This window comes from Olsenella uli, assembly GCF_901212675.1.
In the GTDB taxonomy this organism is placed as follows: domain Bacteria; phylum Actinomycetota; class Coriobacteriia; order Coriobacteriales; family Atopobiaceae; genus Parolsenella; species Parolsenella uli_B.
Window position 1 is genome coordinate 1 of sequence record NZ_CAAKOQ010000011.1, and the last position, 41,690, is coordinate 41,690.

The 41,690-nt window shown below is 65.8% G+C and carries 36 protein-coding genes; 10 read left to right on the forward strand and 26 right to left on the reverse strand.

The features are described 5' to 3' along the window. Window positions 1–34: 34 nt before the first annotated feature. A complete protein-coding gene (locus EFAMC1_RS01210; protein ID WP_154052554.1) occupies window positions 35–838 on the forward strand; it encodes an amino acid ABC transporter ATP-binding protein in 804 nt (267 codons plus the stop codon). A 451-nt stretch (window positions 839–1,289) separates the two neighbouring features. On the opposite strand, the gene EFAMC1_RS01215 is transcribed toward EFAMC1_RS01210, so the two are convergent. The 8 genes from EFAMC1_RS01215 to EFAMC1_RS01250 all read right to left on the reverse strand — a co-directional run bounded on the left by EFAMC1_RS01215 (window position 1,290) and on the right by EFAMC1_RS01250 (window position 10,286). Beyond that, the gene (locus tag EFAMC1_RS01215; RefSeq protein WP_154052524.1) at window positions 1,290–2,384 is read right to left on the reverse strand and encodes a hypothetical protein; all 1,095 of its coding nucleotides are present in this window, start codon (window positions 2,382–2,384) and stop codon (window positions 1,290–1,292) included. Between the two features lie 528 nt (window positions 2,385–2,912). Next, entirely contained in the window at window positions 2,913–4,379 is a 1,467-nt protein-coding gene (locus tag EFAMC1_RS01220; RefSeq protein ID WP_261981704.1) for an APC family permease, read from the reverse strand. Between the two features lie 82 nt (window positions 4,380–4,461). Next, the gene (locus EFAMC1_RS01225) at window positions 4,462–5,115 is read right to left on the reverse strand and encodes a helix-turn-helix transcriptional regulator (protein WP_154052525.1); all 654 of its coding nucleotides are present in this window, start codon (window positions 5,113–5,115) and stop codon (window positions 4,462–4,464) included. 270 nt (window positions 5,116–5,385) lie between these two features. Then, window positions 5,386–6,408 carry an ATP-binding protein gene (locus tag EFAMC1_RS01230; RefSeq protein ID WP_261981705.1) on the reverse strand — a complete coding sequence of 341 codons (1,023 nt, stop codon included), beginning with the start codon at window positions 6,406–6,408 and terminating at the stop codon, window positions 5,386–5,388. Window positions 6,409–6,491: 83 nt separating this feature from the next. After that, complete coding sequence (locus tag EFAMC1_RS01235; protein WP_154052527.1) at window positions 6,492–7,160, reverse strand: response regulator transcription factor; 669 nt, start codon at window positions 7,158–7,160, stop codon at window positions 6,492–6,494. Window positions 7,161–7,200: 40 nt separating this feature from the next. Beyond that, window positions 7,201–7,548 (reverse strand): methyltransferase dimerization domain-containing protein, encoded by a 348-nt coding sequence (locus tag EFAMC1_RS01240; protein ID WP_154052528.1) that lies wholly within the window; start codon window positions 7,546–7,548, stop codon window positions 7,201–7,203. Window positions 7,549–8,039: 491 nt separating this feature from the next. Then, window positions 8,040–9,665: a bifunctional phosphoribosylaminoimidazolecarboxamide formyltransferase/IMP cyclohydrolase gene (purH, locus tag EFAMC1_RS01245; protein WP_154052529.1), complete on the reverse strand. Its 1,626-nt coding sequence runs from the start codon at window positions 9,663–9,665 to the stop codon at window positions 8,040–8,042. A 120-nt stretch (window positions 9,666–9,785) separates the two neighbouring features. Further along, window positions 9,786–10,286 carry a hypothetical protein gene (locus tag EFAMC1_RS01250; protein WP_154052530.1) on the reverse strand — a complete coding sequence of 167 codons (501 nt, stop codon included), beginning with the start codon at window positions 10,284–10,286 and terminating at the stop codon, window positions 9,786–9,788. 340 nt (window positions 10,287–10,626) lie between these two features. Here EFAMC1_RS01250 and EFAMC1_RS01255 point away from each other — a divergent pair, with 340 nt between their 5' ends. Next, window positions 10,627–11,328: a GNAT family N-acetyltransferase gene (locus EFAMC1_RS01255; RefSeq protein WP_154052531.1), complete on the forward strand. Its 702-nt coding sequence runs from the start codon at window positions 10,627–10,629 to the stop codon at window positions 11,326–11,328. An 80-nt stretch (window positions 11,329–11,408) separates the two neighbouring features. On the opposite strand, the gene EFAMC1_RS01260 is transcribed toward EFAMC1_RS01255, so the two are convergent. The 5 genes from EFAMC1_RS01260 to EFAMC1_RS01280 form a co-directional block, all read right to left on the reverse strand. Beyond that, entirely contained in the window at window positions 11,409–11,570 is a 162-nt protein-coding gene (locus tag EFAMC1_RS01260; protein ID WP_187324479.1) for a hypothetical protein, read from the reverse strand. Window positions 11,571–11,824: 254 nt separating this feature from the next. Next, window positions 11,825–14,437 carry a glycoside hydrolase family 38 C-terminal domain-containing protein gene (locus EFAMC1_RS01265; protein WP_154052532.1) on the reverse strand — a complete coding sequence of 871 codons (2,613 nt, stop codon included), beginning with the start codon at window positions 14,435–14,437 and terminating at the stop codon, window positions 11,825–11,827. A gap of 214 nt (window positions 14,438–14,651) precedes the next feature. Continuing rightward, window positions 14,652–15,704, reverse strand: coding sequence for a PTS fructose transporter subunit IIC (locus tag EFAMC1_RS01270; RefSeq protein ID WP_154052533.1), 1,053 nt, complete (start codon window positions 15,702–15,704; stop codon window positions 14,652–14,654). Window positions 15,705–15,752: 48 nt separating this feature from the next. Further along, entirely contained in the window at window positions 15,753–16,061 is a 309-nt protein-coding gene (locus tag EFAMC1_RS01275; RefSeq protein WP_154052534.1) for a PTS fructose transporter subunit IIB, read from the reverse strand. A gap of 72 nt (window positions 16,062–16,133) precedes the next feature. Then, window positions 16,134–16,586, reverse strand: a complete 453-nt coding sequence (locus tag EFAMC1_RS01280) for a PTS sugar transporter subunit IIA (protein ID WP_187324480.1) — start codon at window positions 16,584–16,586, stop codon at window positions 16,134–16,136. Window positions 16,587–16,989: 403 nt separating this feature from the next. Between EFAMC1_RS01280 and EFAMC1_RS01285 the strand changes: the two genes are divergently transcribed. Then, entirely contained in the window at window positions 16,990–18,966 is a 1,977-nt protein-coding gene (locus tag EFAMC1_RS01285; RefSeq protein WP_187324481.1) for a BglG family transcription antiterminator, read from the forward strand. A 191-nt stretch (window positions 18,967–19,157) separates the two neighbouring features. On the opposite strand, the gene EFAMC1_RS01290 is transcribed toward EFAMC1_RS01285, so the two are convergent. Further along, entirely contained in the window at window positions 19,158–19,580 is a 423-nt protein-coding gene (locus tag EFAMC1_RS01290; RefSeq protein WP_154052537.1) for an Hsp20/alpha crystallin family protein, read from the reverse strand. Window positions 19,581–19,959: 379 nt separating this feature from the next. On the opposite strand from EFAMC1_RS01290, the gene EFAMC1_RS01295 reads away from it, so the two are divergent. Then, window positions 19,960–20,514 carry a hypothetical protein gene (locus tag EFAMC1_RS01295; protein WP_154052538.1) on the forward strand — a complete coding sequence of 185 codons (555 nt, stop codon included), beginning with the start codon at window positions 19,960–19,962 and terminating at the stop codon, window positions 20,512–20,514. 82 nt (window positions 20,515–20,596) lie between these two features. Here EFAMC1_RS01295 and EFAMC1_RS01300 read toward each other — a convergent pair whose 3' ends face one another. The 8 genes from EFAMC1_RS01300 to dnaK form a co-directional block, all read right to left on the reverse strand. Beyond that, window positions 20,597–20,854 carry a hypothetical protein gene (locus tag EFAMC1_RS01300; protein WP_154052539.1) on the reverse strand — a complete coding sequence of 86 codons (258 nt, stop codon included), beginning with the start codon at window positions 20,852–20,854 and terminating at the stop codon, window positions 20,597–20,599. Between the two features lie 54 nt (window positions 20,855–20,908). Then, window positions 20,909–22,537: a PASTA domain-containing protein gene (locus EFAMC1_RS01305; RefSeq protein ID WP_187324482.1), complete on the reverse strand. Its 1,629-nt coding sequence runs from the start codon at window positions 22,535–22,537 to the stop codon at window positions 20,909–20,911. Window positions 22,538–22,781: 244 nt separating this feature from the next. Then, complete coding sequence (gene clpB, locus EFAMC1_RS01310) at window positions 22,782–25,457, reverse strand: ATP-dependent chaperone ClpB (RefSeq protein ID WP_154052541.1); 2,676 nt, start codon at window positions 25,455–25,457, stop codon at window positions 22,782–22,784. A 316-nt stretch (window positions 25,458–25,773) separates the two neighbouring features. Beyond that, window positions 25,774–25,947 (reverse strand): hypothetical protein, encoded by a 174-nt coding sequence (locus EFAMC1_RS01315; protein ID WP_187324483.1) that lies wholly within the window; start codon window positions 25,945–25,947, stop codon window positions 25,774–25,776. Window positions 25,948–26,469: 522 nt separating this feature from the next. Then, window positions 26,470–26,910, reverse strand: a complete 441-nt coding sequence (locus EFAMC1_RS01320; protein WP_154052542.1) for a heat shock protein transcriptional repressor HspR — start codon at window positions 26,908–26,910, stop codon at window positions 26,470–26,472. Window positions 26,911–26,973: 63 nt separating this feature from the next. Next, a complete protein-coding gene (locus EFAMC1_RS01325; RefSeq protein ID WP_154052543.1) occupies window positions 26,974–27,942 on the reverse strand; it encodes a DnaJ C-terminal domain-containing protein in 969 nt (322 codons plus the stop codon). 147 nt (window positions 27,943–28,089) lie between these two features. Beyond that, window positions 28,090–28,935 (reverse strand): nucleotide exchange factor GrpE, encoded by an 846-nt coding sequence (gene grpE / locus EFAMC1_RS01330; RefSeq protein WP_261981706.1) that lies wholly within the window; start codon window positions 28,933–28,935, stop codon window positions 28,090–28,092. Window positions 28,936–28,949: 14 nt separating this feature from the next. After that, window positions 28,950–30,890: a molecular chaperone DnaK gene (gene dnaK / locus EFAMC1_RS01335; protein ID WP_154052544.1), complete on the reverse strand. Its 1,941-nt coding sequence runs from the start codon at window positions 30,888–30,890 to the stop codon at window positions 28,950–28,952. 629 nt (window positions 30,891–31,519) lie between these two features. Here dnaK and EFAMC1_RS01340 point away from each other — a divergent pair. Beyond that, window positions 31,520–31,708, forward strand: a complete 189-nt coding sequence (locus EFAMC1_RS01340; RefSeq protein ID WP_154052545.1) for an ATP-binding protein — start codon at window positions 31,520–31,522, stop codon at window positions 31,706–31,708. A 1,360-nt stretch (window positions 31,709–33,068) separates the two neighbouring features. Here EFAMC1_RS01340 and dapD read toward each other — a convergent pair. From dapD to EFAMC1_RS01360, 4 genes are all read right to left on the reverse strand, one after another. Then, the gene (gene dapD / locus EFAMC1_RS01345) at window positions 33,069–33,788 is read right to left on the reverse strand and encodes a 2,3,4,5-tetrahydropyridine-2,6-dicarboxylate N-acetyltransferase (protein WP_154052546.1); all 720 of its coding nucleotides are present in this window, start codon (window positions 33,786–33,788) and stop codon (window positions 33,069–33,071) included. 172 nt (window positions 33,789–33,960) lie between these two features. After that, entirely contained in the window at window positions 33,961–34,758 is a 798-nt protein-coding gene (dapB, locus tag EFAMC1_RS01350) for a 4-hydroxy-tetrahydrodipicolinate reductase (protein WP_261981707.1), read from the reverse strand. After that, window positions 34,751–35,641 (reverse strand): 4-hydroxy-tetrahydrodipicolinate synthase, encoded by an 891-nt coding sequence (gene dapA, locus EFAMC1_RS01355; RefSeq protein WP_154052547.1) that lies wholly within the window; start codon window positions 35,639–35,641, stop codon window positions 34,751–34,753. The genes dapB and dapA overlap by 8 nt, the downstream gene beginning before the upstream one ends. A 6-nt stretch (window positions 35,642–35,647) precedes the next feature. Beyond that, the gene (locus EFAMC1_RS01360) at window positions 35,648–37,117 is read right to left on the reverse strand and encodes a diaminopimelate decarboxylase (RefSeq protein WP_154052548.1); all 1,470 of its coding nucleotides are present in this window, start codon (window positions 37,115–37,117) and stop codon (window positions 35,648–35,650) included. A gap of 437 nt (window positions 37,118–37,554) precedes the next feature. Here EFAMC1_RS01360 and EFAMC1_RS01365 point away from each other — a divergent pair, with 437 nt between their 5' ends. From EFAMC1_RS01365 to EFAMC1_RS01385, 5 genes are all read left to right on the forward strand, one after another. Then, the gene (locus tag EFAMC1_RS01365) at window positions 37,555–38,856 is read left to right on the forward strand and encodes a M20/M25/M40 family metallo-hydrolase (RefSeq protein WP_154052549.1); all 1,302 of its coding nucleotides are present in this window, start codon (window positions 37,555–37,557) and stop codon (window positions 38,854–38,856) included. 152 nt (window positions 38,857–39,008) lie between these two features. Further along, entirely contained in the window at window positions 39,009–39,620 is a 612-nt protein-coding gene (gene yfcE, locus EFAMC1_RS01370) for a phosphodiesterase (protein WP_154052550.1), read from the forward strand. A gap of 136 nt (window positions 39,621–39,756) precedes the next feature. After that, the gene (locus EFAMC1_RS01375) at window positions 39,757–40,371 is read left to right on the forward strand and encodes a hypothetical protein (protein ID WP_154052551.1); all 615 of its coding nucleotides are present in this window, start codon (window positions 39,757–39,759) and stop codon (window positions 40,369–40,371) included. A gap of 48 nt (window positions 40,372–40,419) precedes the next feature. After that, window positions 40,420–41,043 (forward strand): hypothetical protein, encoded by a 624-nt coding sequence (locus EFAMC1_RS01380; protein WP_154052552.1) that lies wholly within the window; start codon window positions 40,420–40,422, stop codon window positions 41,041–41,043. 33 nt (window positions 41,044–41,076) lie between these two features. Continuing rightward, complete coding sequence (locus tag EFAMC1_RS01385) at window positions 41,077–41,301, forward strand: helix-turn-helix domain-containing protein (RefSeq protein WP_154052553.1); 225 nt, start codon at window positions 41,077–41,079, stop codon at window positions 41,299–41,301. Window positions 41,302–41,690: the final 389 nt, after the last annotated feature.

Below are 41,690 nucleotides of genomic sequence, written 5' to 3' on the forward strand. Positions count from 1 at the left end.
CACCGTCGCCTCCGCTGTCTCTGGTACGCCCGCCGTGGCCGTCGCCGCTGGTAGCGCGCCCGCAACCGACAGCACCTCCGCCACCGAGCCGCTCGTCCGCGTCGAGGGCCTGCGCAAGTCGTTCGGCAGCCACGAGGTGCTGCGCAACATCGACCTCGAGGTCATGCCCGGCGAGGTCGTGACCATCATCGGCGCGTCGGGATCGGGCAAGTCAACCCTCCTGCGCTGCATCAACCTGCTCGAGACACCCGACGCCGGCCATGTGTGGTTCCACGGGCAGGACCTCGCCGGCGCTCGCACCAACGTGAACGCCCTGCGCGAGCACATCGGCATGGTGTTCCAGGGCTTCAACCTGTTCAACAACATGAACGTGCTGGACAACTGCACGCTGGCACCCGTGACGCTCAAGAAGATGACCAAGGCGGAAGCCGAGGGGGTCGCCCTGCGCCACCTTTCCGAGGTGGGCATGGATGCGTTTGCCGAGGCCGACGTGAGCACGCTTTCGGGTGGCCAGAAGCAGCGCGTCGCCATCGCGCGGGCGCTCTGCATGAGCCCCGAGATCATGCTGTTTGACGAGCCGACGAGCGCGCTCGACCCCGAGATCGTGGGCGAGGTGCTCGAGGCGATGCGCCAGCTGGCGGCCGACGGCATGACGATGGTGGTGGTGACGCATGAGATGGCGTTCGCCAGGGGCGTGAGCGACCGCGTGGTTTTCATGGATCAGGGCGTGGTGCTGGAGCAGGGATCGCCCGCCGAGATCTTCGGCGCGCCCAAGCACGCCCGCACGCGCGAGTTCCTGAGCCGCTACCTCGACGACCGCGCCGGAGCCGGGGAGTAGCGAGGCAGCCTGGCACCGGGTCCCTTGAGCAGCTTGCACGCCAGGGAGCAGCGAGGCAGCCTGGCGCCGGGTCGTTCTCGACAGCATCGCCGCGGCCTAGTCATGCCCCGCTCGCTTCTCATCGTGCCAGGCCGCACCCCGCTTGGTCCTCATTTCGCGACCGGTCCGCGCCCCGCTTGATCCTCATTTCGCGACCAGTCCGCACTCCGCTTGATCCTCATTTCGCGACCGGTCCGCACTCGGTCTCTCCTCTTATTTCACAGCCACCACATTTTGGCGTCTTTGCTCCGAGCAAATGCGTCAAAACGTGGTGGCTGTCGTTGGTCTGGGCACAGCCCACACTGATTTACTTTTTTGCTTCGAGCAAATGCGCCAATCCGTGTGGGCTGTTTTCTCCTCGCCCGCTCGAGCCCTCTGCGAGCCCTCTCGACTTTCTGCTGTCCTCCGCCAGCTACCTGGGTCGCTCGAACCGCAGCCAGCCGTCGCGGATTACCGCGCCGTTTGGTGCCGGTATCCCGCCGTTCATCGCCGACATCTCGGACACCATGACCCGACCCGCATCACTGGCAGCAAGCGGCACGCCAAACGCATCGAGCCGGCGTGCCATCTCTGACTCGCTCACCACGTTCGCGAACGAGACACGAAGCACCCTCGCACCCATGGCGCTCACCAGCGACTCGCGCTGACGCTCGTCCCAGACGAGCCGTTCGACGCTTCGACCGCGCGTCATGCGCTCGTTCTCGCGCTTCTCCTGGCCGTCCACCTCGAGGATGACAACGGTCCCATCCGGCAGAATCCACATACCGTCGACCCGGAAGGGACTCTGCGGGTCAAGGACGTTCCGGACCCAAACCTGCAGCTTGGGCAGCACGTATCTCAGCTTGATGATCATCGCGCGAGCCATTGACTCGCCGCCACTCTCGGCCAGGGGATTGGCGTGCGCGGCAACCTTGAGCGTCCTGTCGATGCCGGTCAGGCCCCGACCCTCGTCGCGCAGGGACTCGATGAGACCAGCGGCATCCATGCCCAGCCGGCCGGCAAGCGCGTCCGCGATGACAAGACCCTCGCGCGCGTCGAGCGTCCTCATGACGTCGAGCGCCGTGGTGACCAACGGCGTCATGCGCACGCCGTCGAGGGTCTCGGTCTCGACTCCGCGCGCGTAATGGCGCCTGACGCCGGGAGCGCTGTTGCCGCGCGAGCCGGGCATATCGGCAACATGCAGCTCGTCGAGGTGACGGTGCGACACACGGAGGCCATGGAGGTGCGCGGCGCTCGCATGGCACATGACCCAACCCGGATGCCGCCTCGCCGCCCCGCGGATGACCATGGCGTGGCGCTCGCCCGGTGCGTGCTCGAGCGAATCCCAGAGCTCACGGTCGACGAACAGGCCGGGATGGGGCGAGACCACCGAGCCGCTGGCGACACGCCTCCGAAGGGCATCCTTAAGCTGACGATTGGTCGAAAACGCCGCCCGGCGGTCACGAGCCGCCTCGTCGAGAAGCTCGCGGATGGCAAGCTCGGTGTTTCTGCTGGGTCCCCTGACCATGTTGCCTCCCCCGCCGTGCCGTCGCCCCGTCGTGCGGGTAACTGGTTTCTCTCGCCCCTCCCTAAAAAAGAGAGGATTTCTAGTTTGGCAGGCATGCGCGCGGGCCTTTGCCACTCGCCGGCGAAACGGAAAACGCCGAGCAAGCTATTCGGCGAACGGTCGCTTGCACAGGACGAGCGATGCATCGCGGCCGGTCCACCGACGCATCGCGCATCGACCAAGGCCATCAGATGACAGCTGAACCCTATGTAAATACAGCCCACACGATTCGACGTATTTGCGGCAAGCAAATGCGTGTAAACGTGTGGGCTATTACAGGCCACGGCACAACCACCACAAATTGACGTATCTTCTCGACGCAAATACGCATATCTGTGGTGGCTGTCACGCACGTGGAAGCAGAAGCAAAACACGCTCGACAGACTCCACGGATTTACGTGTTTGCTCGGAGCAAATTTGTAAATCCGTGGTGGCCGCGTTGGGTCACGAAGCATAAAACGCAGAGAAGCCGGCGCCCGGCAAGCAGCACTATCGCTCGCTGTGGCGGCGCCAGATGAAAAGTGCGGCGAGAAGCACGAGGTAGACGGCGACGAATTCCCAGCGGCCGGGGGACATGAGCGCCGAGCCGCCCACGAACAGGGAGCCCACCGTGGCAAGCACGGGGGCAACCACGCCACGAAAGACGTCAACGCCCGCGGCGCCGTCCACCGAGCCCGCGGCCGCATCGGAACCGGAGCCAGCCGCAGCCGCGGCGACGCCCGTCTCGCCCGCGACCCGGCCGCGGCGCAGCGCCGGCTCGCGCACGAACAGCGCGCAGAGCAGCACCATGTTGAACGCCACGCTCACCTCGGAGATGTCGCCGTTGGGAATGAGGCCGCCCGTCGTCGCCACCACGTGCACGGCCATCCACGCGAGCGTCATCGCCGCGCCGGCCACGGCGCTCCACACCGGAAAGCCCACGCGCGGGCTCACGCGCGCCACACGCTCGGCAAACGGAAAGTCGCCACGCTGCGCCAGCGCGTAGGGCATGCGCAACATCGACAGCACCACGCCGTTGACACTGCCCATCACCGACACGAGCGCGATCACGTTGGGCAACATCGCCGCGCCGGGGCCAAAGAGGCTCGAGAAGAATAGCCCGAGCGACCCGTCGCCCGCCGACATCACCGTCTGCGGGCCCAGCACCGTCGAGAGGCCCACGAAATACGCGAGGTAGAGCGCGAGAACCACGAGCGGCGCCACCACGAGCGCGCGCGGGAGGTTGCGCCGGGAGTCGCGCAGCTCGGGCGCGATGCCCGTGGACATCGACCAGCCGTCGAACGAGAACGCAATGGGCGCCGCGGCGGCGAGCCAGGCAAGGCCGCCAACGCCCGAGGCAGACGCAGGGCCGGCCACAGCCTCGCCCGCGACCGTACCCGCCTCGCCCATCGCGCCGTACGCGATGCCCGCGACGCCCACCGCCACGAGCGGCAGCATCTTTACGAGGGTCGTCGCGTTCTGGAAGTAGCCGGAGAGCTTGGGCGCAAAGACGTTCCACAGCGAGCAGAGCAGGAAGAACACGAGGCCGAACACCATCTGCACGGCAAACGCGTTGCCCTCGCCGAACGCGCCGTCGAGGCCGAACACCATGCAGAAGTAGACGCCCACCACCCAGCTGAGCACCGCGCTGATCACCGGCAGGTACAGGATGGCAAAGTTCCAGTTGAACGCACGTGCGAGCGGCTTGGGCAGATACGTATCGGCGTAGGAGAGCAGCCCGCCCGCGGCCTCGCTGCGCGCCGCGTAGACGGAGAGCGTGAGGCCGCCGAACACGATGACGACGCTCGCGATGCAGAACATCGCGACGCCGAGCGCCACGCTACCGCCCGTCGCGATGAGCACGTTGTCGGCTTTGAAGTAGATGCCCGACCCGATGCAGATGCCGATGATCATGCAGAGCGCCGTCACGAGCGAGTAGCGCTTCTCGTGCATGGCGTCGGTTTGGTTTTCAACCACGTGGAGTCCCCTCGGTTGGTCAGCAGCTCATGACCTTACCACGCGGAGGAATGGGGCGAGTCGGGCGGCCACGAGGCGCCCCCTACTCGTCCGTGAGGTTGGAGGCGTCGATGTCGGCGTCGGCGATGCCATCAAGCGACGCCCGGTTGTATCCGGCCACGTTGATGCGTCCCCACATGAGAGAGCCGTACACGATGAGCCAGGTCGCCACGGCCCAGAGAGCGAGCATGGCCGCCCCGGCAGGGTCCTCGAGCGGGCCGGCGTTCGTCATCGCGGCCGCCACGAGCACGAGCAGCGGCACGGCGGAGAGACCGTCCCCACCGGAGATGATGCCGGGAATCACCGAGCCGCCCGCGTCCCCGATGCCGCCGCCCAGTGCCCAGTCCGCAAACGAGCTGGTCGCCACGGCGAGCACGAAGAGCGCCGCGCCCGTCGCGATGCGGAAGGCGAAGCGGCGCGCATGCTCGTCGTAGCCGCAGACGTCAGTGGGCGGGCCGGCGGGCACCTCGGGCGCGGCCACGTCCTCCTCGCGGGCGGTGAGGTCTCCGCTCACGAGGTCGTCGAGCGAGCAGTCGAAGATCTGGCAGAGCTTGAGCAGCTTGTCCATCTCGGGGCAGGCGCGCTCGGCCTCCCACTTGGTAACGCTCTGGCGGGAGACGCCCACCAGCATGGCGAGCTGCTCCTGGGTCATGTTGCGCGAGGCGCGGAGGTGCTGCAGGTTGTCGCGGAAGCTCATGGCTGCTCCTTTGGTTAGCTGGCAGAGGGGGCGTCGCTGCACCCCGGCCGTCGGCTGCATGTCGTCTGTCGGCACCTTGGAAGCTACGGTAGCACGAGGCCCCGCACCACCAACCGGAAGCTGCAATTTGCACTTTGTTAGAAAAACCGGAAGGCGCCTACTGGTGGCAAACCGCAGGTAGACGAAGTGGCGAGCCCAAACGCACCCAGCAGACCTTAATCGCCCGCAATTTGCGCGAAGCTCGCCCGCACGCCGTAGCTTCCGCTCGGCTTAGACGTCGAAGTAGTGCATCTTGTTGGTTGGGAAGCCAAGGGTGACGGCGAAGCCCTCGCCTTCGCAAGACTCGGCACGCACGGAGAGGCCCATCTTGGCGGCCAGCCGCGCCACAAGCCAGAGGCCCAGGCCCGTCGAGCGTTTGTGGTTCCGGCCGTTCTCACCCGTGAAGCCCCGCTCGAATACCCGCGGAAGGTCGGCCTCGCTCACGCCACAGCCATTGTCGCGCACCGTGAGCTCCACGCGTTCCTCGGCCAGCCCCTCGTCCACAAGACGGGCCTCAAAGGCCACGCATGGCCCACCCTCCGCATCCGGCCGCACATAGCGGGCGCTGTTCTGGAGCAGCTGGCCCAGCATGAAGACGAGCCACTTGTCATCCGTGAAGACCTCGAGGTCCAGGCCCTCGCCCAGGCGAGGGGCCACATGGGCCCCGATGAGCGGCGTTGCATTGGCCCTCACGGCCGCCGTCACCATGTCTCGCAGCGTGTGCCGGCGCACAAGGTAGTCGCGCTCCACCGTCTCGCTTCGCGCGTAGAACAGGGCCTGCTCCACATAGCCCTCGACCCGGGCAAGCTCGTCGCCCAGCGCGCGAAGCCGAGGCGCGCCGCCCACTGCCGCCGGGTCTGCCTCGAGGTTCTCCAACACAAGACGGGCTGCCGCGAGCGGGCTTTTTGCCTCGTGCACCCAGGTCTCCACGTAGGCGCGATAGTCCTCGACCTTACGACGACTTCGGGCAACCCCCTCGTTGGCCGAGCGCACTACGGCCGCAAGGGCGGCATAGGCAACGTCGCCCTCGGCAAAGCCGGGCTCCTCGACGAGGGTGGGAAGCAGACGCGGGTTGTCGAGGGTCTCGCACAGCCCGGCAAGCTCGTTCCAGAAGCGACGAGTGCGAAGGAAACCAAGGACGAGGGCCAGCGCAGCGGCACCTGCGACCATGAGGCAGACGAGGGCCGTAAGGTCTCGGCCCGCCGCAGTCACGCGCAGCACCAGAACCAGCAGCAGCTCAAGCAATGCGAGCACCAGGAGCGCTGTTGCGCGGGAACGCAGATAGGAACCAAGGGTGAGCCTCGGCGTGGCGCCGGGTTCGTGCCGCGTCTCCACCGCTACACCGAGTAGCCCTGGCCACGGTGCGTGACGAGATAGTCGCGCACACCAATCTTGGCGAGCGTACCGCGCAGCCGGTTGACGTTGACCGTGAGGGTGTTGTCGTCCACGAAGGCGTCCGAGGTCCACAGCTCGCGCATGAGGTCCTCGCGGCTCACGATGGTGCCCGCACGGCGCACGAGCAGGGCGAGGATGCGCAGCTCGTTCTTGGTGAGCTCGACGGTTTGGCCGTTAGCACTCGCCTGTGAGCGAGCAAGATCGAGCGACACGCCCGCATGCTCCAGGCTCGGGGAGGCCCCCGCCGCCACGCCCGCGCGCCTAAGCAGCGCGGATATGCGAGCGAGCAGCACCTGCGAGCTGTACGGCTTGGCCACGAAGTCATCGGCCCCCAGCGTCATGGCCACCACCTCGTCGGCCTCGGTGGTGCGGCTCGTGAGCACGATGATGGGAGCCTGTGATGTCGCGCGAATCTCGCGGCAGACCAGCTGGCCGTCGGTGGCCGGCAGCGTGAGGTCAAGCAGCACAAGGTCGGGCACGGCAGCGAGCGCGAGGGACGCCGCGCGCGAGAAGTCATCGCAGCAGGCAACCTCGTACCCATTGCGAGCCAGCAGCTCCCCCAGCTCCCGACGAATCGCCTCGTCGTCCTCAATCACATAGATGCGCGGCATTACATTCCTCGACCCCCTTCTTCGCCTTATTGAATCCGAACTAGAGCGGCTCATCACCGCTGCGGAGAATCTCCAGGTATGGTTCGTATGAGAACGTCCTGTAGCGCTTTCGATTTCCCTCCCGCTGCACCAATAGCCCAAGCTCAACGAGCATGGTAACCAGCGAATTGGCTCCGGACTTGCTTGCCCCAAGCTTTTGCGCGACAAAGGCCACGTCCACGATGGGGTTGCCCTCCAGCACATCGAGGAGCTTGAGCGCGTTTGTCGTAGCCCTTCCCGCCTCACCTCGGATTACCTTCTCGCTCTGCAAGTGTAGGCTGGCAAGACGCTCGAGCGAGTCCTTGGCATCGCGGGCACTCTCGTATAGGCAGCTCGCAAAGAACGACACCCATCCCTCAAAAAAGCCATTGACGCTCCATCCTAAGTACTTTTTAGAGCCTCAAATCGTTCTTAGAATTCTAGTTGCCTCTCTAAGACCACGTTAGCGTTCTTAGCCGCATCGCAAAATACCTAAGAACTTATTAGGCTCATAATTCGTTCTTTAAATTTCTCGTACACGTCGACCAAGGACATGGGCCAACCACAAAGAAAGGACCCAGCGCGAGAGCCAGGCCCATAGGTCGCAAAATGTATGCCCATCATTCCCGAAAGCCGAGCGCTGTGTACAAAGGTGCGCAAGCGAAGGCTTGAGGGGCAAGATGCCCGCTCCAGCAAAGCCCGCCGGGTTTCCCTGGCGCCAAGGACTGAGCGGCAGCGTGCAGTATCGGGAAAGGACCCGGGTTCTTGAGGCGGAGCAGGTTGCCCCGAAGGTCGAGCGCCGCGTACGTAAGGTACGCAAGCGAAGGCCTGAGGGGCAAGATGCCCGCCTCAGGAAGCCGGCTAGTGGCGGAAGTGGCGGGAGCCGGTAAACACCATCGCAATGCCATGCTCGTCGCAGGCCTCGATGGACTCATCATCGCGCTTGGAGCCACCGGGCTGGATGATGCAGGTCACGCCGTGCTCTGCCAGCACGTCCACGTTGTCGCGGAACGGGAAGAACGCGTCACTCGCGCAGGCGAAGCTGCCCCTCTCCACGCCCTCGCGCTCGCAGTAGTCCTCGGCGCGCTCGCAGGCGAGGAGTGCCGAGTCCACGCGGTTGGGCTGACCGGGACCCATGCCAATGCCGGCCCTGCCACGGCTAATCAGAATGGCGTTGGACTTCACGCCCTTGCAGACCTTCCAGGCAAAGAGCAGCTCGGCCATCTCGTCGTCCGTGGGCTTGCGCTTGGTGGGCACAGCAAAGGTTGCGGGATCCTCCTCGACGCGGTCCACGTGCTGCACGAGCACGCCGCCGTCGATGGAGCGCATCTCAAGCTCGGGCGTCTTGCCCACGCCGCCCGTGGCGAGCACGCGCAGGTTGGGGCGCTTGGCCATGCGGGCCTTGGCGTCCTCGGAAAAGCCCGGCGCGATGATGACCTCCACGAACTGCTTGTTCTCGTCGGTAAAGTGCTCGACGAGCTCGTAGGGTACCTCGCGGTTGCAGGCGATGATGCCGCCGAACGCGCTCTTGGGGTCGCAGGCGAAGGCGCGGTCGTAGGCGGAGGTGATGTCCTCGGCCACGGCGGAGCCGCAGGGGTTCTGGTGCTTGAGAATCACGCACGCCGGCTCGTCGAACTCGCGCACGAGATTCCAGGCGGCATCCGCATCCAGGTAGTTGTTGTACGAAAGCGGCTTGCCCTGAATCTGCTCGGCGCCCACGAGCGGATGCTCGGAGCTGCCAAGCTCGGCAAACTCGTCGGCGAAGCGGTAGACGGCGGCCGCCTGCTGCGGATTCTCGCCGTAGCGCAGGTCGTCGGCCTTCTCGAGCCACACGCCAAACTCGTCGGGAAGGTCGCTCTCGGCCTCGGCGTCGCCCTCCTCGGCATCGAGCTGGTCCGCAAGCCAGGTGGCGATGGCAGTGTCGTAGAGCGCGGTGGTCTCGTAGACCTTGAGCTGCAGCTCGCGACGGGTGGCGAGCGTGGTGGCGCCATTGTGGGAACGCATCTCGTCGAGGATGCCGTCGTAGTCCTCCGGGTCAACCACCACGGTCACGCTCGCGGCGTTCTTGGCGGCGGAGCGCAGCATGGAGGGACCGCCGATGTCGATGTTCTCGATGGCGTCCGCGTACGTGACGTCGGGCTTGGCAACGGTCTTCTCGAACTCATAGAGGTTGACGACCACGAGGTCGATCATGCCGATGCCGTGCTCGGCCGCCTCGGCCATGTGCTTGGGGTCGTCGCGGCGGGCGAGCAGGCCGCCGTGCACCTTGGGGTGCAGCGTCTTGACGCGGCCGTCCATCATCTCGGGAAAGCCCGTGTACTGCTCGATGGGCACCACCTTCACACCGGCCTCGGACAGCACGCGCGCCGTGCCGCCGGTCGAGATGACCTCGACGCCAAACTCGTCCTCCAGCGCCTTCACGAACTCGACGACACCGGTCTTGTCCGTGACCGAGACGAGCGCGCGCTTGATGGGACAATCTGCCATGGAACCTCCTCGAATGATGCCTGTACCTGCGGAAGCGGCCTCCGACTGGAGCGACGCGAGCGGATTGTTCGCCCAGGCCTGGGCCCGCCGCGCGCACGGCCGGTTTGAACTCCCGGCCATCTATTGTGGCGCATCTGCGACGGATTGTGGTCGCCGCGCCGTATTGGCGCTCCTCTGGCGAAAGACGGGTCCGTCCGGGTGAGACGGGGCACGTCCCGAGAGTGCGTAAGCTACGCCTGGCGCAGGCTGCTCGGCCGGGAAGACGATACCCGCCTGGCGGCGGACCTCGTCGGTCACGTACAGTGCGTCGAGCGACGCCCGCTGCCAACGGTCCAGCTCGTCGGGCGGGGCGCCCACCTCGCAAGCCTCGGCCACAAGGCGCGCGAAGTCGGCCACCTCGTAGACCATATCGTTCTCGCAGACGTCAAACGCAAGCTCCTCGACCCGGTCGCCCACGCTCGCCGCCGCGCCGGCACCCGCGTTGCGCACCGCCGTCCCGCGCCAAGTCACGCGCCCAGACGTGGGGTTGCTCATGGGATCGAACACGATGGTCGCGGCCTCACCCTCGATCTCGCTCGCGAGGTCGTCGCGCGATATCTTGGACCACCCAAAGTCGACCATAGTCTCCCCTTTCGTCGGGCGCCCACAGGCAAGGAATTGGCTGGTCGGACCTCGGGGCAATGCCGGATCCGACGGCGATACTGCCCGCGTCATGCGAGCGCAGAGATTCACCCTGCATCATACGTTTCGGACAGGGCGAGACCGGCGGCATGTGCCGAGCGCGCCGCCAAGAGGAGCAACGGAGGCCGGCGGGCAGGCCGAGAAGACCCGGCCGGCAGGTACGGACTCCAGCTTCCAGCCGGCCACTCGTGACCAGGCGCGCGACGCTCACGGAATGCGGCCCAACGCCGCAGCTGTCCAAAGCTATGCTTAGAGACACGACACGAACAGGGAGGACCCCATGGGCACGGGCGACGACATCAGCTTCGGGCGCGTCAAAAGCGACGACTTCGACGACATCGTGGGGCTTGCGGCCGAGGCTTGGTATTCGCCCGAGGGCTGCGGCGACCTGAGCGCCGATGCGTTCTCGGACGCGGAGCTGAGCGACGACGAGCGAGCCCGCATCGCGCGACTCATGGCAACGGACGAGACGGCCACCTACCTTGCCGACATGACATGGGGCTGCAAGGCCATGCTCGGCGGACGCACGGTTGGCGTCATCGTCGCCCACGGCACGCACGACGACCCCGAGGCTCGCGAGCGTTGGCGGCACATGGGGCTCAAGGCGCGCGCCGAGGCCGCGGCAGCCGTGGCCAGGCTGCGCGAGAGCGAGGAGCACGGGAGCGAGCCCAGCGAGCCCGTCTACCTCGACGAGATTCGCGCGACGGATGAGATGCGCGCGGAGGCAGGCCTTGAGGGCCAGCCGCGCGTGCTGTTGCTGGTGATTGGGGCGGCGGCGCGCGGGCACGGGCTTGGCAAGCGCCTGCTCGACCAAGCTCGGGCGCATTTCCGCAGGCACGGAGCCACGCGCTACTGGCTCGTCACCGACACCGACTGCGACTGGCCCTTCTACGAGCACCTGGGCCTCGTGCGCCTTGTCGAGCGGCCCGGCACCGTTCCGGGGGCGCCGGAGCGCTACTTCGTGTATGGGGGCAAGGCGTAGCTGTTGTGTGCCATGACGTTGTTTACACCGTAAATCCGTGACATCGGGGGCAGGCCCCCGCAGGCGCCGTGCGGCCTGTCTCAATTGCAGTGGTCGACGAAGGCCTCGAGGGCGTCCGCCCTCGAGGCCTCGCCGTCCCAGGCCCGGGCGTACTGCCACTCGCGCGCGAGCGTCTGGCTCATCCTCTCGACCATGCGCCCGCCCCCCCTGGGCATGAGCCTTGCGTTAGGATGCTGGGACATGGGAGGGCCCCTCTCGACGCTGCAGACCTAGACAATCCACAGCTTCGCGGGACCCTCCCTGTTTGTCACGCTCCGGGCGTAAACAACCTGTTGTCACTGAACAGCTAGACCCTCGTTCCGTCCCGGCGCGAAGCGCAAATCGCCGCTCGGTCGCCCACAAAGATGCCGATGCCGGGACGCTGGCAAAACGACTGTGGCACCCCGGCAACCAGAACCACCGGGACACCACAAGACCCAGCTGAGAGAAACACCGGCTAGCTCAAGGATATCAGCAGCGTGACGTAGTCGTACGCCCCAATGGCGTCGACCGGCTCCACCGCGTCCTCCACAGCATTCACCTGTGTAGCACCCGCGGGCAGCTCCGCCGGAAGCGGCACCGAGCGCGCCGTCGGGTTCGCCAGTCGCACCACAAATGCGTCGTCGCGGGTCAGAGACGGCATGAGCGCAGAAACGAGCAGCCCGTCCGGCAGGCTCGCCACCGACGCCTCGCGCGAGAGCCTGGGCGGGTACTGCGCCGGCCAAATCTTGTTGTCGAGCCGGTTGATGAAGAGGTTGAGCCCCTGACGCTGGTACGAGACGGACGGCGAGCGGCGCGCCCGCGTCACCTCGGCGACGCGCAGCTCGTCGGCGGAGCCTCCGTCAACCGAGATCGCAAAGCTCACCTCGTGCCTGCCCAGCTCCTGCGCAAGCGGCGTCGGCATCATGACGTGTCCCTCGGTCGTGGTGTCGCCCGAGGCGCGCCCGGGCCGCCACTCGAGGTTGGCCTTGCCGAGCTGCCCCGTTGTCGCGAGCAACGTCACGAAGAGCCCCGACCCGTCGCACTCGTACTCCTTGACGCCGTCGGCATAGAACGTGAGCACATACCCGTCGCCCTCGACCGAGACGCTGCCGTCAAAGGTCTCAATGGGCGCTGGCTTCTCCTCGTAGCGCGAGGTCCAGTCGGCGGGTGCCTCGACACGCTCGCGGCGGAGGAACCCGCCCTGGATCTGTGCCACGGACGCGCCGTCGCCTGCGCCAGTCTCGACGCGCAGGCGCATGCGGTGCGAGAGCACCTTGTTGTCGATCTCGACGGAGCCCTCGACGCGACTGCCCTCGCTCAGCCTGAGCCGCACCACGTATGCCACCTCGCCCGTCTTGTCAGGCTCGTCCGCGAGGCGGCCGGCGAGGTCGTAGGGCAGCTCGGCCGAGCCACTCACCACAAGCTCCTGGACGCCCGATGCCGTCCTGACCTCGCACGTATCGAAGGGCAGCGTCCGCTCCCGCTCACCGGGGAGTGGCGAGAAGTCATACGTGTCACCGTCGTTGCCACAGTCGACGAGCTCAACCGCGCGCTCGAACACGCAGCCACCCGGTGCCTCAAGCCTCACGGCGCCATCTGCGAACGAGACCGTGTAGCCATCCCGCGAGATGGATGAACCGGCGCGCACCTCGTACTCCTCGGCCGCGGCCTCGCCCTCTCGCATCTCCACGACGGTATAACCAAGCGCCGGCAGCGATACGCGAATACGCACGTCAAGCTCGTAGTACGCTGGCTCGGTCACGACCTCGTCACCCACCGCACCGTGACGCACCGCCCCCTCGCGGGCCGGGTAGTAACGCTCGTTCTCGATCACCGCGTACGGCGAGCCGAAAAATGACACGTCCTTGCTGCGAGACACCACGTGCACAACCTTCTCGCCCTCGAAGGACACAGGCTCGGTGTTGAATACGAGAATCTCGTTGGGCCCCAGGCCAAGGGCATCGGCAATGCGCTTTCCGACGAGGTTCTCGATGCCGTCGGAAATCTCGGCAATCTCCTTGAGGCGGTGCATAATGTCCTCGGCCACGTTGTCGGAAACGCAGCCGCCCATGCTGTCGTGCGCCTGGTTCTCGAAGAGCTTCTTCCACGCTCTCAGCAGCACCCCGTTCGAGACGCGCACGCCGCAGGCACGCGCAATCACCAGCAGCGGCTCGACGCAGTCAACGAGCTGCCGCTCGAGGCGTGTGTCCTCCTGCTTCATCTGCGTGCGCGCCGAGCCGATGCTCCTGTGCACGCGTGCGTAGACCGGCTCGCGCAGCTCGCCCTGGTACTCCGGCAGTCCCTCCTTGTGACGCAGCAACTCCATGAACTCGGGATAGCTCGACACCCTGCACTCGTACTTGCTCGTCTCGTTGTACCTGTCGACGATCTTGTCGAAGTCGAGCAGCATGCTCTTCTGGTCGATACCGGCCGGCATGAGGATGTCCTCGTCGCCGTGGGGACTCGCGAGAAACTCAATCTCGGGGTCAAGGCGTCTCTCGACGAAGTCGGGAATACGGTCGAGCGCGCCCACCTGCATCATGCCCGAGAGATAGCCGTGCGGGAAGTACGCCACGTTGACGCTCCTGCCGCTGAGCCCCTTCCAGGAGAAGTAGGGCGAGGGTACCTGCGTCTCATAGTTGATGCCGCGCCATGCTATGAAGCTGTCGATACCCACCTGGCGAAGAAGCGTCGGCATCTGGGCGTTGAAGCCAAAGGTGTCGGGCGTGTAGCCGACCATCATCGGCTCGCCGTAGCCCCGACGCGTCTCGAGGATGCCCACCTCGAGGTTGCGCAGCAGCGACTCCGCGCCCGGCAGCAGGCAGTCGGACTGCGTGTACCACGGCCCCACCTGCAGCCGGCCCTCGGCCATGAGCCGCTTGATGACAGGCAGTCGGTCGGGGTTCAGGGCGACGTACTCGTCCACGACGGAGAGCTGTCCGTCGAGGCAGAACGTGACGTTGGGGTTGCGCTCCAGTTCGTCGAGCGCCTCGGTGAAGACCTGGTCGCTGAGCACCTGGGCATCTTCGGTGGTGAAGTACCACTCGCGATCCCAGTGCGTATGCTGGACGATGAAGGCTCTTGTCATGTCGCTTCCTTTGATCGATCGGGAGCCGAGGCCCCCGGTGCGCTGCGAAAGGCGCCCGCGTCCGTCACCGGGCTCGGGCGCCTTGTCACGGCGTTGCCATTCTGGGGAGGGACCTGGCCACGCGGCAGACGCGAGGCGGGGTGCCACCTTCACTCAGCCCCGGGTCATCGACTGGCTCCGTGCCAGGTCCGCCCCGCCGGCCCCGCCTCGCTCGCTAGGCCTTGGCCTCGCCGGCGTGTTCCTTCTTGTACTTGATCATCTTGAGCGCGTTGACCATGAGGGCGCCCACGAAGCCACCAGCCACGATGGCAACGATGTAGAGCAGTGGGTTCGACGCGAACGGGATGGCCATGTAGGTGGCAAGCGCGGTCTGCTGGGACACGCCGAAGGAGCCCGCGATGGCGCCGGAGACCGCAGTCCCGACCATGATGCTGGGGATGACGCGGACGGGGTCGGCAACCGCGAAGGGAATAGTGCCCTCGGTGATACCCACGGCGCCCATGATGATGGCCGTCTTGCCGGCGTCACGCTCGGCGTCAGAGTAGAGCTGCTTGCTGCGGTCGAGCAGGGTCGCGAGGAACATGATGGTCGGGGGCAGGCCGATGCCAAGCAGCATGAGCGTGGAGGGCAGGTACTGGCCGCTCGTGAACGCCGCCATGCCGAAGGCGAAGGCAACCTTGTTGACGGGGCCACCCATGTCGAACGCCATCATCGCGCCGAGAATCGCGCCGAGCAAGGCCGCGTTGGCGCCGGACATGCCGGATAGCCACGCCGTGATGGCGTTGGTGGCAACCTGGATGGGCACGCCAAGTACGTACCAGAAGCCGAGGCCCACGGCCGCCGTCGCGACAAACGGGATGAGCAGCAGCGACTTCACCGTCGTGAGGTTGACGGGCATCGGAATCTTCTTGAGCGCCTGGACCAGGTAGCCGACGCAGACGCCGCAGATCATGCCGCCGAGGAACCCGGTTCCCATCTGGTTGGCGACGATGCCGGTGATGAAGGCCGGCGCAAGGCCGGGACGGTCGGCAATGGAGTAGGACACGTACGCGGCGATCATCGGGCAGATGAACTGGAGGCCGGTCTGGCCGATCAGGCGCAGAACGCCCCAGAACGTGTCGGTCTGGTTCCAGACGTCGGCCCCGCCGGCGATGACAGCAATGGAGGTGAGGAGGCCGGCGGCGGTGACGAGCGGGATCATGTACGAGACGCCGCTCTGGAAGTGCCCGACGAGCTCCTTCCCGAACGACTTCTTCTTTGTGCTCATGGCGAGTCCCTTCGTTGGGCTTGGTGCGATGGCAGGATGGGAGAGCCGCTACTTGGCGAGCTCAAACGCCTGGTCAATCATGCTGTCGGCGTCACGGATAACGTCCTCGGTGCCAATCTCGAGGACCTTCTTGCCCTCGAAGCGGTCGCGGTCGGTCACGGACGTGTCGATGGCAAAGACCACGATGTCGGCCTCGTCGATCTCGTCCTGGGAGAGACGATCTTCGATGCCCATGGCGCCCTGGGTCTCCACGTGTATCTCGGCTCCACGCGCCTCCGCGGCTTTCTCGAGGGCGGACTTTGCCATGTACGTGTGGGCAATGCCGGCGATGCAGGCGGATACTGCGACGATCTTCATTTCCACTCCTATCGTTGGTCGAGACGTGCTACGTAGATCCGGGACGCGGCCTTGGCCCCGGGCGATGCCGTGCTAGGCGATGCTCTGCGCGATGTATTCGCAGATCTCGTCGGGGTCGGTGCTCGCAGTGATGTGCGACTTGAACTCCTTGTCGAGTAGGTGCATCGCAAGCTTGGAGATGAGACGCAGGTGCGTACTGCCGCCGTCGGACTCGGGCACGAGTAGGGCGAACACGCAGCGGACGTCACCGCCGTCGAGCGTCTCCCACGCGATCGGGTCGACGGTGCGGACGAAGATGACGGAGGGCTCGAACACGTGCGGACTCTTCGAGTGCGGGATAGCGAAGCCGTCCTGGAGTCCCGTCGAGGTCTCGCCCTCGCGCTTGTACAGGTCGGCGAGCAGGTTCTCCGCGGTGTCGCAGATGCCCAGGGCCACCGCCTTCTCGGACACGAAGCGAAGCACGGCATCCTTGTCAGCGAGCGGAACGTCCAGGAAGACCCGGCTCCCGTCGATGAACTTGTCCATAGGTGACTCCCAGCATGGCGTTGCAGTTTCCCTGGCACGTACACCGGAATTCGGAGGCCTTCTCGCGCAGCTCGCGGCTCCTTGGGCTCCCCGCGAAGTCCTTGTTCGGCGCAGCCCGCAGCCTCTGGCCACCGCCCCGCCTCGCGTGGTCCACAGCCCCCAGCCGCCGCTCCGCCTCCCAGCAAAACGAATACTAGGCGCCCAACAATGGAAACCCCCTACGACGCCCTTCCAACAAACGTGGAAACGAGGGCGGCACCTCACCTCAGGCGTTTCCGGAAAAAGTGGAAGTGGAAGCGAGTAGCCCTCAGCTCCATTTCCGCAATTTCCGGAAATCAACTGGCGGCCCAAAGCTATGGCCCTCCGATGGGGCTGCGCTAGAATTCCGCCGCAGGGAGGTAGCATGTTCAACTTCGCTCGTCTCGATAACGAGTTCCGGGTCATCAGAAACTCGACGTTCACGCCGGCGAGCAAGCTCGCCACCCTCTATGGCGTGACCGAGCGCACCATCAGAAGCGACATCCAGTCGATCAACCGCACACTCGCGGAGCATGGCGCCGAGGTTGTCCTCAAGCGCAAGGCTGGCTACTACCTCGACGTCACGAACGCCGCCTCCTTCAACGCGTTCTGGTCCGCGCCCAACGCCGGAGACGAGGCAGGGCTCGACCTCACGACGGCCAACAACCGCATCCGCGTCGTCATAAAGGCACTGTTCGACAGCGACGACTACATCCGCCACGCCGACATCGCCCAGATCGCCCTCGTGGGCGAGAGCACGACGCAGAGCTACCTTCGCCGCATCAAGACCATCTTTGACCGCTACGACCTCGAGTGCGTAACGCACCGCTCCCGCGGCGTGCGCGCCTTTGGCACGGAGGCCAACAAGCGTGCCTGCTATTTCAGCGAGGTCATTGCCGCACACGGCGATGACCTGCTCTCGGGATTCTCGCAGGAGGACCATCGCCTGTTCTGCGGGCTTGACCTTGGCCGCCTCGAGTGCCGCGTCATTCGCGCGCTCTCCAACGAGGGCGTCATCGCCGCCGACGTCGGACTCACCAACCTCGTGCTCAGCGTGGCGCTCATGGTCAAGCGCATCCGCGAGCAGCACCCCATCGACGCCGGCTGGACGTTGCGCATCCCGGACGACTGCGCCGAGGCCGTGGTCGCCGTGGCGCAGACGCTCGAGGACGTCACGGGGACCAAGCTCAGCGAGTCCGAGCGCGAGTGGCTTTACCTACAGCTTCTCACCTTCACCGACCTGGGGAGCGGCACCATCGACACAAGCCAGCTCAACCTCATCATCGACCGGCTGCTCGCAAGCGTCCGGGACAACTACGGCTTCGACTTCCGCGATGACTACCGCCTGCGTACAGGGTTGCTCGAGCACCTCAAGTCGACGTTTAAGAGCTCCGGGCTTAGCCACGAACGGCAGAATCCGCTCACGAGCACGATCAAGCGCTCGTTCCCGCTCGCGTTCGAGATTTCTCTCGTGAGCACGAGCGAGGCGCTGAGCGGTATGCCGAGGGCCCTCAATGAGGGTGACATCAGCTACATCGCGCTGCACATCGGAGCCGCCATCGAGCGCAAGCGCTCGCGCCTGCTGAGCAAGCGCCGCATCATCGTGGTCTGCGACGCCGGACGCGCCGCCCTGGCCGTGCTGGTGGCGAGGATCAGCACCCTGTTCTCGGACCGTCTCAAGGAGCTCGCCGCCGTGTCCAAGCAGGAGTTCTCCCAGCTCTCCGACGAGCAGAAGAGCCGAGCAGACCTCATCATCGCCACGACCTCGCACATCGAGTGCGCCTCTCCGACCATCACGGTCGACTTCCGCCTGCTCGAGGAGGACGTCCAGGCCATCTCGCACTGGCTCGAGACCGCAAGCACCCTGCGCGGCCACCAACTCGATCGCTACTTTGCCGCCAACTCGTTCTTCGTCGTGGACAAGCCCACCACCAAGCGCGAGATGCTCGAGCTCATGTGCGACCAACTCGTGAAGGCAGGTCTCACCGACAAGAACCTGCTCGACCTGGTGCTTGAGCGCGAGGGGCTTTCGAACACCTCGATCAGCGAGCGCATGGCGATACCCCACCCCATGCGGCTGTGCTCGCGCGAGACGCGGGTGGCCGTGGCCATCCTGCGTCACCCCGTCAGTTGGAGGGACGGAACCTCGGAGGGCGAGGGCGCACATGCGGGAGGCGATTCGGAGAGTAGCCGCGTGCAGCTCGTCTTCCTGCTCTCAATGAAGCCGCAGTCCGCGTCCGAGATCTCGCAACTCTACGACGTGCTCGTGCAGGTCGCGGGCGACTCCGACGCGCAGTCCGAACTCATCCAGGCGCAGTCGTTCGAGGAGTTCATGGACGCGCTCGAGCGCGTCGGGGCGTGACCGACGCCTTGAGGTGGCGTTGCGGGAGTGGCTCCGAGCCAGGACTCCCGGACCGGCGCGAGACGTAAATCGCCATCTGCCCAGCCCATTGTGCCGCGCCTCAAACGCAAAAAGCGAGCCTCCGCTTTCGCGACGACCCGCTCGCTTGCCCATGCCCCAGAAGCCAGAAACCGCAGCCTCTCGGCAGACAGCTAGTCGATGGAGACCTTGGTGACGTTGGCGTTCTGATCCTGCTTGGGCACGTTCACCGTCAGAATGCCGTCGGCCAGCTTGGCGCTCAGGCCCGTGGTGGCCGCGTCCTTCAGGAAGACACCACGCGTGCAGCTGTACTCGCCGGTCTCCTTCTGCAGGTAGTTCTTGGCCTTCTCCTCATCGGAGTCCTTCTTGTCGACCGTGATCGACAGGCGACCCTCGTTGAGCTCGACGTCAATCTGGTCGCGCTTGACGCCCGGCACGTGCGCCGACACGACGTACTTATCGCCGGCGTCCTCGACGTCCATCTTGAAGTCAGCCGGCGTGCTCACCGGAGCGAGCCAATCGCCAAGAACGTCATCGAACGGGAAAACGGAACGACCGAGCCTGTTGTAACGATCATAGGGAAGAATGCTTGCCATCGTTATCAACTCCTTGAATCTTGCGGGCACCTCGTGGACCCAGCGCCCCTTTGTCACTGGTGAATGTTCCCGGGGCGGCAATCTTTAATCACTCGACGCAAGATTTCTCAGTCTTTTTTGGATAGGAAATCTATGTGGTTCGACTTAGGTTTTGAAGAGGAGGGAGCGCCTGGTGAGGGCGGAGAAAACGCCGGATGAGGCCAAAGGAGGCCCCGAGCGAAGCCGCTCGACAGCAGCGGCTACGGCAAGCATTCTTTCAACGAGGTAGTCGGGGCGTGCAGCTCAGCATCAGGGCCGCGTAAAATGGACAGGTAACCCCTCGAACGTCCGACATGCGGGGTACACTGGGCGTATATGGCTCACGGATGGGAGAGATGGCATGGCAGGCGTCACGGACAGCAGGGTCGACGCGGAACTACCCGCTGACCAGGCAGCGAATCCCGAGGAGCCCCCTCGCAACGCGGCATTCCAGCCCGATTTGTCCCGTGATGCCGCCTACCAGCCGGAGCGCCCGTACGACGTGAACCCCCGCGAGGCTCCGCGCGAGGATGCCGCCCAGCCCGCACCTGCTCCCCGTCGCGCCGCCCACGCGAGCGGCCGCCCCGCCTACGTTCACGAGCCGCGCCACCATCGCACGCAGCCGCCCGTGAACGACGTCCAGGCAGACGACACGTTCGAGCACCAATACGCGCACGACTCCTCGTACACGCTGTCAAGCCGCAGCCCCATCAGCCGCGGTGCCTACCGCCGCGCCCGCTCGAGCGAGACCAAGATCCGCCAGGAGCTCAAGTATGGCCAGTACCTCTCCGTGCCCAAGGGCAACCGCGAGATCTTCGCGTCGCACGATCGCACGCGCAGGAATCGCCTGCTTGTGGTGTGTGCCGTGGTGGTGGTCATCGCCATCGTGGCGCTTATCGTGCTCTGGCCCAAGTAGGGCGAAGCGGCCGAGAGCCACCCTGCGGATTGCCCGCACCAGGCAAACGGAGCCGGCAGACCGACCCGGCGACTAACGCCAGCTAGGCCCAGGGGTCGCGCTCGAAGAGGGGCTCGGCGGCAGGCCGGCGGTCCGAGTAGGGGTCGTAGCCGTCATCGTCCTCGTTCTCCGCACGGATGCAGGGGTCGGTTGGCCGAGCGGGGTTTGCGGGGCTTGCGGGGCGAGCAGAATCCGCCGGCACCACAGGCCTGGCCGGCCGCCTAGACGCCACAGCCCCCGCCGTCTGCGAGGAGCCCGCGGCCCGTGCGTCACGCGCCACGCCCTCGGTCTTCCCCTCCATGTCGCTCTCCTTCATCGCGCGCGCCCCTACCTGCCGCCTTGTCATCGCAATCCCCTACTCGAACGCCTGCTTGTATGCCAGGTACACGCCCAGTGACCCGCCGTAGCCCGACAGGTCCACCCCGTCGTAGAGCCCCTTGGGCGCACACGTCACCACGACGCCCCTGTCCTTGCGCGCAAGCACCGTCCAGACGTTGCCGCCGAGCTCGCCGTAGCCCATGATCATGTCCGGCGCCCCCGCCGTCTGGCGGCCCATCGCACGGGCCGTCTCGTCGCCCGTCAGCGTACCCTCCAGACCCGAGAGTCCGCAGCGTGAAGCCCACGTGTTGACCGTGGCCGAGTCGACCGCCTGCGAGTCGGACCCGCCGGCCGCCGGCTCGAAGCGCACGGCCGCGATGGGCACGCCCTGGGCCAGCACGTCCTTAGTCAGGATGCTGCCGAGAAACGACCCGTGCGACGCCGACAGCGGGTCGGGCGTGAAGGTGAGCGTGCCCACGCCCGACTTGGTCCAGCCCGTCTCGGCGTAAGACGTGCCCGCAAGCGAGCCCGCGCCGTCGGCTGTGGAGCCAAACGCGAACTTCCAGCCCCTCCAGGAGAGGTAGGACGAGACCTCGCGCGGCTGGGCAGCGAGGTAGTCGGGCAGGTAGGTCTCGTCGCGCGCGCCCGGGGCCGCCACGGTCACGGTCACCGTGGCCCCGGCGGAGGTGCGCTCGCCCGCCGCGGGCGAGGTGGAGAGCACCGTGAGCGCGCCGGCGTCGGACTCCCGCCACTCGATCCTCGACTCGAGCCCAGCCTTGGCGATGGCCGCCGTGGCCTCGTCCTGCGAGAGGCTCTTCACGTCGGGCACGGTGTAGGGCTGCGCTACCACGAGCGTCACCTCGGCGTCGACGGTCACGACGGTCCCCTCGCCGGGGTTCACGGAGAGCACGGTGCCCTCGGCCTCGTCGGAGTTCTGGTACTCGAGGCACAGGTTGGAGATGCCCGCATCACCTAGGGTCGACCGGGCATCATCAAGCGACAAGCCTTTGACCTCGGGAATCACACGTGGAATGCCCACGTGCACGATGATGGCGGAGCCCTTGTGCGCACGTGAGCCGGCGTCCGGGTCGGTGTCGAGCACCGTGCCCACGCCGTCGTCGGTTGGCGCATCGCGTTCCTCGACGGCAAAGCCCTGCGCCTCGAGGGCGAAGCGAGCCGCGTCGGGCACCTGGCCCGTGACGTCGGGGATGACGGGGCCGCCTTGAATCGCGTCCCAGTTGAGCGCGACGACGACGCAGGCCGCGACGACGACGCAGGCCGCGCCTACGATGAGCGCTAGGCGCCTGCAACCGAGCGGACTATGGGGAACAAGGCCGTTGAGCAGCGGTCTTATGGACGAAGGGGCCACGTTGGGCGTGGCATTGGGCGCAGGCGAGGCGCCCTCATCGGACGAGGACGCGGAATCCGAGGGAGGGTCGGCCTCCCGCGCACCATCCGGCTCGGCGGATTTGCGGCGCATGTCCGACGTGGGGCCCATCTCGACCTGCTCCGTGGGGTCGTCCGGGCGAGGACCGGGCTTGGGCATGGAGAGCGTGCTGGACTCGACGTGCTCCTCGCCGCCATCGGCCGGCCGTGACTCCGCCGGCTTGCCACCACCGGGCATGAGCTCGGTCTTGTCGCCGCTCTCTGGGGTCTTCTCACTCATGCTGGCTCCCATGGACACGCGGCCGCCGCCAAGGCGGGTGCCGCGCCGCCGTCAGAACAAAAAAGCGCCCGGGACCGGAAAGCCAGTCCCGGGCGCAATCATCGCACGTCAGCTCAGCGCACGCCACGTGCAGACGCTACGCTCGCGCTACCACAAGCGCCACGCGCGGAGCGCAACCCTCACGCCCACCGCGTGCCACGCGCCTCCGCAGCCCGTGCACCATCACGCGCAGGCGCAGCTCCCGCTACTCTATCGAGTCAGGCTCGAGCGGCGTATCGCCGCCGTCGCCCGCCTTGGCCGACGCGTTGCCAGCCGCAGCGCTCTTGGCCTCGTCGCGCTCCGCGAAGAAGCGGTTGGAGTCCGTGACGTCCACGCGCACCGTGTCGCCCTCGTGCAGCCTGCCCCCGATGATGAGGTTCGCCACATTGTCCACGACCTGGCGCTGGATGAGGCGCTTGAGCGGACGTGCGCCATAGACAGGGTCGAGGCCGTCGAGCGCCAGCGCCTGAACCGCGCCGGGCGTGAGCTCCAGCGAGATGCGCTCCTTGGCCAGGCGCTCGCGTACGCCCTTGAGCTGAATGTCCACAATCTCCTCGATGTCGTCGAGTCCCAGCGGATGGAACACCACGATGTCGTCGATACGGTTGAGGAACTCCGGCTTGAAGGTCTTGCGCAGAACGTCGTCGACCTGCTCCTGGACCTCCTCCGGGCTCTCGCCCTTCTGCTCGGCCTCGGCGATGACCTGCGAGCCCACGTTGGACGTCATGATGATAATCGTGTTCTTGAAGCTCACGACCCTGCCCTGGCCGTCCGTGAGGCGGCCGTCGTCGAGCACCTGGAGCAGGATGTTGAAGACATCTGGGTGAGCCTTCTCCATCTCGTCCATGAGAATGACGCTGTACGGACGACGACGCACGGCCTCGGTGAGCTGGCCGCCCTCGTCGTAGCCCACGTATCCAGGAGGTGCGCCGATGAGGCGCTGGACCGAGAACTTCTCCATGTACTCGGACATGTCGATACGCACCAGGGCGCGCTCGTCATCGAACAGGTAGTCTGCAAGCGCCTTGGCGAGCTCGGTCTTTCCCACGCCGGTGGGACCAAGGAAGAAGAAGCTGCCGATGGGGCGATTGGGGTCCGAGAGGCCGGCGCGGCTGCGGCGCACGGCGGCGGCCACGGCGTTCACGGCATCGTTCTGGCCCACGACGCGCTTGTGCAGCTCGGCCTCGAGGTTCTGGAGCTTCTCGATCTCACCCTGCATCATCTTGGAGACGGGCACGCCGGTCCAGTTGCTCACGACCTCGGCAATGTCCTCGCTGGTAACCTCCTCCTTGAGCAGGCCAGAATCCTCCTGCTTGGCGTTGAGGGCGGCTTCAGCCTGCTCGTACTGCCTCTGCAGGGTCGGAATCGTGGAGTAGCGCAGCTCGGAGGCACGGGCAAGGTCGCCGGCACGCGTGGCGCGCTCCTCCTCGCCCTTGGCGTCAGCAATCTGCTTCTTGAGATCCTGAACCTGGTCGATGGCATGCTTCTCGTTCTGCCACTTGGCCTTCATGCCATCAAGCTTCTCCTGCGTGGTGGCAATCTCCTTGCGCAGCCTCTCGAGGCGCTCCTTCGAGACGTCGTCCTCCTCCTTCTGGAGGGCCTGCTCCTCGATCTGCATCTGCGTGAGCTTGCGGTTCACGGCGTCGATGTCGGCGGGCATGCTGTCGAGCTCCATGCGCAGGCGGCTCGCGGCCTCATCCACGAGGTCGATGGCCTTGTCGGGCAGGAAGCGGTCGGCAATGTAGCGGTTGGAGAGGTCTGCGGCCGAGACCAGCGCGGCGTCGGCGATGCGCACGCCGTGGTGCTCCTCGTACTTCTCCTTGAGGCCGCGAAGGATGGAAATCGTGTCCTCGACGGAGGGCTCGGAGACCAGCACGGTCTGGAAACGACGGGCCAGCGCGGCGTCCTTCTCGATGTACTTGCGGTACTCGTCAAGCGTGGTGGCACCGATGGCGTGCAGCTCGCCACGGGCGAGGGCCGGCTTCAGGATGTTGCCGGCATCCATGGAGCCCTCGGTGGCACCCGCGCCCACGATGGTGTGCAGCTCATCGATGAACAGGATGATGCGGCCGTTGGACTTCTCGACCTCCTTGAGCACGCTCTTGAGACGGTCCTCAAACTCGCCACGGTACTTGGCACCGGCAACGAGCGAGCTCATGTCGAGCTCGACGAGCTCCTTGTCCTTGAGCGTGGAGGGCACGTCACCGGCGACGATGCGCTCGGCCAGGCCCTCGACAATAGCGGTCTTGCCCACGCCCGGCTCGCCGATGAGCACAGGGTTGTTCTTGGTGCGACGGCTCAGCACCTGAATGGTACGGCGAATCTCCTCGACACGGCCGATGACCGGATCGAGCTTGCCCTGGCGCGCGAGGTCGGTGACATTGCGGCCATAACGCTGCAGCGCCTCGAACTCGGGCTTGGAGTCCTGGCTGGTCACGTGCTCGTCGCCGCGCAGGTCCTTGTAGGCCTCCCGGATGCGCTTGGCCGTCACGCCGGCGTTCTGCAGGATGCGACCGGCGTCGGAGCGGTCGTCGGCGAGGGCGCACAGCAGGTGCTCGCTCGTGACGTAGGCGTCCTCCATCTTGCCGGCGAGCTTCTCGGCGGCGTCAACAACCTTCACGAAGTCGTTGGAGAGCCCAACCTGCTGTCCGGAGCCCGACACCTTGGGTTCGCGCGCAATCTGGGCGTTAACCTCGTTGGTTATGGTGGCGGGGTCTGCGCCCACGCGCTCAATGATGGAGCTCAGGTTGCGCTCGCCGGAGTCGAGCAGCGCCTTGAGCAGGTGCACCGGCTCCACCGAGCCCGCCTGCGCATCGGTTGCGATGCCAATGGCGGACTGCAGCGCCTCCTGGGCCGTGACGGCCATCTTGTTTAGGTTCATATAGGTCACCTCTTACGTTGCCTATCGGGGCCGGCAGTTGGTGGCGGGCCGCGTTGCCTTCTGCCGCGCTTGGTTCGTCGTTACTTGCGGCGACGCCCCGAACGCGACCCCTGGTCCCTTGGCCCGGCCTTCCGTCCGCCCCTCGGGCTTCTCGTCTCTTATCAAGGAACATTGTCCCCCTCCGGTATCGTCCCTATACACAAATCTAAGTCTTATTGCAATAGATTTTCTAAGGCGTGTGACATAGGGATAGGCATGCGGGACAGAGAACAGACTTGCCGGCTACCCAGGCTTACCAGCTACCCAAGCCTACCGACTACCCGCAGATCTCGAGGTACTCCTTGGCCGAGACCGCTCGAACGCGGCTTCTTCGGAAGGCGGCACCGTCGCGCGTCAGGATGAACGAGGCGTCGTTGAGCTCGGCGCAGGCGCGTATGAGCCCACCCTCGAAATCCGACTCGTCGGACTCGGCAGATTGACGTCGAAACACGCTACGGAAACCTTCCCCGCCGCAAACGTGGAATATGTGCCATTAACACGGTGGCCCCCTGGGGGTCAGAGAGTTGGCAAGAATGGGTCAACTTTCTGACTCCCAGGGGGCCAACGCACGGACACGCGATGGGAAGCGAGGCGCGAGCATCGGTCTCCGGGCGACGGGTGCCAGGGACACCAACCAGTCGCCGAGAGGTGGGGCTGCCCGCCGCGCCTTACGTTCCCCTTGCAGTACCAGAGATGTTTCGGTACCCTTCCAGCAGTGCCCCTCACCGAAAGGAGCAATCATGTATAACCTGATCCCAGTCGTCCTCGAAATAGGGTACCGCGTGACCGTCATCGTGCTGCTCGCCCTCATCCTCCGAAGGCTGGGCAAATAGCGGCAGTGCGCACGGCGTGGGAACCAAAGAGCGACAGGCCGAGTAACGACAGGGCGGCCGGCCACCCGCGTAGGTGACCGGCCGCCCACTCGCATCAAACGTTGTCAGGCGAGACGACAAGCACTCGTCGCACGCCCGCGCTACTCCCCCGCGGCCTCGTCGCCCACGTCGCCGCCGGCGAGCAGGCCGCGCATGACCTTCTCGGGCGTCATGCCCTCGTACTTGGCCAGCGACGTGATGCGCTCTCGGGTCTTGAACTCGCGCACCTGGTCCTCAAGCTCGCGGATGCGGCCGCGCATCTCGTCGATCTCGCGCTCCATCTCCTCTTCGTGCTCGCGCATGTCGAGAATGCGCACCACGCCGGCGAGGTTGATGCCCTCGTCGGTAAGGCGGCCGATAAGGGAGAGCCGGTCGATGTCGGTCTGCGAGTACAGGCGCGTGTTGCCGCGGCTGCGCCCCGGGTTCACGAGGCCCTTCTGCTCGTAGACGCGCAGGGTCTGCGGGTGCATCCCCGTAAGCTCGGCCGCGACGCTAATCATGTAGAGCGGCTTGTTGCGGCCCTCGGTATCCTTGTGCGCCATCGTGACTCTCCCTTACACGAAAAACAGCGATGCCGCCCCTCGCGACGGAGGGGCGGCTGCGCGCTATGCCTTGATGTAGCTCTCGACGCTGGAGCGGTAGTCGCGACCGTCGGCCTCGCGCAGGGACTCGATGGCCTCGCGCTCCTTGGCGGAAAGCCGCGTGGGCACCTTGGCCCTGACCGTGACGAGCAGGGCCCCGCGCGAACCCTTGCGCTTCACATTGGGTGCGCCCAGGTCGCGGAAGCGGAACGTCTTGCCGTCCTGCGTGCCCGCCGGCACGTGCAAGCGCACCGTGGCGCCACCCGGCGTGGGCACGTCGACCGAGGTGCCGAGGGCGAGCTCCCACACGCTCATCGGCAGGTCCATGCGCACGTCAGCGCCGTCGCGCTTGAACAGCGGATGCTCCCCGACCTGCGTGGTGATCACGAGGTCTCCGCGCTCGCCGCCGTTCTGGCCGTACTCGCCCTGGCCGCGATAGCGCAGCTTCATGCCGTCGTAGGCACCGGCCGGCACTGTGACCATGAGCTTGGCGCGCTCCTTGGTGGAGGGCACCATGAACGAAATCTCGCGGCTCGTGCCCTTGAAAGCCTCGTCGGCCGAGACCCTGATGGTGAGCGTGAGGTCTCCGCCGCGCATGGGCCTCCTGGCCTGCCTGGCCCCGGCCGCCCCGTTGAAAATCGACGAGAAGTCAAAGTCGCTGCCGAAGGCGCCGTCGCCGTTGCGCATGCTGTTGAATATGTCGGCCCAGTTGCCGCCACCCACGTTGGTGGTGTAGGTGGTGTAGCCGCGCCCGCCCGCGCCGCCGTACTCGGCGCCCGGGATGCCGCCAAACATCAGCATCTGGTCGTACTCGCGACGCTTCTTCTCGTTGGAGAGCGTCTCGTACGCCTCGCTGATCTCCTTGAACTTCTGCTCGTCCCCGCCGTTGTCGGGGTGGTACTTCACCGCGAGCTTGCGGAACGCCTTCTTGATGTCGTCCTGCGAGGCGTCTTTGCTGACGCCCAACACGTCGTAGAAGTTCTTCTGTGCCATGGCGAAGGGCACCCCCTCTCTATGTTCATATCAGGGCCCGGCTGGGAACCGCGCACGCCGGGCCGTCGCCATGCGCGGCCCGCCATGTGCCTGTCCCCAAACCGGGCCACGCGCGCGCCCGGGCCTCTCGACCCGGGCGCGCCTCCGTCACTTTTCCTTGTCCTCGACCGGGCGCTTGGCGCCGCCGTAGGCCACGGTGACCATGGCCGGGCGAACCACCTTGCCGCCGATTCGGTAGCCCTTCTGGTACACGTCGGCCACCGTCTCGTCGTAGACGTCCGGGTTCTCGACACGACCGACCGCCTGGTGGTCCTGCGGGTCAAAGGGCTGGCCCGCCGGGTCGATGACCTCGACACCCTGCTTCTCGAGCACCGAAACCACCTTGGTGTGCACCGCCGAGACGCCGTCGACCAGCTGCTTGGCAACGTCGTTGCCGTCCGAGACGGTCTTGGCGTGCTCAACCGCGCGCTCCAGGTCGTCGATGGCCGGAAGCAGATCCTTCACGAGGCCCTCGCAGGCGCGCTCGCGCTCGACCACGCGCTCGCGCTCGGTGCGGTTGCGGTAGTTGTCCCAGTCGGCCTGGAGACGGGCGAGGCGATCTGCGGAGGCAGCCGCCTCAGCCTTCGCGGCCTCGATGTCGTCCGAGACGCTCGCGAGCTTCTTGGCCAGCTCATCGCGCTCGGCGCGCAGGTCGTTGACTTCGGACTTGAAGTCCTCGTTGGCGGCGTCCTCGCCGGCCTTGATGGCGGCCTCCACGCGGGCGCGCTCCTCGGCGTCGGAATCGGCCTGGGCGTCCTTGGAGCCCTCGTCGTCGATGACCTCTGCCTTGACCTCGGCCGCCTCATCGGCGCCAGACTTGGAGGAAGCGTCCTGCTTGGGCGCGTCCTCGCCCTCAACCTCGATGTCTACCTTCACGTCGCCTCCCTCGGCCTCGTCGGCGGGAACCACGTCGGCCCTCGCGTTCCTCTCGTTCTCCTCAGAGCGAGCCATCATGACTCACCCCTTGCCTACTTGTTGTCCTTGTCGTCGTCGACGACCTCGTAGTCGGCGTCAACCACGTCGTCACCGCTGTTGGATGAGGAGCCGGCCTGCGCACCCGCGCCAGCCTGGCCAGCCGCGTCGGCGTTGCCCGCGGCGGCGTCCTGCTGGGCGCTCGAGTACACGACCTCGGCGAGCTTGTGGCCAACCTCCTGCAGCTTGTCGCCAGCAGCCTTGATGGCGTCGATGTCGGTGCCGTCGAGCGCCTTCTTGGCCTCGGCCACCGCATCCTCGGCCTGCTTCTTCATGTCGGCCGGAACCTTGTCGCCAAGCTCCTTCACGGTCTGCTCGGTGCTGTAGGCAAGCGAGTCGGTCTGGTTGCGGACCTCGATCTCGTCCTTGTGCTTCTTGTCCTCCTCGGCGTGGGACTCGGCGTCCTTCACCATGCGGTCGACCTCGTCGTCAGAAAGCGCCGTGGAGCCGGAGATGGTGATCTGCTGCTCCTTGCCGGTGCCCTTGTCCTTGGCGGTGACCTTCACGATGCCGTTGGCGTCGATGTCGAACGTGACCTCGATTTGAGGCACGCCACGGCGAGCGGCCGGGATGCCAGTGAGCTGGAACTTGCCGAGGCTCTTGTTGTCGGCGGCCATCTCACGCTCGCCCTGCAGGACGTTGATCTCGACGGACGTCTGGTTGTCGGCGGCCGTGGAGTAGATCTCGGTCTTTGAGGTCGGGATCGTGGTGTTGCGGTCGATCATCTTGGTCATGACGCCGCCCATGGTCTCGACGCCCAGGCTCAGCGGCGTGACGTCGAGCAGCAGGATGCCGGAGACATCGCCTGTGAGCACGCCGCCCTGGACGGCAGCGCCGTCAGCGACGACCTCGTCCGGGTTCACGGACATGTTGGGCTGCTTGCCGGTGATCTGCTTCACGAGCTCCTGGACGGCGGGCATACGCGTGGAGCCGCCGACGAGGATGACCTCCGAGACGTCGGAGATCTGCATGTTGGCATCGTGCAGGGCCTTGGTCACAGGCGCCTTGCAGCGGTCGAGCAGGTCACGCGTGATCTTCTCGAACTCGGCACGCGTGAGGTCGTAGTTGAGGTGCAGCGGGCCGCTCTGGTTCATCGTGATGAACGGGAGGTTGATCGTGGTCTGCTGGGCAGCGGAGAGCTCCTTCTTGGCGTTCTCGGCAGCCTCCTTGAGGCGCTGCAGGGCCATCGGGTCCTTGCGCAGGTCAACGCCGTTCTCGGCCTGGAACTTGTCGGCCATCCAGTCGATTACGCGCTGATCCCAGTCGTCGCCGCCCAGGTGGTTGTCACCGTTGGTGGCGAGAACCTCGAAGACACCGTCGGCGAGGTCGAGCAGCGACACGTCGAAGGTGCCGCCGCCGAGGTCGAACACGAGAACCTTCTGCTCGGAGCCCTTCTTGTCGAGGCCGTAGGCGAGCGCCGCGGCAGTGGGCTCGTTGACGATGCGCTTGACGTTGAGGCCAGCGATCTTGCCGGCGTCCTTGGTGGCCTGACGCTGGGAGTCGTTGAAGTAGGCAGGCACGGTGATGACCGCGTCGGTGACCTTCTCGCCGAGGTACTTCTCGGCGTCTGCCTTCATTTTGGAGAGGATCATGGCGCTGACCTGCTCGGGCGTGTAGTCCTGGCCGTCAATCTCGACGACGGCACGCCCGCCCTGGCCCTCCTTGACCGTGTACGGCACGGTCTTGAGCTCGGAGCCGACCTCGCTGTACTTGCGGCCCATGAAGCGCTTGATGGAGAACACGGTGTTCTTGGGGTTGGTCACGGCCTGGTTCTTGGCGGCCTTGCCGACGATGCGGTCGCCATCGGCACGGAAGCCGACGACGGACGGGGTGGTGCGGTCACCCTCTGCGTTGACAATGATGGTGGGCTTGCCTCCCTCGAGGACTGCCATTGCGGAGTTGGTGGTACCGAGGTCGATGCCGAGAATCTTGCTCATAAGTGGCACGTTCCTTTCTGTTCAGGCGCTCGGACGTTGCGTCCACGCGCTGCCTGGCCGGCCGGAGAGCCGCGATTGCGGTGACCGGCCTGCCCGCATCTGCGGGCTCGCTTTGTTACTGCTCACTATATATCCTCTGCGCGTCCTTCTTATACAAAATCTAAGTGGGATTGCGATAGATTTTTTGTTCTCCACAGTGTAGGGGTGGTTTTGGAGCCTCGCAGGCGCGGTGGGCGCGCTTTTTTCCACGGTATAGGGACGGATTTAGGGCTCCGCCGGCGCGCCGCGCGGGTTTTTATTTCGATGCCCCTCCGCGCGCCTCTCGGCACTCCCCGCAGGTTTTTATTTCTATGCCCCTCGGCGCCCCCCCCGCGCCCCTCTCGGCATTCCCCGCAGCCCGAGCGGAGGCGTTTCGCAAGGTAGGTAATTTCCTCCAAAGGCGAGGGATTTCGCGCCGGATTTCAGTCATTGAATATCCGTCAATGTAATTTTGCAAAGGGTGTTGCAAACCCCCCTTCGACTGCTATTCTGCAGTAAAGGGGCTGCTAGAAAGGTTACCAAGGCTTACTCAGAGGTTGCCAAGGCTTACTTCTCTGGCTGCGTTACACCAACGATGAAGGGAAGACATCATGGCCCATCCAGTTATTGATGCTGACGAGTGCATTGCCTGCGGCGTTTGCGTTGACACCTGCCCCGCGGGCGTTCTCGAGCTCGGCGACTCGCACGCTGAGGTCAAGGACGAGGACTCCTGCGTTGCCTGCGGTTCTTGCCAGGAGGCTTGCCCCGCCGGCGCCATCACCGAGATCGTCGAGGACTAGCTTCAAGGGGACGTCGGGTCGTCGCGTTGCGGCGCCCGACGCACAGGTCGGGTATCTGGGGAGGTGCCCGGCCAGCATATGCGCCACGGGGAGCCTTCGGGCTTGGCGCAGATGGGGCGGGCCTGCGGGCCCGCCTCTTTTTTTGGTTGGCCTGCGACGGGCTGGCTGGGGTTTATAGGACAGATTGTTTTCCCGCTCGAGGCCGTCGGCGCATGTCGGCAACCCCTTTTCGGGGCTTTGAATCCCCCTCCGCTTTTTAAGCACTCGGATGGAATGTGCGTCCGAGATGCCGGAGGGTCGAGGGCACGAAATCTGTGATTTGTCCTACCTGCGGGGAGCGCGCGATGGGGGCGGGGCGGCAGGCGGGGGCGGGAGGCGCCGCCCCCGCGGGGCGTCGAGGACCGCCTCCCGCGACGGAACGGCAGGTCGTGCGATCGTATAATTGGATTTCTGCCATGAAAACGCGGTTTGTGGGACACGGGTCCGTGCGGCCCGGGCTGCCGGGGGTGCGACGCCGGCGTCATCGTGCCGCCTGGGGCGCAGAGCGGGAGGTTCTTGGGGTGAGTGAGGCCCGTTTTGTCGCGTCGGGCGAATCGGGAGGCGGCGCAGGACGGGCGACGGAGCAGGACCTGTCCCACAAAACGCGATTTCGTGGCAGAAAACGGGAAATCCCATCGCAGGCCGCCGGGGCGCCCGAAGGCGGGTGCGAGTCCCGGGTCGACCTCCTCGGGGGCGTCACCGTGGCGGACGGCGGGCGGCGGTGCGTGCACGAGGGGCCGGGCGGAAGGAGCTCCGCCACGGGGATCCCCGCCCCTTCTGGCTTGGCTAGCTGGGCACACATTCTGTCCGATAAGCCGCAACTGTTGTCGGGAGTTGTCGGGAAGTCCTCCTTGCCGGAACCGCCGCGTCCGGACGCCCGCGATGCGTCGGTTTTTGGGTCGCTGGTCACGGAGGGCTATTTGCCGTGCCCTTTTCCCGCGCCGCCGCATCGATCGGCCGACGATCTCGGGCAGCGAGCGCCGAAAAGCGCACGCGGCGAACCGTTCGGGGCCCGGCAGACGGCCGCGAGGGCCCCGCGACCCCGCGACCGGGGCCCACAAGGCAGGGTAAATCGCCCCTCGTGACCACTCGGGCGAAAACCGAGCGATCGCTGAGCCTCGGGGCGTCGCGTCCGATCGCGAGGGCTGCTGGCGGCACAAAAGGGGACCGCCGACCTGCGCCGAGCGGGACACACATTCTGTCCTTTAAACCAAACGAAGCCGCGGGGAAGAGCCATGCAGCCCCTCCCCACGGCTTATTAGCGCGATTCGATTGGCGATTACGATTGGCGCTCGCACGACGCAGTCGCGAATGCGTGGCCCTACAGGTTGCGCAGCGCGTCGACGAGGGAGACCTTGCCTTCGGCGACCTCGCTGGCCTGCTTGATGACCTTGGCGGGTACGCCGGCCACAACGGCGCCGGCGGGCACGTCCTCGACGCAGACGGCACCGGCGGCGACCACGGCGCCCTTGCCCACGCGAACGCCCTCGAGCACAACGGCGTTGGCGCCGATCAGCACGTCGTCCTCGATGACCACGGGCGTGGCGCTGGCGGGCTCGACCACGCCGGCAAGCACGGTACCCGCGCCGATATGGCAGTGCTTGCCCACGGTGGCACGTCCGCCCAGCACGGCGCCCATGTCGATCATCGTGCCCTCGCCGATGACGGAGCCGATGTTGATGACCGCGCCCATCATGATGACTGCGTTGTCGCCGATCTCGACCTTGTCGCGGATGATGGCGCCCGGCTCGATGCGAGCGTGAACGCCCTTGACGTCTAGCAGGGGCACGCCGGAGTTGCGCGCGTCGACGGGCTGCACGCCCTCGACCACGTAGCCCTCGACGTCGCCGGCCTCCTTGGCCGAGTAGAGCAGGCTCTCAAGCTCGCTCCAGTCGCCAAAGACGATGCGACCGGCCGGCTCGCCGAAGACCTGAGCGTCGCCGTAGTCGAGGTCGGCGCCGGCACGCTCGCGAACGTGTACCTTGACCGGCGTCTTCTTGGGCGCCGTCGCAATGAAGTTGATGATTTCCTGTGCGTCCATCCCTATTCCCTTCTGCGCGCCACTCGGGCGCAACGTAGCTTGCGGATCGTACGGACCGCGCCACGCGGGCGCGGTGTAGTCGGTGGGTCGTGCGGGCAAGGCTTGACGCGGGCAGTGCGGGCAAGGTCTGACACGTGCGACAACACGGCGACCCGGCCGACACATGTATCCCTTATGCCCCGAACATGACCTCGTCGAACTCGTACCAGCCCGCGGGCCTCCCGGCCATGCGGCGCACGGCGGCCAGCGCCCCGTTCACGAAGATCTGCCGGCTCGTGGCGCGGTGCGTGAGCGAGACCTCCTCGTCCGGGCCAAAGAACGACACCGTGTGCACGCCGGCGATGGTGCCGCCGCGAAGCGAGTGTATGCCCACCTCGCGCGGGTCGCGGGCGCCCACCATGCCGTGGCGGCCAAAGACCGGGTGATACTCGCCGCGACCCGCCGCCTCCTCAGCGCCGGCCACGGCGTCGAGCAGCATGTTTGCCGTGCCACTGGGGGCGTCGACCTTCTGGTTGTGGTGCGTCTCGACGATCTCGACGTCGAAGCCGACCAGCTCGCGCGCGGCCAGCGCGGTGGCGTGGCGCAGCACGGCCACGCCCAGCGAGTAGTTGCCCGAGTGCAGCACGGCGGCCACATCGGCCAGCGAGCGGAGCTCGGCGGTCTGGGCGTCGTCGTAGCCCGTGGTGCCCGAGACGAGCGCCGCGCCCGTGCGCCGCACGTAGGACGCGACCGCCGGCAGCGTCGCCACGTTGGAGAAGTCCACGAGCACGTCGGCCGCGGGAGCCGAGTCTGCGGCGGAGAGGTCGAAGCCGATCTGCGCTATGACCTCGAAGACCGGCGCGCCCGCCTCGTCGCGGGCGGCCTCGGCCGTGGAGCGGATGAGCGAGCCCATGCGGCCCTCGCCCATGATTGCCATCTTGATGGGTGCAGCCGTGGCGCCCGCCGCAGCCACCCTCTCCTCGCTAGCCAAGAATCCTAGCCCCCTTCATCGCGTCGAGCAGGGCGGCCTTGGGCGCCTCGCTCATCGGGTACAGCGGCAGGCGGTAGTTGGCCTCGATGAGGCCCATCTGCGCCAGCGCCTCCTTGACCGGGATCGGGTTCACCTCTCCGAACAGCGCCTTTATAAGCGGCTGGCCAATAACCTGCAGCTCCCGGGCGCGCGCGACGTCGCCGTCCAGGTACGCGCGGCACATCTCGTGCACGAGGGCCGGCTGCACGTCGGCCCACACGCTGATCGTGCCCGAGGCGCCCAGGCTCATGAGCGGCACCGTGAGCGCGTCCTCGCCCGAGTACATGCGGAAGTCGTCGGACAGGCAATGCGCGATACTCGCAGCGTAGGCCACACTTCCGCTTGCCTCCTTGATGCCCATGATGTTGGGGTGGGCGGCCAGGCGCTCCACGTTGGCCGCGCTGATGCTGCAGCCGGTGCGCCCGGGGATGTTGTAGATGATGCAGGGGATGTCCACCGCGCCGGCCGTGTGGGCGAGGTGCTGGTAGATGCCCTCCTCGTTGGACTTGTTGTAGTACGGCGAGATGATGAGCAGGGCATCGGCGCCCAGCTTCTGGTACGTGAGGCTCTTGCGCGTCTGTGTGGTCGTGCAGTTGGAGCCCGAGCCGGCGATGACCGGCACGCGCCCGGCCACGTGCTCCACGACGAACTTGACGACCTCGTTGTCCTCCTCGTCGGTCATCGTGGCCGACTCGCCGGTGGTGCCCAGCGTGAGGATGGCGTCGGTGCCGTTCTCGATCTGGAACTCGAGCAGCCTCTCGAGCTGGGCAAAGTTGACGGAACCGTCCTCGTCGAATGGCGTGACGAGCGCGACGATGGAACCCTCGAGCTTGCGGACGTCCATGGTTTCCTACCTTTCGGATCCGTCCGGGCGCGGGGCATCCGCGCCGGCGGCAGAGTCGGTTCGAGCGATGTAGTCAGAGACGGAGCGAACGGCGAGCCGCTCGCCGACCGGGAAGCAGTCAAAGGTGGCAAAGTAGTCGCGCGGCTCCTCGGCGCGGCGGATGAGCTGGCCCGATCCGTCCGGACGCATCAGCACCTCGGCACTCTTGAGCCGGCCGTTGTAGTTGTAGCCCATCGAGAACCCGTGCGCGCCGGTGTCGTGGATGACGAGCAGGTCGCCCTCCTCCACCTGGGGCAGGCGCCGGTCGATGGCGAACTTGTCGTTGTTCTCGCACAGCGACCCCACCACGTCGTAGGTGTGGTCGGCGGCGGCGCGGGTCTTGTCGTGGCCACCCGGCTGGCCCACCACGCTCACGTGGTGGTAGGCGCCGTACATAGCCGGACGCATGAGGTTCACGGCACAGGCGTCCACGCCCACGTACTCCTTGTAGATGTGCTTGTGATGGACGGCGCGCGTGACGAGGCAGCCGTAGGGCGCCAGCATGAAGCGGCCCATCTCGGTGAAGACCGCCACGTCGCCCATACCCGCCGGGACGAGGATGCGCTCGTACTCGCGGCGCACGCCCTCGCCGATGGCGCGGATGTCGTTGGGCGTCTGGCCGGGCAGGTAGGGCACGCCCACGCCACCCGACAGGTTCACGAAGCCCACGTGCGCGCCCGTCTCGCGCTGGAGGCGCACTGCCAGCTCGAAGAGGATGCCCGCGAGCTTGGGGTAGTACTCGTTGGTCACCGTGTTGCTCGCGAGGAACGCGTGGATGCCAAAGGTGCGGACGCCGCGGGCCTTGAGCTCGCGAAACACCTCGAAGAGCTGCTCGGTGGTCATGCCGTACTTGGAGTCGCCGGGGTTGTCCATGATGCCGTTGGACAGCTGGAAGAGCCCGCCGGGGTTGAAGCGGCAGCTGATCGTCTCGGGGATGTGGCCGATGGTGCGCTCGAGGAAGTCGACGTGCGAGATGTCGTCGAGGTTGATGATGGCGCCCAGCCGGTCGGCCAGTACGAAGTCCTCGGCCGGTGTGTCGTTGCTCGAGAACATGATGTTGTGGCCTGAGATGCCGCAGGCATCGGCCAGCATGAGCTCGCAGGAGCTCGCGCAGTCGCAGCCGCATCCCTCCTCGCGGAGAATGTCGAGGATGAAGGGGTTGGGCGTGGCCTTCACGGCGAAGTACTCGCGGTAGCCCGGGTTCCACGAGAAGGCCTCGCGCACGGCGCGCGCGTTGGCGCGGATGCCGGCCTCGTCGTAGAGGTGGAAGGGCGTGGGGAACTTCTCGGCCAGCGCCTCGAGCGTGGGCTTGTCCGCGAAGGGCGTCTTGAGGTCGTAGCCGGCGTTGGGCAGATGCTCGAGGTCGGCGACGGTGTTGACAGTGGTTGGCGGGGTTGCCGGCCCGCTTGCGGTCAGGTGTTGGTGCGGTGCGCTCATGCGGCTCCCATCGATAGCGCTCCTGCAGGATACGGCGGGCGAGAGCCGAGCGGCCGGGGCCGGGCGGCGGGCGCCCGCTGCAGACAGTCCCGCGGGTATCCCCCGAGGGCCCACCCGGTTTCGCCGCGCCCGACGACCGGGTTCGGCGGGATTGCCTCCGCGTGGGGTCCAAGCCCGCCGGCTCGCCCGCGCATCCTCGCTCCCGCGCCTCTATCAGTGGGGCTACCCTAGCACAACGTGCGGCCCGCTCGGCTCTAGCCGCCCAAACCTTCTTCTTCGGTGCATTTTGTCCCCAAACGTTGTCCCGCGTGGTCTTTCGCCCCACAATCTGGGCAAAGAGACAGCGAACCTGACCGCCCCCGCCCGCCGGCACTCCGCCCAGCCGGGCAAAGCCCGCGCCCCCGTGCCGGCGGCGCGAACCATCGCAAGGAGGCCCCATGAATGACCTGGAGCGCATCACCACGTTTCGCCAGGACCTGCACCGCATCCCGGAGCTGTCGTTTGACCTGCCGGAGACCATCGCGTACGTGCGCAGCGTCCTCGAGCCGCTGAGCTGCGAGGTCACGAGCCCGTGCGAGTCGTGCGTCTGTGCGTTCTTCGACGTCGACGCCGCGTGCGGCCGGCCCAGCCTGACGACTCCCACCACCGCCATCCGCGCCGACATGGACGCCCTGCCCATCGTCGAGCAGAGCGGCGCCGAGTTCTGCTCGACCAAGCCGGGCCACATGCACGCCTGCGGCCACGACGGCCACATGGCCATGGCGCTTGCCGCCGCGTGCTGGGTGGACGAGACGCTCGCGCAGGTCCATGCGCAGGATGCCGGCGCGGACGCCGGAGCCGCGGATGCCGCCGCCGCGGATTCCGCCGCCGCGGGCTGCCCCCTGCCGCGCAACGTGCTGTTCGTGTTCCAGCCGGCCGAGGAGACCACCGGCGGCGCCAAGAACGTGTGCGAGTCGGGCGTGTTCGAGCGCTACGGCGCCGACCGCATCTTTGGCTTCCACGTGTGGCCCGACCTGCCCGCCGGCGTCGTGGCGACGCGCCCCGGCCCGCTGCTGGCGCGCGCGAGCGAGACCACGCTCGCCATCCACGGCACCTCGAGCCACATCGCCAAGAGCACCGAGGGCCACGATGCCCTGCTCGCCGGTGCGCACTTCCTCACCGAGGTTGAGGACCTCATGCAGCTCCTCGGCGAGACCGAGCCTTGCCTACTCAAGTTTGGCCACATGACGAGTGGCACGGTGCGCAACGCCATCAGCGCCGAGAGCGTCATCGAGGGCAGTCTGCGCGTGTTCTCCGACGAGATGTTCGATCGGGCACGCGAGGGCGTGAAGGCGTGCGCCCAGGAGACGTGCGCGCGGTACGGCTGTACCTATGACCTGCACTTTTCCGAGGGCTACCCGCCCGTCGTCAACGACCGCAAGCTCTACGCGCTGGCGCAGGCCGCGCTGGGCGAGATAAACGCGGGCGCCGAGGAGCGCGCGCGGGGCATCGGCGGCGCCTCGATTGGGGAGGACGTCGCCGCCGGCTACGTCAAGATGCACGGCAACGGACTCGCTACCATCCCCACGCCGCTGCTCATCGCGGAGGACTTCGCGTTCTACCAGCGCCATCTGCCCGGCGTCTTCTTTCTGCTCGGAACGGGAACGGGGATTCCGCTGCACTCGGACACCTTCCGGATGAGCGAGCAGATCCTGCTGCGCGGGCTCGCCACGTACCGGGCGCTGCTGCAGACGGCGTAGGGACGGGGCTCGCGGTCGGTGCTCCCTGCAGAGCGGAATCGCAGACAAGTGCTCCCCGCCGCCGCTTCCCGCATGACTATCATAGAGTTTGCGTAGGCTGATTCACGGCCGCGGGACTCGTGCCCCTCGGCCGCCCGATACGGAGGTTCCACATGAAGCTCCTCATCGCATCCGACATCCACGGCTCGGCCACCTGGTGCGCACGCCTCATGGACGCGCTCGACCGCGAACAGCCCGACCGCGTGCTGCTGCTCGGCGACCTGCTCTACCACGGGCCGCGCAACGACCTGCCCGAGGGCTACGCGCCCAAGGAGGTCATCGCGATGCTGAACCCGCTCGCGCCGCAGGTCATCGCCGTGCGCGGCAACTGCGAGGCCGAGGTTGACCAGATGGTCCTCGACTTTCCCTGCATGGCCGACTACACCGTGGTCTTCGACCCGGACGCCACGCTTGCGCCCGACGGCAGCGCCCCCACGCTCGCCGCGAAGGCCGCGCACGTCGCGCCCAGCCGCGAGCTGTTCCTCACGCACGGCCACGTCTACGGCGCCGGGTTCCACAACAGCGTCGACCACCTGCCCGAGCTGCCCGCCGGCTCCATCCTCATGTACGGCCACACGCACAAGAAGGTGAGCGAGCCGGCGCCCACGCATCCGGGCGTCTGGGCGTTCAACCCCGGCAGCGTCTCGATTCCCAAGGACGGAACCCACAGCTACGGCGTCTACGAGAACGGCGCCGTCCGCTTCGTGGAGCTAGCGGCGGAGTAGTAACCACTCACACCCAATTATCTACCTTTCGCCCCATGTGTATCGTTTTTCGATACACATGGGGCGATTTGAATTTACATTACTCGTGGGATCCCAACATGCCAACGCTTTGCAGCCCATAAGGAGATGGATAATCATGAACGCACTCAAACGTTTTGCAGTCGGCCTCCTCGCGGCTTCAGTTTTGGCTAATCCGGCACTCTCTTTTGCAACTCCGGCAATAGCCCATGAAACACCCTCTATCCAAGGGTCAGTGATGGGTAGAGGGGACATTCAATCAAAGATAAATGAAATATGCAGAAAGTATGACCTTTATGAACCCATGAGTCCAGAAGATGCCGAGTTCATTAAGACATACGCTAATCCTATGAATGCGAAAACGTCAAGAGGCAGCAAGGCATTTAACTGGTCAAACAGCGGAGGTGGAACAAGGGTCACTGCCAATGGAAATGTCTACCATAATGGGTCGTTCAACTATACATGGGGCATGAATATGACAGTGAGGACTGTCAACGGAGCAACCCCACAAAAAATGGTCGCATCTGTTACATGCACTTCATTCGGACCATTTGGCAGCGGCGGCTACGGAAAGATATATGAGAGGACCCTCCGAAAAGTTGTAAACAACACGAGGACGTTTACCTACTCTCCTGCCGCAAGCTATAGCGGCGTTGGGGTCGCCTATACAGTAAATGCCCAAGTAGACGTAACTGTTAACGGTAACCACTCATTTACGGTAACGGGCGACTGACCTCCTTACCTTCGTACAACAAGACCAACCTCAATGGAAGTGAGAATCATGGGCGCAAGGGTCGGCCTCAGACCAGACAAATGGGACAAAAACTGCAATGGCTCTGACGAAATGACCCCTGCGCCCGTAGTCCTAAAGCTTGCAAGCGTCTTAACAGCGCTATTTCGTTTTCTCGCCCTGGCATCGCTCGGAGCGTTTGTCATCACCCTGGTTCAGGCCGTCGATGGTAAGACGAGTCCGTTCAACTGCATTCTTTTCGTGCAATACTTCGCTGAATCGTCCGTCTGGTATTTGATGCTATCTCAGGCAAAGGCAGCAATTCGAGTAGCATTCAACGACGGAACTCCGTTCTCAGCCACGATTCCCCTCCGCATAAAACGGATGGCGATCCTTCTCATCGTCCTCGTAATTCTTGGCATGCTGTTCTCTCTCGCCGCCTCTTGGCTGGCCTACGACGCACCGCCCTCCATTGGGGGAATCTCGATGGGGTATTCTGGATTTCCGGCACCTGAGACATGGGGGGCCATTGCCGAACACGCGAGCTCTGTTCCCATCCGTCAAACCATGTCCATCCCTCTGGGCTCGCTGTTACTTCCAATCGTCTTGCTGCTCATATCAATTGCAATGGAGTATGGTTGTCACCTGCAGAAAGAACACAACGAGACAATCTAGGACTTCGCTTCGAATCAATCGGGACGCTTAGCGATGGCGATCATCCTTCATCTTGACGACATTGCCCAAAGAAGGGGCTACACAGTGCAGGAAATGGCTGATGCCGTCGGCATTTCTCGTGTAAACATGTCACACATCAAAAACGGGTCCGTCAAGGCTATTCGATTCTCAACGCTGGAGAACCTTTGCAAGTTCCTTGGCTGTCAGCCAGGCGACCTTATTGAATATGTGCCGGATAATCTGGACTCAATTCGCTGATCCAGGCTCTTGACGGCAGGCAGAGCACCCCATGGACATCACTCCCGAGCTCTGACAACCCAAAGTGTGCATCCCAAGGGTGTTGTGTGCCAACAGGTTGTTTCCATCGGGGAAGTGACAAATAGGGAGGATTCCGCGAAGCCGTGGGTTGCCTCGGTCCACAGTGACGAGAGGGGCCCTCCCATGTCCCAGCATCCTAACGCAAGGCTCACGCCCAAGGGGGCGGGAGCGCATGGTCGCCCGCATGCGCGGGGGCGAGCGGGTCGGCGACGTGGACCGCCAGATGGGTGCGGGCCGCCAGACCGCGAGCAAGCGGGCCGCCCGCGCCCGGCGCGGCGAGCCAATGACGGACCGCGCGAGCGGCCCGGCGAGCCCCCCCCCCCCCCCCC

Excerpts from the sequence above, each read along its gene's own strand:
- EFAMC1_RS01215 (WP_154052524.1), bottom strand. The coding sequence starts at position 2,384 with ATGGTCAGGGGACCCAGCAGAAACACCGAGCTTGCCATCCGCGAGCTT.
- EFAMC1_RS01225 (WP_154052525.1), bottom strand. The coding sequence starts at position 5,115 with ATGAGCTTCCGCGACAACCTGCAGCACCTCCGCGCCTCGCGCAACATG.
- EFAMC1_RS01235 (WP_154052527.1), bottom strand. The coding sequence starts at position 7,160 with ATGCCGCGCATCTATGTGATTGAGGACGACGAGGCGATTCGTCGGGAG.
- purH (WP_154052529.1), bottom strand. The coding sequence starts at position 9,665 with ATGGCAGATTGTCCCATCAAGCGCGCGCTCGTCTCGGTCACGGACAAG.
- EFAMC1_RS01250 (WP_154052530.1), bottom strand. The coding sequence starts at position 10,286 with ATGGTCGACTTTGGGTGGTCCAAGATATCGCGCGACGACCTCGCGAGC.
- EFAMC1_RS01255 (WP_154052531.1), top strand. The coding sequence starts at position 10,627 with ATGGGCACGGGCGACGACATCAGCTTCGGGCGCGTCAAAAGCGACGAC.
- EFAMC1_RS01260 (WP_187324479.1), bottom strand. The coding sequence starts at position 11,570 with ATGTCCCAGCATCCTAACGCAAGGCTCATGCCCAGGGGGGGCGGGCGC.
- EFAMC1_RS01265 (WP_154052532.1), bottom strand. The coding sequence starts at position 14,437 with ATGACAAGAGCCTTCATCGTCCAGCATACGCACTGGGATCGCGAGTGG.
- EFAMC1_RS01270 (WP_154052533.1), bottom strand. The coding sequence starts at position 15,704 with ATGAGCACAAAGAAGAAGTCGTTCGGGAAGGAGCTCGTCGGGCACTTC.
- EFAMC1_RS01275 (WP_154052534.1), bottom strand. The coding sequence starts at position 16,061 with ATGAAGATCGTCGCAGTATCCGCCTGCATCGCCGGCATTGCCCACACG.
- EFAMC1_RS01280 (WP_187324480.1), bottom strand. The coding sequence starts at position 16,586 with ATGGACAAGTTCATCGACGGGAGCCGGGTCTTCCTGGACGTTCCGCTC.
- EFAMC1_RS01285 (WP_187324481.1), top strand. The coding sequence starts at position 16,990 with ATGTTCAACTTCGCTCGTCTCGATAACGAGTTCCGGGTCATCAGAAAC.
- EFAMC1_RS01290 (WP_154052537.1), bottom strand. The coding sequence starts at position 19,580 with ATGGCAAGCATTCTTCCCTATGATCGTTACAACAGGCTCGGTCGTTCC.
- EFAMC1_RS01295 (WP_154052538.1), top strand. The coding sequence starts at position 19,960 with ATGGCAGGCGTCACGGACAGCAGGGTCGACGCGGAACTACCCGCTGAC.
- EFAMC1_RS01300 (WP_154052539.1), bottom strand. The coding sequence starts at position 20,854 with ATGGAGGGGAAGACCGAGGGCGTGGCGCGTGACGCACGGGCCGCGGGC.
- EFAMC1_RS01305 (WP_187324482.1), bottom strand. The coding sequence starts at position 22,537 with ATGAGTGAGAAGACCCCAGAGAGCGGCGACAAGACCGAGCTCATGCCC.
- clpB (WP_154052541.1), bottom strand. The coding sequence starts at position 25,457 with ATGAACCTAAACAAGATGGCCGTCACGGCCCAGGAGGCGCTGCAGTCC.
- EFAMC1_RS01320 (WP_154052542.1), bottom strand. The coding sequence starts at position 26,910 with ATGGCGCACAAGGATACCGAGGGCCGCAACAAGCCGCTCTACATGATT.
- EFAMC1_RS01325 (WP_154052543.1), bottom strand. The coding sequence starts at position 27,942 with ATGGCACAGAAGAACTTCTACGACGTGTTGGGCGTCAGCAAAGACGCC.
- grpE (WP_261981706.1), bottom strand. The coding sequence starts at position 28,935 with ATGATGGCTCGCTCTGAGGAGAACGAGAGGAACGCGAGGGCCGACGTG.
- dnaK (WP_154052544.1), bottom strand. The coding sequence starts at position 30,890 with ATGAGCAAGATTCTCGGCATCGACCTCGGTACCACCAACTCCGCAATG.
- EFAMC1_RS01340 (WP_154052545.1), top strand. The coding sequence starts at position 31,520 with ATGGCCCATCCAGTTATTGATGCTGACGAGTGCATTGCCTGCGGCGTT.
- dapD (WP_154052546.1), bottom strand. The coding sequence starts at position 33,788 with ATGGACGCACAGGAAATCATCAACTTCATTGCGACGGCGCCCAAGAAG.
- dapA (WP_154052547.1), bottom strand. The coding sequence starts at position 35,641 with ATGGACGTCCGCAAGCTCGAGGGTTCCATCGTCGCGCTCGTCACGCCA.
- EFAMC1_RS01360 (WP_154052548.1), bottom strand. The coding sequence starts at position 37,117 with ATGAGCGCACCGCACCAACACCTGACCGCAAGCGGGCCGGCAACCCCG.
- EFAMC1_RS01365 (WP_154052549.1), top strand. The coding sequence starts at position 37,555 with ATGAATGACCTGGAGCGCATCACCACGTTTCGCCAGGACCTGCACCGC.
- yfcE (WP_154052550.1), top strand. The coding sequence starts at position 39,009 with ATGAAGCTCCTCATCGCATCCGACATCCACGGCTCGGCCACCTGGTGC.
- EFAMC1_RS01375 (WP_154052551.1), top strand. The coding sequence starts at position 39,757 with ATGAACGCACTCAAACGTTTTGCAGTCGGCCTCCTCGCGGCTTCAGTT.
- EFAMC1_RS01380 (WP_154052552.1), top strand. The coding sequence starts at position 40,420 with ATGGGCGCAAGGGTCGGCCTCAGACCAGACAAATGGGACAAAAACTGC.
- EFAMC1_RS01385 (WP_154052553.1), top strand. The coding sequence starts at position 41,077 with ATGGCGATCATCCTTCATCTTGACGACATTGCCCAAAGAAGGGGCTAC.